The organism is Streptomyces sp. NRRL F-5727 (assembly GCF_000719555.1).
Lineage (GTDB): Bacteria > Actinomycetota > Actinomycetes > Streptomycetales > Streptomycetaceae > Streptomyces.
Window position 1 is genome coordinate 1 of record NZ_JOGX01000045.1, and the last position, 51,829, is coordinate 51,829.

At 73.4% G+C, this 51,829-nt stretch carries 49 protein-coding genes and 1 riboswitch; of the genes, 30 read left to right on the top strand and 19 right to left on the bottom strand.

Annotated elements, in window-relative coordinates; all coding sequences use genetic code 11:
• The 15 genes from IF73_RS0126135 to IF73_RS41200 all read left to right on the top strand — a co-directional run.
• Positions 1–1,032 (top strand): LLM class flavin-dependent oxidoreductase (locus tag IF73_RS0126135; RefSeq protein ID WP_324616105.1); only part of this gene is annotated, 1,032 nt, incomplete at its 5' end.
• 113 nt (positions 1,033–1,145) lie between these two features.
• Positions 1,146–2,219 (top strand): daptide biosynthesis RiPP recognition protein, encoded by a 1,074-nt coding sequence (gene mpaB, locus IF73_RS0126140; RefSeq protein WP_051717308.1) that lies wholly within the window; start codon positions 1,146–1,148, stop codon positions 2,217–2,219.
• The gene (mpaM, locus tag IF73_RS0126145) at positions 2,219–3,061 is read left to right on the top strand and encodes a daptide-type RiPP biosynthesis methyltransferase (RefSeq protein WP_031012248.1); all 843 of its coding nucleotides are present in this window, start codon (positions 2,219–2,221) and stop codon (positions 3,059–3,061) included. Before mpaB ends, mpaM begins: the two co-directional genes overlap by 1 nt.
• Complete coding sequence (gene mpaD, locus IF73_RS0126150) at positions 3,058–4,326, top strand: daptide-type RiPP biosynthesis aminotransferase (RefSeq protein ID WP_031012250.1); 1,269 nt, start codon at positions 3,058–3,060, stop codon at positions 4,324–4,326. The genes mpaM and mpaD overlap by 4 nt, the downstream gene beginning before the upstream one ends.
• A gap of 6 nt (positions 4,327–4,332) precedes the next feature.
• Complete coding sequence (mpaC, locus tag IF73_RS0126155; RefSeq protein ID WP_051717309.1) at positions 4,333–5,529, top strand: daptide-type RiPP biosynthesis dehydogenase; 1,197 nt, start codon at positions 4,333–4,335, stop codon at positions 5,527–5,529.
• Between the two features lie 48 nt (positions 5,530–5,577).
• The gene (locus IF73_RS41590; protein WP_199806719.1) at positions 5,578–5,733 is read left to right on the top strand and encodes a daptide-type RiPP; all 156 of its coding nucleotides are present in this window, start codon (positions 5,578–5,580) and stop codon (positions 5,731–5,733) included.
• Positions 5,734–5,804: 71 nt separating this feature from the next.
• A complete protein-coding gene (locus tag IF73_RS41595; RefSeq protein WP_189846800.1) occupies positions 5,805–5,960 on the top strand; it encodes a daptide-type RiPP in 156 nt (51 codons plus the stop codon).
• A 52-nt stretch (positions 5,961–6,012) separates the two neighbouring features.
• Positions 6,013–6,174 carry a daptide-type RiPP gene (locus IF73_RS41600; protein WP_199806720.1) on the top strand — a complete coding sequence of 54 codons (162 nt, stop codon included), beginning with the start codon at positions 6,013–6,015 and terminating at the stop codon, positions 6,172–6,174.
• Positions 6,175–6,379: 205 nt separating this feature from the next.
• Complete coding sequence (gene mpaP, locus IF73_RS41195; RefSeq protein ID WP_031012252.1) at positions 6,380–8,023, top strand: daptide biosynthesis intramembrane metalloprotease; 1,644 nt, start codon at positions 6,380–6,382, stop codon at positions 8,021–8,023.
• A gap of 16 nt (positions 8,024–8,039) precedes the next feature.
• Positions 8,040–10,559 (top strand): class III lanthionine synthetase LanKC, encoded by a 2,520-nt coding sequence (lanKC, locus tag IF73_RS0126180; protein ID WP_031012253.1) that lies wholly within the window; start codon positions 8,040–8,042, stop codon positions 10,557–10,559.
• Positions 10,559–11,827: a YcaO-like family protein gene (locus IF73_RS0126185; RefSeq protein WP_031012255.1), complete on the top strand. Its 1,269-nt coding sequence runs from the start codon at positions 10,559–10,561 to the stop codon at positions 11,825–11,827. Before lanKC ends, IF73_RS0126185 begins: the two co-directional genes overlap by 1 nt.
• 46 nt (positions 11,828–11,873) lie before the next feature.
• On the top strand, positions 11,874–12,758 hold the full coding sequence (locus IF73_RS0126190) for an ABC transporter ATP-binding protein (RefSeq protein ID WP_031012257.1): 885 nt from the start codon (positions 11,874–11,876) through the stop codon (positions 12,756–12,758).
• Positions 12,755–14,014 carry an ABC transporter permease gene (locus IF73_RS0126195; RefSeq protein ID WP_051717311.1) on the top strand — a complete coding sequence of 420 codons (1,260 nt, stop codon included), beginning with the start codon at positions 12,755–12,757 and terminating at the stop codon, positions 14,012–14,014. Before IF73_RS0126190 ends, IF73_RS0126195 begins: the two co-directional genes overlap by 4 nt.
• Positions 14,015–14,093: 79 nt before the next feature.
• Positions 14,094–14,282, top strand: coding sequence for a hypothetical protein (locus tag IF73_RS0126200; RefSeq protein ID WP_031012261.1), 189 nt, complete (start codon positions 14,094–14,096; stop codon positions 14,280–14,282).
• Positions 14,283–14,360: 78 nt separating this feature from the next.
• On the top strand, positions 14,361–14,690 hold the full coding sequence (locus IF73_RS41200; protein ID WP_158822150.1) for a hypothetical protein: 330 nt from the start codon (positions 14,361–14,363) through the stop codon (positions 14,688–14,690).
• On the opposite strand, the gene IF73_RS0126210 is transcribed toward IF73_RS41200, so the two are convergent.
• The 5 genes from IF73_RS0126210 to IF73_RS0126235 form a co-directional block, all read right to left on the bottom strand.
• The gene (locus IF73_RS0126210; protein WP_051717313.1) at positions 14,687–15,145 is read right to left on the bottom strand and encodes a S26 family signal peptidase; all 459 of its coding nucleotides are present in this window, start codon (positions 15,143–15,145) and stop codon (positions 14,687–14,689) included. The two genes, IF73_RS41200 and IF73_RS0126210, sit on opposite strands and share 4 nt — an antisense overlap.
• Positions 15,146–15,163: 18 nt before the next feature.
• Complete coding sequence (locus IF73_RS0126215; RefSeq protein ID WP_078868262.1) at positions 15,164–17,011, bottom strand: ABC transporter ATP-binding protein; 1,848 nt, start codon at positions 17,009–17,011, stop codon at positions 15,164–15,166.
• On the bottom strand, positions 17,008–17,550 hold the full coding sequence (locus IF73_RS42215; RefSeq protein WP_234338341.1) for a TlpA family protein disulfide reductase: 543 nt from the start codon (positions 17,548–17,550) through the stop codon (positions 17,008–17,010). The genes IF73_RS0126215 and IF73_RS42215 overlap by 4 nt, the downstream gene beginning before the upstream one ends.
• A 31-nt stretch (positions 17,551–17,581) precedes the next feature.
• Positions 17,582–18,190, bottom strand: a complete 609-nt coding sequence (locus tag IF73_RS0126230) for a MauE/DoxX family redox-associated membrane protein (protein ID WP_063833481.1) — start codon at positions 18,188–18,190, stop codon at positions 17,582–17,584.
• A gap of 97 nt (positions 18,191–18,287) precedes the next feature.
• Positions 18,288–18,467 (bottom strand): hypothetical protein, encoded by a 180-nt coding sequence (locus IF73_RS0126235; protein ID WP_030498261.1) that lies wholly within the window; start codon positions 18,465–18,467, stop codon positions 18,288–18,290.
• Positions 18,468–18,797: 330 nt separating this feature from the next.
• Between IF73_RS0126235 and IF73_RS0126240 the strand changes: the two genes are divergently transcribed.
• Entirely contained in the window at positions 18,798–19,532 is a 735-nt protein-coding gene (locus IF73_RS0126240) for a transporter substrate-binding domain-containing protein (protein WP_031012274.1), read from the top strand.
• Here IF73_RS0126240 and IF73_RS0126245 read toward each other — a convergent pair whose 3' ends face one another.
• Both IF73_RS0126245 and IF73_RS42220 read right to left on the bottom strand, forming a co-directional pair.
• Positions 19,533–20,522: an NAD-dependent epimerase/dehydratase family protein gene (locus IF73_RS0126245; protein ID WP_031012276.1), complete on the bottom strand. Its 990-nt coding sequence runs from the start codon at positions 20,520–20,522 to the stop codon at positions 19,533–19,535.
• Between the two features lie 96 nt (positions 20,523–20,618).
• A complete protein-coding gene (locus IF73_RS42220) occupies positions 20,619–23,744 on the bottom strand; it encodes an FG-GAP repeat domain-containing protein (RefSeq protein ID WP_234338342.1) in 3,126 nt (1,041 codons plus the stop codon).
• Between the two features lie 404 nt (positions 23,745–24,148).
• Here IF73_RS42220 and IF73_RS0126255 point away from each other — a divergent pair, with 404 nt between their 5' ends.
• Together IF73_RS0126255 and IF73_RS0126260 are read left to right on the top strand one after the other, a co-directional pair.
• Entirely contained in the window at positions 24,149–24,907 is a 759-nt protein-coding gene (locus IF73_RS0126255; RefSeq protein WP_031012280.1) for a class I SAM-dependent methyltransferase, read from the top strand.
• A 62-nt stretch (positions 24,908–24,969) separates the two neighbouring features.
• Positions 24,970–25,302, top strand: coding sequence for a hypothetical protein (locus IF73_RS0126260; protein ID WP_031012282.1), 333 nt, complete (start codon positions 24,970–24,972; stop codon positions 25,300–25,302).
• Positions 25,303–25,394: 92 nt separating this feature from the next.
• Here IF73_RS0126260 and groL read toward each other — a convergent pair whose 3' ends face one another.
• From groL to thrC, 4 genes are all read right to left on the bottom strand, one after another.
• Positions 25,395–27,017 (bottom strand): chaperonin GroEL, encoded by a 1,623-nt coding sequence (gene groL / locus IF73_RS0126265; protein WP_031012284.1) that lies wholly within the window; start codon positions 27,015–27,017, stop codon positions 25,395–25,397.
• 418 nt (positions 27,018–27,435) lie between these two features.
• Positions 27,436–27,639: a cold-shock protein gene (locus tag IF73_RS0126270; RefSeq protein ID WP_030498267.1), complete on the bottom strand. Its 204-nt coding sequence runs from the start codon at positions 27,637–27,639 to the stop codon at positions 27,436–27,438.
• A 414-nt stretch (positions 27,640–28,053) separates the two neighbouring features.
• Entirely contained in the window at positions 28,054–28,332 is a 279-nt protein-coding gene (locus IF73_RS0126275) for a MoaD/ThiS family protein (RefSeq protein ID WP_031012286.1), read from the bottom strand.
• Positions 28,333–28,355: 23 nt separating this feature from the next.
• Positions 28,356–29,699: a threonine synthase gene (thrC, locus tag IF73_RS0126280; protein WP_158822152.1), complete on the bottom strand. Its 1,344-nt coding sequence runs from the start codon at positions 29,697–29,699 to the stop codon at positions 28,356–28,358.
• A riboswitch (SAM riboswitch) is annotated at positions 29,684–29,828 on the bottom strand. It overlaps the preceding gene by 16 nt.
• Before the next feature lie 121 nt (positions 29,829–29,949).
• On the opposite strand from thrC, the gene IF73_RS0126285 reads away from it, so the two are divergent.
• From IF73_RS0126285 to IF73_RS0126295, 3 genes are all read left to right on the top strand, one after another.
• On the top strand, positions 29,950–30,891 hold the full coding sequence (locus tag IF73_RS0126285) for a glucosyl-3-phosphoglycerate synthase (RefSeq protein WP_031012290.1): 942 nt from the start codon (positions 29,950–29,952) through the stop codon (positions 30,889–30,891).
• 147 nt (positions 30,892–31,038) lie between these two features.
• A complete protein-coding gene (locus tag IF73_RS0126290; RefSeq protein WP_031012292.1) occupies positions 31,039–32,865 on the top strand; it encodes a DUF11 domain-containing protein in 1,827 nt (608 codons plus the stop codon).
• Positions 32,866–32,958: 93 nt separating this feature from the next.
• Positions 32,959–34,404: an alpha,alpha-trehalose-phosphate synthase (UDP-forming) gene (locus IF73_RS0126295; protein ID WP_031012294.1), complete on the top strand. Its 1,446-nt coding sequence runs from the start codon at positions 32,959–32,961 to the stop codon at positions 34,402–34,404.
• An 11-nt stretch (positions 34,405–34,415) separates the two neighbouring features.
• Here IF73_RS0126295 and IF73_RS0126300 read toward each other — a convergent pair whose 3' ends face one another.
• Positions 34,416–35,666: an MFS transporter gene (locus IF73_RS0126300; protein ID WP_234338343.1), complete on the bottom strand. Its 1,251-nt coding sequence runs from the start codon at positions 35,664–35,666 to the stop codon at positions 34,416–34,418.
• A 78-nt stretch (positions 35,667–35,744) separates the two neighbouring features.
• On the opposite strand from IF73_RS0126300, the gene IF73_RS0126305 reads away from it, so the two are divergent.
• On the top strand, positions 35,745–36,596 hold the full coding sequence (locus IF73_RS0126305; protein WP_031012298.1) for an ArsR/SmtB family transcription factor: 852 nt from the start codon (positions 35,745–35,747) through the stop codon (positions 36,594–36,596).
• Positions 36,597–36,601: 5 nt separating this feature from the next.
• On the opposite strand, the gene IF73_RS0126310 is transcribed toward IF73_RS0126305, so the two are convergent.
• Entirely contained in the window at positions 36,602–36,967 is a 366-nt protein-coding gene (locus IF73_RS0126310; RefSeq protein WP_031012300.1) for a winged helix-turn-helix transcriptional regulator, read from the bottom strand.
• Positions 36,968–37,061: 94 nt separating this feature from the next.
• Between IF73_RS0126310 and IF73_RS0126315 the strand changes: the two genes are divergently transcribed.
• Complete coding sequence (locus IF73_RS0126315; protein WP_031012302.1) at positions 37,062–37,946, top strand: NAD(P)-dependent oxidoreductase; 885 nt, start codon at positions 37,062–37,064, stop codon at positions 37,944–37,946.
• 185 nt (positions 37,947–38,131) lie between these two features.
• Positions 38,132–40,438, top strand: a complete 2,307-nt coding sequence (locus IF73_RS0126320) for an immune inhibitor A domain-containing protein (protein WP_031012304.1) — start codon at positions 38,132–38,134, stop codon at positions 40,436–40,438.
• Between the two features lie 32 nt (positions 40,439–40,470).
• Here IF73_RS0126320 and otsB read toward each other — a convergent pair whose 3' ends face one another.
• The 3 genes from otsB to IF73_RS0126335 all read right to left on the bottom strand — a co-directional run bounded on the left by otsB (position 40,471) and on the right by IF73_RS0126335 (position 42,959).
• Positions 40,471–41,313: a trehalose-phosphatase gene (gene otsB, locus IF73_RS0126325; RefSeq protein ID WP_031012306.1), complete on the bottom strand. Its 843-nt coding sequence runs from the start codon at positions 41,311–41,313 to the stop codon at positions 40,471–40,473.
• A 65-nt stretch (positions 41,314–41,378) separates the two neighbouring features.
• Positions 41,379–41,633, bottom strand: coding sequence for a DUF3263 domain-containing protein (locus tag IF73_RS0126330; RefSeq protein ID WP_031012307.1), 255 nt, complete (start codon positions 41,631–41,633; stop codon positions 41,379–41,381).
• A 42-nt stretch (positions 41,634–41,675) separates the two neighbouring features.
• Positions 41,676–42,959 (bottom strand): extracellular solute-binding protein, encoded by a 1,284-nt coding sequence (locus IF73_RS0126335; RefSeq protein ID WP_031012308.1) that lies wholly within the window; start codon positions 42,957–42,959, stop codon positions 41,676–41,678.
• Positions 42,960–43,188: 229 nt separating this feature from the next.
• Here IF73_RS0126335 and IF73_RS0126340 point away from each other — a divergent pair, with 229 nt between their 5' ends.
• The 3 genes from IF73_RS0126340 (at position 43,189) to IF73_RS0126350 (ending at position 46,374) form a co-directional block, all read left to right on the top strand.
• The gene (locus tag IF73_RS0126340) at positions 43,189–44,139 is read left to right on the top strand and encodes an ROK family protein (protein ID WP_031012309.1); all 951 of its coding nucleotides are present in this window, start codon (positions 43,189–43,191) and stop codon (positions 44,137–44,139) included.
• Positions 44,139–45,308 carry an N-acetylglucosamine-6-phosphate deacetylase gene (gene nagA / locus IF73_RS0126345; RefSeq protein ID WP_031012312.1) on the top strand — a complete coding sequence of 390 codons (1,170 nt, stop codon included), beginning with the start codon at positions 44,139–44,141 and terminating at the stop codon, positions 45,306–45,308. The genes IF73_RS0126340 and nagA overlap by 1 nt, the downstream gene beginning before the upstream one ends.
• A gap of 139 nt (positions 45,309–45,447) precedes the next feature.
• A complete protein-coding gene (locus IF73_RS0126350; RefSeq protein WP_031012313.1) occupies positions 45,448–46,374 on the top strand; it encodes a 1-phosphofructokinase family hexose kinase in 927 nt (308 codons plus the stop codon).
• Here the strand turns inward: IF73_RS0126350 and IF73_RS0126355 are convergent.
• Both IF73_RS0126355 and cdgB read right to left on the bottom strand, forming a co-directional pair.
• On the bottom strand, positions 46,352–47,326 hold the full coding sequence (locus tag IF73_RS0126355) for a CBM35 domain-containing protein (RefSeq protein ID WP_031012315.1): 975 nt from the start codon (positions 47,324–47,326) through the stop codon (positions 46,352–46,354). The genes IF73_RS0126350 and IF73_RS0126355 overlap by 23 nt on opposite strands.
• Before the next feature lie 84 nt (positions 47,327–47,410).
• Positions 47,411–49,090, bottom strand: coding sequence for a diguanylate cyclase CdgB (cdgB, locus tag IF73_RS0126360; RefSeq protein WP_031012317.1), 1,680 nt, complete (start codon positions 49,088–49,090; stop codon positions 47,411–47,413).
• Positions 49,091–49,404: 314 nt separating this feature from the next.
• Between cdgB and IF73_RS0126365 the strand changes: the two genes are divergently transcribed.
• A complete protein-coding gene (locus IF73_RS0126365) occupies positions 49,405–49,968 on the top strand; it encodes a flavin reductase family protein (RefSeq protein WP_078868265.1) in 564 nt (187 codons plus the stop codon).
• Between the two features lie 29 nt (positions 49,969–49,997).
• On the opposite strand, the gene arfB is transcribed toward IF73_RS0126365, so the two are convergent.
• Positions 49,998–50,435, bottom strand: coding sequence for an alternative ribosome rescue aminoacyl-tRNA hydrolase ArfB (gene arfB, locus IF73_RS0126370; RefSeq protein ID WP_031012321.1), 438 nt, complete (start codon positions 50,433–50,435; stop codon positions 49,998–50,000).
• Positions 50,436–50,553: 118 nt separating this feature from the next.
• Here arfB and IF73_RS0126375 point away from each other — a divergent pair, with 118 nt between their 5' ends.
• A complete protein-coding gene (locus IF73_RS0126375) occupies positions 50,554–51,129 on the top strand; it encodes a TerD family protein (RefSeq protein ID WP_031012323.1) in 576 nt (191 codons plus the stop codon).
• Positions 51,130–51,194: 65 nt separating this feature from the next.
• Positions 51,195–51,725, top strand: a complete 531-nt coding sequence (locus IF73_RS0126380; protein WP_031012325.1) for a GNAT family N-acetyltransferase — start codon at positions 51,195–51,197, stop codon at positions 51,723–51,725.
• Positions 51,726–51,829: the final 104 nt, after the last annotated feature.

Sequence of the window (51,829 nt, forward strand, 5' to 3'; positions counted from 1 at the left end):
GCCCACCGCCCGCCGCCCGCCCCGCCGGACACCGACCGCAGGAGACCCGCCGCCATGACCGACTACTCCGTGCTCCTCCCCTGTGTGCCGCGCCGGCTGGAGCAGGCCCTCCCCTTCGCCGGACTGGTCCGGTGGACCGGAGCCGCCCGGCTCTGGCAGGGGCAGGCGATGGTGATGGAGCCGCACCAGACCTTCACCGGGATGGCCGGGGCCGGATTCCGGGTCCCGACGGGCTTCGGGGTCACGCTGATGCCGCTGCGCCACCCGTACGAGGCGGCGCTGCAGGCCCGGTCGGTGGCCCTGGCCACCGGGGAGCCGGTGATCGCGGGCTTCGGCCCCGGCTCGCCGGCCTTCCAGGCCAACATCCTGGGAGCGCCGTACGCCAAGCCGCTCCAGGTGGCGCGGGAGTACGTGACGGCGGTGCGGGGGCTGCTCGACGGCGAGACCGTGGAGGCCGCGGGCCCGCACTACACCTTCCGGGGGCAGCTCGCCCCCGCCGCGGCGCCCCGGGTCGACGTGGGCCTGGGGGTGCTGCGGCCGGGCATGGCGCGGCTGGCCGGCGAGGTCGCGGACGTCGTGATCACGTGGCTGACCCCGCCCTCGTACCTGCGGGACGTGATCCTGCCGGCGGTCGCCGAGGGAGCGGCCCGCGCGGGCCGGACCTCGCTGCCGCGGGTGGTGGCGATGGTGCCGACGGGGCTTGAGGCGGACGGGCGCGAGGGCGCCTCCCCGGAGCGGCTGGCCGTGGCCGGCAACGCCGCCCACATGCAGGCGCCGCACTATCTGGACATGCTCGGCCGGGCGGGTGTGGACGTGAGCTCGGGACAGCTCGCGGACGTGGCGCGCGGGGTGGTGGAGACCGGCGCGTTCGTCGGCGGCGACCTCGCGCAGGTCGTGAAGGGGCTGCGGGCGTACGAGGAGGCGGGGGTGGACGAGATCGTCCTCAACACCAGCGCCGTGCACAAGCTCTTCGGCTCCCGGGACTCGCTCTCCGACCTCTCCTCGATCCTCCAGGCCGTCACGGCCCCCTGACCCGACCCGACGGCCCGCCCTCCCCCCTCCCCTCCTCTTCTTCTTCCTCCTGAACCAGTGCCTCCCGGCGCCCAGCGGCAGACGGGACACGGACCGACGAAGGACTCTCTGGCATGGACACGACAGCTCTCTCGGACGCGGACACCGCCCGCCGCAGGCTCAAGCGGCACCTCATCTCCTGGGCCACCGGCACGCCGCTCGACCCGCCGGCCCCGGCACCCGCCACCGGCACCCACACCCTCGTCCTCGCCGACGCCGCCCACCTCGCCGCCGCCACCGCCGCCGGACTCGCCGGCCCCGACACCCTCGTCCTCGTCCCCGGACTCCCCGGCGAGGTACCGGACGGCGCCGCCGCCTACGACGGCAGCCTCACCGAGCCCGGCGGCGAGTTCTCCAACGGCCAGGACTTCTTCCTCCAGACCCACTCCTACGCCGCCAGCCCCTTCATGACGGTCTTCGGGCCCACAGTGGTCCGCGTCTTCGACGAGCACGATCACGCGGCCTTCCTCGCCGACGCCGACCGTGCCCTGACCGACGGCGTCTTCCCCGAGTTCCTCGTCACCTCCTCCGTCCTCCTCGCCGACCCCGACGCCCTCGGCGGCGGCCACGACCCGGCCGACGGCCCCGCCCTGCGGCTCTACGCCGACCCCGACGGCCGGGTCTCCCTCTCCCCCACCGGAGCGGTGCTCGGCACGGTCGACGACACCCTCGACACCCTCACCGCCCGCCACGCGGACCTCACCCACGGCGCCGCCGGCACCGGCCGCGCGCTGCCGCCCGGCACCCTCGCCTCGACCCGCGCCGACCGCCCCCACCTGCCCCGCTACCTCGCCGCGGTCACCGCCCTGCGCAGCCTCATGGCCCGCGGCGTCACCGGCCTGCGCGTCTCCGGCTTCGGCGCCCGGCTCACCCCCGGCCTCGCCGCGACCGGTGCCGCCGCCGACCTCACCGACCCCGGCCTGCCGATCGTCCTGCACCGCGCCGAGGAGGGGCGGGAGGAGGCGTACGCCGTCGCCGGCCACCGCCTCTTCGCCCTCGACGTCCGCGCCGCCCGGGCCCTGGAATGCCTCCTCGCCACCGGTGGCGACGCCGCCGGGCTCGTCCCCGCCGAGGACCTCGCCCGGACCGTCGCGCTCCTCGACCGACACGGCGTCGACCTGCGCCTGCCCCTCCCGGCGGCCGCGTGATGACCACCGCCACAGCACCCACCACCGCCACCACCGACACGGCCCCCGGCGCCACCACGACCCTCGCCGCCCGCCGCGTCGCCGAACTCGGCGCACGGGCCCGCCACTGCGGCCTCTACGACCGCCTCGGCGCCCCCCTCTACCAGGACCTCGCCACCTACGACGACCCCGAGACCCGCGCCCTGCTCTCCGGTGTCCGCACCGCGCCCGGCCCGGTCCTCGACCTGGCCGCCGGAGCCGGCCGCTTCACCCTCCCGCTGCTCGCCGGCGGACGCGAGGTCACCGCCCTCGACCTCTCCGCCGACATGCTGGACCTGCTCCGCGCCGCACTCGACCGGGCACCCGCCTCGATGCGCTCCCGCTGCACCGTCGTCCAGGGCGACATGTCCGCCTTCGCGCTCGGCCGCCGCTTCCCGCACATCCTGCTCGGCACCACCTCGCTCTCCCTGCTCGACGCCGACGGCCGCGCCGGCCTGTACCGCTCCGTGCTCGACCACCTCGCCGACGGCGGCCGCTTCCGGCTCACCGCCCTGGAGCGCGGCGACGACGACGGCCCCGACGAGACGGCCGTCCGCGTCACCGGCGCCGGCGGCACCGCCTACGAGCTGTACGAGCACTGGCCGGCCGGCGCCGACAGCCGCTCCGTCACCCTGCTCCCCGCCGACCCGCCCGCCGACGACAGCCCCGTCACCGTCTGCACCGACCGGGTGGCCGTGATCGGCCTGGACGTCCTGGAGGCCGAACTCGCCGCCGCCGGACTGACCGTCCTGACCCGCGAACTCCTCACCCCGCCCGGCGAGCGTCACCGCGTGACGCTCCTGACCACGGAAGCCACCCGATGACCGCGCTCTGGCCCTACCTCATCCCGCCCTCCAGCCACGGCGACGACCGGCTCTGCGCGACCCGCGCCGAAGGCCACCGCGTCACCTTCGCGGACGGCAGCACCGTCCTGGACGCCGACAGCGGCCTGTGGAACGCCAACCTCGGCTACGGCAACGAGCGCATCGCCCAGGCCATCGCCGAAGCCGCCCGGAACGCCTCCTACCTCGGCTCCTTCCGCTTCGAGAACGTCTACGCCCGCCGCGCCGCCGAAGACCTCGTCCGCGTCTGCGGCCCCGACCACTACGGCAAGGTCCTCTTCTCCACCGGCGGCGGCGTCGCCAACGACGCGGTCATGAAGCTCGCCCGGCTCTACCACGCCCTCCGGGGCGAACCCGGCCGCAACCTGGTCGTCGCCCTCCGCGGCAGCTTCCACGGCCTCACCTTCGGCGGCTTCGCCCTCACCGGCGAGGACCTCGGCCAGCGGGTGTACGGCGTCGACCAGCGGCTCATCCGCCACGTCGGCCCCAACGACACCGCCGAACTGGAACGGCTCATGGCCGCCCTCGGCCGGCAGGTCGCCGCCGTGGTCGTGGAACCCGTCGTCGGCACCGGCACCGTCCCCCTCGACGAGGAGTACGTCGCCGCCCTCGGCCGGCTCCGCGACGAGCACGGCTTCCTCCTGGTCGCCGACGAGGTCGCCACCGGCTTCGGCCGCACCGGAAGCTACTTCGCCTCCGAGAGCTGGCCCGGCCGCCCCGACGTCCTCGTCACCTCCAAGGGCCTCACCAACGGCGCCTGCCCCGCCTCCGCCCTCGTCGTCGCCCACCGCGTGACCCGGGCCCTCGAAGAGCACGACACCACCTTCGCCCACGCCGAGACCCAGGGCGCCACCGCCCTCGCCTGCGCCGCCGTCAGCGCCACCATCGCCGAGATGGAACGGCTCGACGCCGTCGCCGCCGGCCGGAACGTCGCCGCCTGGCTCCAGCAGGGCCTCACCGACCTCGTCGACCGCCACCCGCTCGCCACCGGCGCCACCGGCACCGGCTGCTTCCGCACCCTGCGCCTCGCCCACCCCGACGGCACCCCGCTCACCGGCGCCGACGTCGCCACGCTCGTCACCCGGATCCGCGAGGCGGGCGCCATCGTCCACCCCGGCCCCTCCGGCGTCCAGCTCGTCCCCGCCCTCACGTACTCCCGCGACGAGGTCGCCGAGCTCATGACCTGCGTCGAAGCGGGACTCGACAGCCTGCTGCCGGCCGTCGCCGGCGCCGCCCCGAGGAGCTGACCCGCCATGGCCCCCGCCCCCGTCCTCGACACCTACGACCAGCTCCCCGGACTCCTGCGCGAGCTGCGCCCCACCGGAGCGACCCTCCTCGCCGACCCCGCGGTGGACGGCCTGCCCGTCACCCGCCGGGTCCTCGACGGAATCGCCCGCGCCGGGATCACGCCCACCCGGGCGCTCACCCCGGCCGACGGCGGCCTCCCCGCCGTCGAGGCGCTCGCCGCCCGGCTCACCCCCGGCGAACTGATCATCGGCGTCGGCGGGGGATCCACCCTCGACCTGGCCAAACTCGCCGCCGCGGTGAGCAGCCGGCCCGACCTCCTGCCCTACCTCACCGCCGGACAGCGCAGCGGCCTCATCGCCCTGCCGCACGGCTGGGGAGACCACGCCCACGTCCTCGCCGTGCCGACCACCCTCGGCACCGGCACCGAGGCCGGACCCGTCGCCTGCTTCCCGTACCACGGCGGCAAGCGCCTGGCGATGGGCGAATGCCTCCGGCCCCGCGCGATCCTCCGGACCGCCGAGGCCACCGAGACCCTGCCCGGGCCGCTCCTCATGGACGGCGCCCTCGAAGCCCTCTTCCGGGCCGTCATGCCCTACAGCAGCGACACCCTCGACCTGCCCGAACAGGACGCCGCCGTCGAGGAGCTGGCCGGGGAGCTGCTCGCCGCCGGCGACGAACTCGCCCGGCACGTCACCCGCGGCCTGCCCGCCCCCGCGACCGCCCGGCTCCGGGTCGCCGCGCTCAGCGCCGAGAGCCAGCTCGGGCACATCAACACCGGCCGCAGCCCGTACGCCGTGAAGACCTGGGCCGTCGCCAACGAACTCTCCACCGCCCTCGGCCTCGCCAAGATGCGCGCCATCGCCGCCGTCTGGCCGGTCGTGTGGCAGCGGGCCCTCGACGGGGACCTCCGCTTCGGCAGCGCCGCCCGCGTCCACCGCCTGTGGACCCGGCTCGGCCACCGGCACCCCTGGCTCGCCCCCGACCCCGTGGACGGCCTGCACCGCCTGATGCACCGCTGGCAGGTCGACCGCACCGTACGCCTCGCACCCGACCTGCGCCGCACCGTCGCCCTGCGCAGCATCCGGGCCTGGGGCGCCGGACTGCCCACCCTCAGCGGGTTGAGCGCCGACGACGTCGCCGCGCTCCTCACCGAGGCCACCCGGCCCCACCCAGAGCTCCTCCCGGCAGGCGTCAGCGCCTGACCCGGAGGTGAAACAGCACCACCCACACCACTCATCAAGGAGACAGACATGAACGACAAGCAGATCGCCCTCGACACCAACGCCGCCGAGCTCGTCGAGCTGGAGATGCAGGAGCTCGAGGCCATGCACGCCCCGGGCTGGGCCACCAACGTCGGCGTCTCCGTCGGCATCTCGATCGTCTCCGTCGCCTGGAGCCTCACCTGATCGAGCCGGCCGCCGGCCGACCGCACCACCCCCACCCACCCACAGCAGAACCCACCTCAGGAGAAACAGAGATGAACGAGAACCAGGACATCACCGCCGCTGCCGCCCCCGAGCTCGTCGAGCTGGAGATGCAGGAGCTGGAGGCCCTGGAGGCCCCGGGCTGGGGCACCTGGAGCGTCGCCTTCTCGACCGGCGTGTCGGTCGGCGTCTCCATCACCCTCACCTGATCCACCCCCGCACCACCGAAAGACCCACCAACTCACCCAAGGAGCACCAGACATGAGCGACAAGCAGATCACCCTCGACACCGCCGCCGCCCCCGAGCTCGTCGAGCTGGAGATGCAGGAGCTGGAGACCCTGGAGTCCCCCGGCTTCTGGACCGGAGTCTCCGTCGGCGTCGGCATCTCCGCCTCGGTCGCCACCTCCATCACCCTCACCTGAGCGTCGAGGAACCGAGCACGACACCGGCGAGCGCACTGACGCGGTGGGAGACGGCGTGACCGACTCCCCGCCGCACCTCGGAACCCCACTCGGGTGACGACCGAGGATCTGCGGTGGTCCGGCCGGCCCCCGGTCCGGCCGGACCACCGCAAGGGTGTCGCACGCTCCTCCCCCTGCCCGCCGCCGCCTCGACAAGGAAACTCCCGTGAGCGCTGTCACGAGTCCCCCCGCCCCCACTCTCCCGGCACACGCGAAGCGCCCTCGCCTCGCCCCGAGCGCCGAGGTCCACTCGCCCGCCGACGGACAGGGCGAATGGGTCCTCCAGCACGGCGCCCGCTACGTCCGCATCACCCCGCACATCGCCCGGCTCGTCCAGGAGTTCGACGGCGAGCGCGACCACGAGGCCCTCGCGGCCCGGCTCGGCGGCGTCTGGAGCGCCGAGAACGTGGGCAGCGCCGTCACCCGCCTCGACACCCTGCGCCTCCTCGACGACGGCGAGACGCCCGCCCCGCCCGTCGCCCCCCGCTTCCAGCTCGTCCCCCCGATGACCCTCCAGCTCACGCTGCTGCGCCCGGGGAAGACCATGCAGGCCATGCGGCCGTTCTTCGCCCGCCTCTTCTCCCGCGGGGCGATGGCCGTCGCCGCCCTCGGCATCCTGCTCGGCATGGGCGCGATGGCCGCCCAGTGGGACGCCGTCGTCGCCACCCTGAACAGCCCGCTCTCCGCCGCCGCCTTCACCGGCGTCCTGATCGCCCTGCTGATCGGCGTCTCGATCCACGAGCTCGGCCACGCGGCGGTCCTCATCCGCTACGGCGGACGCCCGTCCCGCATCGGCGTCATGCTCTTCTACCTGATGCCGGCGTTCTTCTGCGACGTCTCCGACGCCTGGCGGCTCCCGGACCGCAGGCAGCGCGTCCACACCGCGCTCGCCGGCCCCGCCGTCCAGACCTCGCTCGCCGCCGTCTCCGCCTTCGCCGCCTGGCCGCTGGCCGACGGCACCGCCAGGACCTGCCTGCTCTTCTTCGCCGTCTCCAGCTACGCCACCGCCCTGCTGAACCTGACGCCCTTCATCAAGCTCGACGGCTACATCGCCCTGATGAGCCACGTGGACGTCCCCTTCCTCCGCGACCGCTCGATGACCGACGCCCGACGGTGGCTCGCCCGGACCCTCTTCGGCGGCACGTACGAGCGGGAACTGCCCACCCGCTGGACGATCGTCTACGGCCTCGCCTGCCTCGCCTTCCCCCTGTACTTCCTCACCGCCGCCCTCCAGACCTGGCTCGGCACCCTCCAGCGCGTCGGCTGGGTCGGCCTCCTCCTCGCCGCCACCGGCCTCTCCTACGCCCTGTGGATCCTGATCCGCGGCGCCCTGCGGCTCTCCGCCGAGGTCAGGGCGGCCGGCGTCCGCCGCGGCCGCGTCCTCGCCGTCTGCGCCCTGCTCGCCGCGGCCGCCGGCGGCGCCCTGTTCCTGCCGGTCCAGCAGACCGTCTCCGCCGCGTACGTCACCGACGCCGGCGGCGCGACCCGCCTCGTCCTCCCCGAGGGCGACGCGGCCGAGCTCGTACGGGCCGGACAGCGGGTGACGCTGAAGACCAACGGCCTGGTCCTCAACGACACCGTCGGCACCGCCCGGATCGGGGCGGCGCCCGCCGCCGCCACCCAGGTCCCCGTCTCCACCTACTTCCCGGTGGACCTCGGCGGCGCCGTGGGCATGGACTCGACCGCCTTCCCCCTCGACCTCGCCCGCGCGCCGTCGCCGGCCTCCGGAACCGCCGAGGTGGAGGTGGGCCGGGTGCCGCTGTGGACCTCGCTCCACCGCACCTACGTCCTGCCCTTCCTGCCCTTCTGATCCCCCTGGAGACACCGTGCTCGACACCCGGTTCATCAACTTCTGCCGCGCGGACACCCTCTTCTACGACGCGCCCGCCACCGAGTCCGCCGGCCAGGACTTCCGCGAGGGCCGCCCGCTCCCCGAGGGGTGGACCGCCACCCGCGGCCAGGAATGGACGGTCTGCGTCCCACCGGACTCCCGGACACCCGACCAGGGCTGGAAGATCCACGTCGCGGCCTCCCCCGGCAACGCCGCCGAACTCCTCGACGCCGTCGTCCCCTACTGCCTCGAGCACCGGCTGATGTTCAAGTACATCTCCGACCCGGAGACCCTCGGCCGGCGCGGCAGCAAGTACGGCGACCGCAGCGCCAGCGGCAAGTTCATCACCCTCTACCCGGTCGACGAGACCGAACTGGAGAAGGCGCTGAACGACCTGGAGGAGCTGGTCGGCGGCACCCCCGCCCCCTCGATCCTCAGCGACCTGCGCTGGCGCGAGGGCCCCCTCCACGTCCGCTACGGCGGCTTCGTCCTCAAGACCACCCGCCTCAAGGACGGCACCCTCGCCCCCGCCATCACCACCCCCGACGGGGAGCTCGTCCCCGACGAGCGGCGGCCCGGCTTCCACCCGCCGGCCTGGGTCGAGATCCCGCCCTTCCTCCAGGCCGCCCTCGCCGAACGGCGCGCCCGCACCCTCGCCGACTTCCCCTTCCGCGTCTACAAGGCCCTCCACTTCTCCAACGGCGGCGGCGTCTACCGGGCGGTCGACAAGCGCGACGGCGCCGAGGTCCTCCTCAAGGAGGCCCGCCCGCTGGCCGGCCTCGACGCGGCCGGCGACGACGCCGTCACCCGCCTCGAACGCGAGCACTGGGCACTCTCCCGCCTCGAAGGGCTCCCCTCCGTCCCCGCCCTCCGCGACGTCCGCCGCGGCAACGAACACCACTTCCTCGCCCGCGACTACGTGGAGGGCACCCCGCTCACCGAGCTGGTCCGCACCCGCCACCCCTACGGCTCCACCGACAACTCCGCCCGCGCCCGCGCCGAGTACACCGCCTGGGCGCTGCACATCCTCGACCAGGTCGCCGCCGGCATCGACGCCATGCACGAGCGGGGCGTCGTCTTCGGCGACCTGCACCCCGGCAACATCCTCGTCGGCGAGGACGACACCGTCGCCTTCATCGACCTGGAGACCGCCACCCCCACCGAGGAGGAGCGGCCGCAGGCCATGGGCTCCCTCGGCTTCCGCGCCCCCGACCACCTGCGCGGCAAGGCCGTCGACCTGTTCGCCCTCGACGTGCTGCGGCTGACCCTCTTCGTGCCGATGCCGCACGTCGTCCCGTGGGGCACCGAGAAGATACGCACCCTCCTCGACGCCGCCGTCCGCGACTTCCCGCTCCCCGCCGCCTTCGTGGAGCAGATCCGGCGCGGCCTCGGCGACGACGTCCTCGGCGCCCGCACCGACTACGGCGTGACCTGGCCGGCCGGCGCCCGCGACACCGTCCTCACCTCGGCGATCGCCGCGTCCATCCTCGACGCGGCCACCCCCGGCCGGGACGACCGGCTCTACCCCGGCGACGTCATGCAGTTCGTCCTCGCCGACGGCGGCGTCACCTTCGCCTACGGCGCGGCCGGCGTGCTCTGGGCGCTGCACCGGGCCGGCGCCGAGGTGCCCGCCGCGCACGTCGACTGGCTGCTGCGCAAGGCCGGGACGGCGACCGGCGAGGGCCCCGGGCTCTTCACCGGCCTCTCCGGCATCGCGTACGTCCTGGACGGACTCGGTCACCGCGACACCGCGGACACGGTGCTCGACCGCGCCTTCGCCCTCGCCCAGGCCGATCCCAACGTCGGGTCGACCGTCGCCAACGGCCTCGCCGGCCTCGGCCTCGCCGCCCTGCACCGGGCGGGCGCCGACGGCGGCGACCGGTACCTCGGGAAGGCCGCGGAGCTCGCCGCCCGGCTCCCCGACACCCCGGCCCCGAACCGCGTCGGACTGCTCAACGGCCGCTGCGGGCACGCCCTGTTCCTGATCCGGCTGTACGAGACCACCGGCGACGCCCGCCTCCTGGACCGGGCCGTGGACGAACTCCGCGGCGACCTGGACCTCCTTGAGGACCCGCGCTTCGACGAGCGCTTCCTCACCTCCGGACTCGACGGCTCGGCCGGCATCGCCGTCGCGCTGCGCGCCGCCCTGCCGCACCGGCCCGGCGACGCACGGCTGCGGGCCGCCGCGGACCGGCTGCTCGCGGTGCGCCGCGGCGGCTTCTCCACCCCGTGCGGGCTGCTGCACGGCCGGGCCGGCGAGATCCTGGCGCTCGCCGAGGGCACCCGCCCCAGCGAGCGGCACGTCCTCGACGCCCACCTCGACGCGCTCGGCTGGGAGGCCATCGCCTCGGAGCCCGGCCGGGTCGACTTCCTCGGCCAGTACGGCTACCGGCTCTCCACCGACCTCGGCACCGGCTCGGCCGGCGTCCTGCTCGCCCTGACCGCCCTGCGCGACGGCCGCCCGGCGCTGCCGTTCCTCTCCCCGGCGGTGCCCGCACCCCTGGCGGTGGCGTGATGATCGACGTCCCGGCCACCCTGGCCCCCGCCACCGGCGTCGCCCTGCGCTACGCGGTGAGCCCGCCGCACGCGGGCGACCCGCTGTGGAGCAGCGCCGTGGAACTCCCGCCGGTCGACGCCGACTTCGTACGCGACGGGGCCGACGTGCCGCTGTCGGCGCGGTTCGCCGGCGCCAGCGGCCCGTCCCGCACGGACGCGCTGCTGCGCGGGGCGGGCGAGGCCGTCGAGCGCCGGGCCCTGCACCCCTCGGCGGCGCTCCCGGCCCGCCGGGGCACCGCGGCCGAGCTGGGCGCGCTCACCCTGGACGCGTACCACCCCGGTCACGCCCTGGCCCACCCCGACGCGGCGACCGCCGTCCTGGAGTGGCACGAGGCCCGCGCCCTGGACACGGACGCCACCGTCCTCGTCCCCGCGGACCTGGTCAACTGGCCGGCCCGGAACGACGTCCTCTTCGACCCGAGCCCCTCCGGGGCGGCGGCCGGCGCCGGTCCCGACGCCGCGCTCGGCGCGGCCCTGGTCGAGGTGGCCGAGCGCGACGCCCTCACCGTCGCCTGGGGCCGGCAGCTGCGGCTGCCGACCCACACCCCGGCGCCGGAGGACACCCGGCTGCGGGCCGTGTGGCAGCAGGCCGAGGCGGAGGGGCTGCGGCCCGTCCTCGCCCGGATCCCGGTCGCCGCGACCGGCCTGTGGTGCATGACGGCCCTGCTGATCGAGCCCGACGCGCCCGGGGACACCGTACCGCTCGCCGCCGTCGGCATGAAGGCGTCGACCCGCCCGGCCGAGGCCGCCGTCAAGGCGTTCCAGGAGGCCCGGCAGGTGCGGGCCGCGCTGCGGGCGCTGCGCGCGCAAGGAGAGACCGGGCCGCGCGGACCGCTCGTCGTCACCGAGCACGACCGGCTCTGCCACATGCTGACCCGGCGGTCGTACGACGCGGTGCGCGCCTGGGCGGACGGCTTCCAGGAGCCCGTCCCGCTGCCCGGCCCGTCCGCCGCCCCGCCGCTGCCGGTACGGGAGTTGACGGAGTCCATGAACGCCGACGGCGCCGCGCTGCTCGCCGTCGACCTCACGCCCCGGCTGCCGGCCCCCGTCGCCGCCATGGGGTGGAAGGTCATGAAGGTGCTGGCCCCCGGGTACCAGAATCTCCGCATGGACGAGACGCACCGGTGGAGCTGGCACCTCCCGCGGCTGGCCTCGGCGCCGGACCGCACCGGCTGCCCCGCCCGGCTCGACGACCCCCGTGACGCCGCCCCGCACCCCCTGCCCTGACCCGCCCCGACCGCCCGCCCGCCCATGGATCCGAAGGAAGACTGAGATGCTGGAACTGGAAGAACTCGTACGCGACTTCGGGGGTCACCGCGCCGTCGACCGGGTGTCCTTCCGGGTCGCGGAAGGCCGGATGACCGGCTTCGTCGGCGGGAACGGGGCGGGCAAGACCACGACCATGCGCATGATCATGGGCGTGCTCGCCTCGAACGGCGGCACCGTCCGCTGGCAGGGCTCCCCGGCCACCGCCGAGGACCGCCGCGACTTCGGCTACATGCCGGAGGAGCGCGGCCTGTACCCGAAGCAGACCGTCCACAGCCAGCTCGTCTACCTGGCCCGGCTGCGCGGCCAGTCCACCGCCGACGCCCGCCGCGAGACCCTGGAGCTCCTGGAGCGCCTCGGCCTCGCCGAGAAGGCCCAGGCCCGCCTGGAGTCGCTCTCCCTCGGCAACCAGCAGCGGGTGCAGATCGCGGCGGCGCTGCTGGGCAGCCCCCGGCTGCTCGTCCTCGACGAGCCGTTCTCCGGCCTCGACCCGCACGCCGTCGACACGATGGCGGAGCTCCTGCGGGAGTACGCGGCGGCCGGCGTCCCGGTCCTCTTCTCCTCGCACCAGCTCGACCTGGTGGAGCGGCTCTGCGACGACCTGGTCGTCATGGCGAAGGGCCGGGTCGTCGGCAAGGGCACCGCCGACGAGCTGCGTCACCGCGAGCGCCCCCGCTACCTGCTGGTCACCGGCGCCCCCGCCGGCTGGACCCGCGGCCTGCCCGGCGTCACCGACGTCGAGGAACTCCCCGACGGCGCCCGGGTCGAGCTGGCCGCCGACGCGGACCCCGGCCGGCTCCTCACCGAGGCCCTCGCCCGGGGCCCCGTGCACGCCTTCACCCCCCTCGTCCCCAGCATCGCCGACATCTACCGGGAGATGACCGCCGCATGAGCACCGTGACCCAGTCCCCCGCACCGCGGACCGAGCCGGCGGCCGCCCCCGTACGCCCCGAGCCCGCCACGCCCGCCACGTCCCCCGCGCGCACGGCTCCCTGGCGGATCGTCACCGCCCGCGAGATCCAGGTGAAGCTGACCAACCGCGGCTTCCTGCTCTCCACCCTCGTCACGCTCGCCCTGATCGTCGGCGCCATCGGCCTCCAGCTCTACCTGGCCGACGCGATGGGGAAGATCACCGTCGCCGTCGCCGAGCAGCCGGCCGGCCGGCTGGCCGACCAGGGCGAGGCGCTGGCCGTCGGCGCCGGCCAGGACGTGGAGATCACCGTCCGCCAGGAGGCGTCCGCCGAGCAGGTCCGGGCGACCGTCCGGGCCGGCGAGGCCGAGGCCGGCCTGATCCGGGAGGACGGCCGCTGGGTCCTCCTCGGCGACACCGGGCAGAACGACATCGCCGCCACCTGGATCGGCGCCGCCGTCCAGCAGAACGCGCTCGCCGAGAACGCCGCGGCCGCCGGCACCAGCCTGGAGGCCCTCGGCAAGGACACCGCCCTGGAGCGGGTGCTGCTGTCGCCGGACAAGACGCCCGAGGGCCCGGTCCGGATGACCACGTACTTCTTCGGCTTCCTCTTCTACCTGGCGGCCGTGCTGCTCGGCGCCGCCCTCGCCACCAGCGTCGTCGAGGAGAAGCAGAACCGGATCGTCGAGCTGATCGCCAGCTCCGTGCCCGTCCGCTCGCTGCTGATCGGCAAGATCGTCGGCTCGACGGTCCTCGCGCTCGCCCAGATGACCCTCTTCAGCCTGGTCGGCGTCGCGGGCCTGCTCTTCACCGGCGAGAAGAAGCTGCTGGCCGACATCGGCTCCGGCCTCGGCTGGTTCCTCGTCTTCTACGTGGTCGGGATCGCCGTCCTCGCCTGCCTGTTCGCCGCGGCCGGCGCGCTCGCCACCCGTACCGAGGACATCCAGTCCACCACCACCCCGGTCAACGCGATCACGGCGCTCGTCTTCATCGTCGGCGTCACCGTATCCGGCCCCACCCGGGAGATCCTCTCCTTCGTCCCGCTGACCTCGACGGTCACCATGCCGGCCCGGGTCCTCGCCGGCGAGGCCGCCTGGTGGGAGCCGGTCGTGGCGCTCGGCCTGTCCCTGGCGGCGGCCGCAGCCATCGTCACGGTGAGCGCGCGGGTCTACCGCCGGGCGCTCCTCCAGACCGACCGCAAGCTCTCCTTCGGCCAGGCGCTGAAGCTCACGGACTGACCGCCCGATCCCGGCTCCGGCCGCCGTGCGGCGGCCGGAGCCACCCCCCCCTCACAGGAATCGAAGGAAAGGAACCCCCATGTCCTCCTCCACCGCCACCTCCAGCCGCACCCTCCTCGCCGCCCTGCTCGCCGCCCTGGCGATCGCCGAGGTCGTCGTCGTGACCGGCGACGCCTCCGACGGCGTCCGCTACGGCGGCGGCGCGGTCCTCGCGGTGGCCATCCTGGCCGTCGTGTACCGCCTCTCCAAGGGCTCCTCCGCCCGCTGACGCGTCCCCCCGCCCCGCTCCCCGGACCGGCCGCCCCCTTCACGGCCGGTCCGGGGCAGCCCTGTCCCGGAGCCGACCATGCACCCGTTAGCACCCTTCCGACAGCTGGCCCAGGTGGCCCTCGTGGGCCCGGCCGGAGCGCCGCCCGCGCTCGCGGCGATCCGCTTCCTCGCCCTCCTCCCGGCGGGCTGGGAGGCGACCCTCACCGGCTGCGACGAGACCGCGGCCCTGCTGCGCCTCTCGGCCCCCGCCGCGACGACCCCGGCCGAGGCGACGACCGCCCTCGCCGCCCTCCTCGCCGACCCGGCCCTCGCCGGCTGGCGGTTGACCCTCCCGGACGACGGCATGCCCGAGGGGCGGCACCCGCACGACGCGGGTACCGCCCCTCGGGCCGGCCGTCCCGGCTAGGCCGCCGCGTCGAGGACGACGCCGACGACGCTGGACACCGGCAGCAGCCCCCAGTAGCGGGAGTCCGTGCTGAAGGCCGGGTTGTCGCCGAGCAGGGCGATCCGGCCCGGCGGGACGAGCGCGCCCTCCGCGACCCCGGCGGCCTCGCACACCTCGGGCGGGACCGGCTCCCCGGCCAGCGCGGCGACCCGCTTCACCACGAGCGGCGGCCGGGCCGCCGGGTCCGCGCCCCGGCGGGGCCGGACCAGACCCTCGGGCGGGGCGACGACGACGATCCGGCCGGTACGCAGCCGGGCCGCGCCCGTCCGGACGACGAGGACCCGCTGCCCGTCCCGCAGCGCCGGCATCATGCTCGGCCCGTTGATCCGCAGCCGGGAGAGGAAGCGGCGCAGCACCACCAGGAGCAGGGCGAGGCCGGCGGCGACGCCCAGGATCACGTACACGTACCCGTCCATGTCGACGGCCCTCCCTCTTCAGGACACCGGGTCGGGGACCGGCGCGTCCGAACGGTAGCCGTCCGCCTGGAGCGTGAACAGCTCCGCGTACCGGCCGCCGCGCGCCATCAGCGTCTCGTGCGTCCCCTCCTCGACCACCCGGCCGTCGCCGAGGACGACGATGCGGCCGGCGTCGCGGACGGCGCTCAGCCGGTGCGAGACGAGCACGCCGGTCGCGCCGCCCCGCAGGGTGCGCAGGCTGTCGTGGATCTCCTTCTCCGCCTCCGCGTCGAGACCCGCGCTGGGCTCGTCGAGGATCATCAGGTCGGCGTCGGCGCGCATGAACGCCCGGGCCACGGCGACCCGTTGCCACTCGCCGCCGGAGAGCGACTGGCCGCCGGGGCCCGCGCCGCCCTGTTCGCCGTCCGGGACGAAGATCCGGCTGAGGAGGGTGGCGTATCCGGCGGGCAGCCGGGTGAGCCGGTCGTGGATGCCGGCGGCACGGGCGGCGCCGGTGACCGCGCCGGTGTCGCCGGCCCGGTCGAGCCGCCCGAGGCCGACGTTCTCGCCCGCGGTGAGGTCGTACCGGCAGTAGTCCTGGAAGACGACGCCGATCCGGCGGCGGTACTCGTCCGGAGCGAAGCGGCGGATGTCGGTGCCGTCCCAGAGGATGCGGCCCTCGGTCGGGTCGTACAGCCGGCACAGCAGCTTCACCAGGGTGCTCTTGCCGGCGCCGTTCAGGCCGACGAGGGCGGTGGCCGCGCCCGCGGTGAGCGTCAGGTCGACGCCCCGCAGCACCCACGGCGAGCTGTCGTCGTACCGGAACCAGACGTTCTCGAAGGTGATCGAGGAGCGCAGCGGCGCGGGCCGTTCGGCCGGGCCTTCGGGCTGCCGCAGGTCGGGGGCGAGGTCGCGCAGGGCGCGGTAGGAGACGAAGGTGAGCAGGGCCTGGTAGGCGTTGCTGCCGGTGTTCGCCAGCTGGCCGACGCCGGTCTGGATGGCGGCGGTGGCGGCGAGGAAGACGGAGACGTCGCCGACGGAGAGGCTGCCCGCGCCGACGGCCCGGACGACCCAGACGAGCCCCGCGCCGTAGACGGCGACTCCGAGCACGGCCGGCCCGACTCCCCTGACGAGGTTACGGAGTTCGGTGCGGCGCTCGGCGTCGGAGGCGGCCACCAGCTCGGCCCGCGCCCGGTCCTTGAAGTGGTCCTGGAGCCCGAAGAGCCGGATCTCCTTCACCGCGTCGGTGTCGGTGAGCAGGCTCGCGTAGAACATCTGGCGGCGGCTGCGCGCCACGATGTCGCGGATGACGGCGGCCCGGCGGCGGCCGGCGGTGAGCTGGGTGCGGAAGGTCGGCAGCGCCATGACGACGGTGAGCGCGCCGAGCAGCGGGTTGAGGACGCAGACCGTGATCAGGAAGCCGAGGAAGGTCACCAGCGCCTGCACGCCGCCGACGACGGAGCCGATCAGCATGCCGGGCGCGGAGGAGCCGGCCTCCTGGGCGAGCCGGAGCTCGTCCTGGAAGGCCGGGTTCTCGAAGTACCGCAGTCCGGGCAGCCGGTTGACGCCCTCGAACAGCTCGTCCTGGACGCGGAGTTGGACCCGCCGGGCGTGCTGTTCGCGGAGGAAGTCGGTGATGGCCGGGACGAGTGCGATGCCGAGGCTGACCCCGACGAGGAGGACGGCGACGCGGACCAGGGCGTCCGTGGGCCGGTGCTGGGTGATCGCGTTGAAGAGCTCGCGGACGAGGAGCGCGGCGGCTGCGGGCAGCAGGCCGGCGACGACGCTGCCCGCGAGGTAGAGCACGAGTGCGCCCCGCCCGGCCCGCCAGGCGAGCCCGGCGGCGGTCCGCCCGGCCCCGAGCACCTCCGCCCTCGACTGCCTCACCGGGAGGCGGCGGCCGTCGGGGCGGCGGGGGCGACCTGGCCGCGGTCGCTGATCCGGCCCTCGGCGTCGACGTCGAGGTAGCTGGGCCAGCGGACGATGCCGAAGGAGGCGGAGGCGCCCTCGGAGCCGGCGGCCTCGGTGACGACCCGGGCGACGGGGTCGAGCAGGTCGATCATCCGCTGCCGCTCGGGACCGCCGCCCTTGAGGAAGACGAGCACATGGTCCCGGCCACCGGGGAAGTCCTTGGCCATGCGGGCGAATTCCGGCGCCTGCTCGATGCAGGGTCCGCAGGTGGTGGAGAGGAATCCGATGACGGATCCGTTCGCGACGGAATTCCGGTCGATCTCCTCGCCGGAATGGGTGTGGGTGCGGAATTCGGGGACGGGGGAGCCGTCGGGAAGCCTGTTCTCCGGAGCGTCGGAGACGTATTCCCCGTCTCCGGAATGACCGGAGGCGGAAACGCGGCGCGCGAGGGCGAGCAGCAGGAAGAGATTGAAGACGGAGAGACAACCGATCAGCACGACGGCGGCGACAAGCATGGAAAGGGCCTCGCTTGGTTTCTCGGCGGATTCAGGAGGTCCGCCGGCTGGTTCCGTGGGTTCCGCTGGTTCCGTGGGTTCCGCCGGTGCCGTGGGTTCCGCCGGTTCCGGTGAAGACGTCGGCGAGCAGGTCCGTCGAGAGGACGAGCGCGCTCACGCAGACCGCGCCGAGCAGGCTGACGAACACCCCGGTGGGGTCGAGGGAGCCGGCCGCCGGGACGGAGCCCGGCCCGCCCGCGGCGAGGGCGGCGAGGAATCCGGCGGCGGTCGCCCCGAGGAGGACGGCGTTGCGGACGAGGTGCGCGGGGCCGACCCGGGTGCGGGAGGCGCCGAAGCAGGAGCAGGAGGTGTCGATCTTCCGGCGGAGGACCGAGACCAGGGCCGCGGTGAAGGCCGCGATCAGACCGAAGGAGACGGCGAAGGCCCAGGTGGTGAGGGCGGGCACCCAGACTGCGGCGGCCAGGACCGCCTCCAGGACGGGCACCGCCACCGCGACCGCGCCGGTCAGCCGCCGGGGCACGACCCGCATGTCCCGGACGGTCGCGCGGAACTCCCCGGGAGCGCGCGCCTTCCCGAGCGCGGAGGCGGCGAAGACGACGGCCACGACGCACCGGAGGGCGAGGATCAGGGAGTCGGTCACGGTCTTTCCTCCGTCGGATGGGCCGGCCGGGACCCTCCCCGGGCCGCGCGGGGCGACCTGGGGAGGGTGGTTTCACCGATGGGCGCGAAAGGCGCGGTCAGCAGTCGCCCGGGTAGGACTTGGTGACGCAGGTGGGCGCCGCGGCGCAGTTCCAGGAACAGCAGACCTTGACGTAGAGCGTGGAGCCGGAGCACCAGCTGCTGCCGCCCGCGGGGCAGGCGCAGTACGCCTCGGCGCTCTCCTCGCGGAGAACGCGTCCGAGTACACGGTCCGCCATGCCGACAATTGCCTTGACCATTGGATCCCTCACAAAGTGAAGACGGATTTTTCGGGTCGTGCAAACGTTCACGAGAACTCGCGGTCCGCAACCTACCCGCCGCTCCGAATAAATGTCTAGACCAGCTTCGATCTTCGCGTCCTCCATGTGAGAACCCCGAGGTCAGGGGCTGTAAATCAGCCACCGCGAACCTGCCCCGAACCATCCGGAATGATCACCCCCATATGGACCGACCACTTCCGATAGCACGTGCACATGGCCGAAATCATTCGCTGGCTTGTCGGCGAAATTCGGCCACACCCGGCCATTCCCCCCGTAGGCTCCGCAGTCATGACGACCAAGCACCACGACCGACACGACCTCGCCGCGATCGCCGCCGACCTCGCCCCCACCGGGGTGCTGCGGGCCTCCATCAACCTCGGGAACCCGGTGCTCGCCCAGGGCACGCCGGAGGCGCCCGCCGGCATCACCGTCGACCTCGCCCGGGAGATCGGCCGACGGCTCGGACTCCCCGTGGAGACGCTCTGCTTCGACGCGGCGCGCAAGTCGTTCGAGGCGATGACGGACGGCCGCGCCGACCTGTGCTTCCTCGCCGTGGACCCGGCCCGGGAGAAGGAGGTCGCGTTCACCGCCCCGTACGTCGTCATCGAGGGCGTCTACGCGGTCCCCCGGGACTCGCCGCTCACCACCGTCGAGGACATCGACACCCCCGGCGTCCGCGTCGGCGTCAAACAGGGCTCGGCGTACGACCTCCACCTCACCCGCGCCCTCGCCCACGCCACCGTCGTCCGGGGCGCGGAGGGCGTCGACACCTTCCGCACCCTGGACCTGGAGGCCGGCGCGGGCATCCGCCAGCCGATGGCCGCCTATGTCGCCGCCCACCCCGAAGTCCGCCTGATCGACGGCCGGTTCATGGAGATCCGGCAGGCGGTGGGCACCACGACGGACAGGGCGCCGGAGACGGTCGCGTACCTCCGCTCCCTCATCGAGGAGCTGAAGAGGAACGGCTTCGTCGCCGACGCCCTGCGCCGCTCGGACCAGGACCCGGCCCTGGTCGCGCCCTGACTACTCAGCCAGCAGCGCCAGCAGTTCGGCCTCGCGCGCCGGGCTGAGCCCGGCCCGGCGCTCCCGGTCGAGCCCCTGCTCCCGCTCCCAGGCCAGCGTGTCGGCGATCACCTCGTGACGCGGCCGCTGCCGGAGCCCGGCGGCGGCCGCGGCGGCACCCGAACGCGCCTGGAAGCCGCTCCAGTCCTCCGCCACGATCCACAGCGGCAGCGACTCGGGCCCCATGAACTCCGTCACGCCCTGCTCCAGGAGCCACGCGGACCCGGCCGGCACCACGGGCCCGCGGTGCCCGGCGGCCCGGCGGGACAGCTCGATCCACTCGCCGAGCGGCACGTTCGGCCCCACCGTGTCGTACGCGCCGGTCAGCCCCTTCTCGGCCGAGTCCAGGATCCAGTCGACGAGGTCCCGCACGTCGACGACGCGGGTGGGCAGCCCGGGCTCGTCCGGCACGAGCAGCGGCGCCTCCGGGTCCCGGGCGGCCCGGGCCGCCCAGTAGCCGGTGCGGCAGCTGACGTCGCCGGGCCCGCCGATGAGCCCGGCCCGGGCGACGAGCAGCCGGTCCCCGACGGCGGCGGCCGACGCCCGCTCGCAGGCGGCCTTCGCCTCCCCGTACAACTCACGGTCGACCTCGTCGAGTTCGGTCGGCGTCATGAGCGGGGCGGACTCGTCGGCCCCGATCTCGGCCTGCGAGGCGTACACGTTCCCCGACGACACGTACGTCCAGTGCCGGGCCCGCTCCCCGAGCGCCGCCAGCGCCGCCTTCACGAACCCCGGCTGCCACGACACCTCGACCACGGCGTCCCACTCCCGGTCGAGCAGCCCGTCGTACGCCCCCGGCTCCCGCCGGTCCGCCACCACCAGCCGGGCCCCCTCCGCCACCTCCCCGCTCTCCCCCCGCGCCAGACACGTCACCGCGTGCCCCCGCGCCAACGCCCGCCGCGAAACCTCGCGCCCCACCCAAGCCGTCCCACCCAGCACCAGAATCTCCATGACCCCAGTCGACCACCGAACCCCCCGCCCCGAGACAGCAGTTCGCCGTCGGCGCACGAAATGCGCCGACGGCGAACGAACGGTTCCGGCGACGACTCAGAACAGGCCCTTGAACCCGTTCCAGCCACTGCTGCCGATCAGCACCCGGGTGCCGTACGTACCGGCTCCGGTGGAGGCGTACCGCCACAGCTTCCCGGCGGTGTCACGCGCCAGCAGATCGGCCTTTCCGTCCCCGGACAGATCCCCGACACCGACCAGCGCGGAATACCCGCCCCAGCCACCACCGACCTTCACCCGGGCGGACACACCACCGGTAGAGGTCCCGTAGTACCGCCACAGCACACCGGCCGAGTCCACCCCGAGCAGATCACCCCGCCCGTCACCGTTCAGATCCCCGGCACCGACAAGCTTCCTGTACAGCTTCCAGTTCGTCCCGATGCGGACGCGGGCCTTGAGGCTGTGGGTGGCGGTCCCACCGTAGAAGTACACATCCCCGGTCGACGCCTGCCGCACGACGAGATCGGCGTACCCGTCCCCGTTCACGTCCCCGGGCGAGGTGAGCACGTCGTACCCGCCCCAGCCCGAACCCACGAGCGTGTACGGCGACGAAGCCGTCAGCACCTTCCCGCAACCCGGCCGATACGCCCGCAGCTGGTCCCCCACCCGCGCATACACATCCGCACACCGGTCACCATTCAGATCCCCGACCGGAACGAAGAGGCTGGTGGTCGCGAACTTGTTCCCCACCCCCGCGATCCGAGCCGACACCCCACCGGTACCGGTACCCCGGTACAGCGACATCGCCCCGTAGGTGTCCATGACCAGCAGGTCACCGAACCCGTCGTCGCCGGCCATGTCCCGCCGCACGGCGGCCGCACCGGAGACGGCGAGGGCCCCGGAGGCGGTCAGGTCGGCGCCCTGCCCGTCGGCGGGCTTGGCGATGAGGGACCACACGTGGGCGCCGTTGGCGACGTACTTCCCGGCGGCGTCCTTGCCGTCCCAGGCGGGCGCGACGATGCCACGTCCCTCGCCGGTGAGGGTCCGGACGGTCTTGCCCGTGGCCTTGTTCTTGAGGACCAGCGTCCACTGAACGGGCTTCGAGACCCACCACCGCGGCTTCCACACCGCCGACTTGACGTTGACGGCGGTGGCGACGGACGAGTCGGTCACGGTGGCCCGGCTGGTGGCTCCGCCGAGACCGACGACGCGGATCGCCTGCTGGGGGTCGACGAAGGCGACGGCGCCGCCGAGGCGGTCGACGGTCCAGCCCTGGTTGTAGTTCGGCAGGCCGGGCATCGGAGTGCCGAGCGTACGGGTGACGGGCGCGCCGGACCGGACGTCGGTCACGTCCATCCGGTCGCCGCCGGGCGCATAGCTCGTGTAGGTGAGGAAACCGTCGCCGAGGACCGCCCGGCTGGTGGGGGCGAACGGGAAGCGGACGGTCTTCTTCGTCTCACGGTTGTACACGACGGCCGACCTGTGGTCGCCGCAGAGCCCGTACATCCACGGGCCGACGACGTCGAGGCCGAAGACGCCGCAGTCGGTACCGAAGTCGGCCGTGGCGACCTGCGCGCCCGTGCGCAGGTCGACCGCCGAGACCGAGTCGTTCGCCGTGGTGGCGGTCCAGAGCCGTGTGCCCCACAGCGCCTGGTTCGTGTTGTTCGAGACGAAGGTCTTGCCGGTCTCGATGTCGGCGACGACGGAGCGGGTCTCGTAGTTCTCGCTCGCGAGGAAGTGGACGTAGCGCCCGCTCGCGCCGATCAGCAGGCTCGGCCGCAGCCTGCGGGTGGTGTCCAGCTTGACCGTGCGGGTGGTCCCGCCGACGCCGGTCGTGGTCACCTGGAGCTTGATGACGCAGTCGCCGCAGAAGGGTTCGGTGCGGGACGGCGGGACGTCCTCGGTGAGGAGCGTGACGAGGCGGCCGTCGCCCGTGTCGAGCCACCGCGTCGAGGAGACGAGTCTCGTCGTGGTGGTCGGCGGACAGTTCGCGGCGGTGCCGCTGATCGCGTCGCAGCTCCAGCGCCGGGTGGCCGTCCTCGGCTCCGTGAGGGAGACGTCGTAGCGGACGAGCTCCCGCTTCGGGGCGTCGGTGTGCTCGGTGGTGAGGCGGCCGGCGGCGAGGGTCAGGCCGGTCCGCTGGACCGGCTTCGGCGGCGTGCTCAGCACCTGCGCGGTGACCGGCGTGCCGGTGGCGGCGTCGAGGGTGACGCGCCGGACGCCCCAGTGGGTGGAGTCGGTGCCGCCGACGACGTACAGGGTGCCGTCCGGGGCCCTCCGCAGGTCCTCGGCGGTGGCGGCGAGGACACCCAGGTCCCGGGCGGCGCCGGTCGTGACGTTGACCGCCTTGAGAACACGCGGGGCGTAGGGGTCGCCGACGTGGCCGACGATCCACTCGCCGAGGAGGGCGATCCTGCCTGCTCCGTAGGTGCCGCCGGGCAGGGCGACGGTCTTGCCGGGCGCCGAGGGGTCGGCGCGCAGGACGACATGGGCCTGGTCGGTGGCGTAGTCGCCGTACAGGGCGATCCGTTCCGCGCTGAGCGCGGCCTTCGGGGTGCCGGGGAAGGCGGGCACGGACGCCAGCGGCTTGAGCGTCGCGGCGGCGAAGTCGACGAGGCCGATGGCACTGCCCTGGTCGGCCCGCGTGTAGCGGACGACCGCGCCCGCGCCGTCGAAGGCCAGTACCTCCGGGCGGCCGGTGATGGCCTCGCCCGTCGTGATGTCGGTGTCCGCCGCGCCCTCGCCGAGGCCCAGCAGGCTCAGGGTGACGGCCCCGCCCTCGCTGTCGGTGCGGTAGGAGAGCAGCCGGTTCGTGCCGAAGGCGCGCAGCCAGGTGTGACCCTCGGGCCGGGCCCGGGTGAGGAGGCTGCCGGTGGCGAAGTCGTACACGGTCGCCTCTGCCGCGTCGCCGTGGTAGCCGAAGCAGCCGACCCGGTCGCCGAAGTAGGCGAGGCGGTCGGAGGAGTCGCAGAAGTCGCGCAGCTCCACCCGCCCGTCCGCCAGGCTCTGCCAGCGCAGCCGCCCGGTCGCCGGGTCGGCGGTCTGCACGCCGCTGCCGGCGCCGAAGAGCTGCTGCTGCGGCGGGGTGACGCTCGGCGGCGCCGGGATCGTCACCTCGTACGGACTGGTGGAGGCGGCCACGGCCCCCGGCGCGGTGACGGCCGAGAGGCCGGTGAGGCCCAGCGCTGCGCTCAACGCGAGCGCGACGGCTCTACGAACGGACAAGAAAGGGGTTCCCCTCGTGCGTGAAGTCGATGACGACAGTGCGTGTGGAGGGGTGCGGAAGACGTCGTACGCGGATGGGCGCACGCTCCGGGCCGAGGGTGCCGGCCCGATAGCCCCCCACCTGCCGGCAGCGGGATCGTACAGCCGCGCGAAACACCGCCGCCACCACGTATCTCCGCCACCCGAAAACCCACCCGGGCGGCCCTGGAAAAGCCCCCTCACAGCCCCGTGAAGCCCCCTCCGCCACGACCTCACCCCGCCCCCGGGGGCCGTGGGTCGCGGCCCCGCGGAACGCCCGTCCACCCCCCTCCCAGAGCCTCCACCACCACCCCCAACACCCGCCCTGACCTGGGCATTTGAGTCCCCTCCCCCTACCCTGGAAGTCACGTCGAGGGGAGATCCACATGGAGCAGACGGTGCCGACGACGGACCGGAACATCCGCACGGTCGAGGACGTCCTGACACTGCTGGACGGGCTGTTCGCGCCCGGGGCCGACCGGTGGACGGAGGGCGGCGCCGCATGGTGGGACGGCTTCTACGCGGACCGGGAGCGGCCGGTGCCGTTCTTCGTCCCGAAGCCGGACGAGAACCTGGCGGCGTACGCGGAACGGGGCCTGCTCACGGGCGCCGGCCGCGCCCTCGACCTGGGCTGCGGCCCGGCCCGGAACGCCCTGTACCTCGCCTCGCTCGGCTACGAGGTGGACGCGGTCGACCTCTCGGCGACGGCGATCGGCTGGGCGCAGGAGCGGGCCCGCGAGAACGGCGTCGACACCATCCGCTTCACCTGCGGCAACGCCTTCGCGCCCGGCACCGTCGAGGGCCCGTACGACCTCGTCTACGACTCCGGCTGCCTCCACCACCTCCCCCCGCACCGCCGCGTCAGCTACCTGGCCCTCCTGGACCGCGTCCTCGCCCCCGGCGGCCACTTCGCCCTGACGGCCTTCGCGGCGGGCGAGGGCGGCATGGGCTCGGAGCGCCCCGACGCCGACTTCTACCGCGCGGGCGCCCTGGAAGGCGGCCTCGCCTACACGGACACGGACCTCCGCGCCCTCTTCGCCGACGACCTGGACACGGTGGAGCTGCGCCGCATGCGCGACGAACCCGCCGACTCCCCCCACTTCGGCAGGAGCTTCCTCTGGACGGCGCTCTTCCGCCGCCCGTAGAACAGGGAGGAGGGCGCCGAACCCGCGGGCGAGACGGTACCGCCCGCCCCTACCCTGCCCCCATGGGAGTCAGAAGGTCCTCGTACGTGTGCCTGCCGTGCCGGGGCTCGTACAAGCAGGGGTCCGAGCACGGGCACGAGCACCGGTGTCCGCGGTGCGGGGAGCCGATGATCGGCGTCGGGACGGCGTTCCAGCCGCCGAGGCGGCGGGACGACGAGGGGTGGCGGGTGCTCTCCGTGCTGCTGCACGCGGGCGTACGGTTCCACACCAGCTGCTGCCAGGGCTGCGGCCCCGGCTACCGTCCCCGCACCCTCGCCGAGGTGAAGGCCCGTGTCGCGTACGCCCGCCGTACGGCCGTGCCGCTCGCCGAGGCGCTCGTACGCCCCGTCGTCTGAGGGCCGGGAACGCGCCGAGGGCGGCACCCCCTTCGCAGGGGGTGCCGCCCTCGGCGTTTCGCGTTCAGCGATGAACCACCGATCCGTCAGGATCAGAAGTCCATGTCACCGCCCGGCATGCCGCCGCCGGCCGGGGCCGCGGCCTTCTCCGGCTTGTCGGCGATGACGGCCTCGGTGGTGAGGAAGAGCGCGGCGATCGACGCGGCGTTCTGCAGCGCGGAGCGCGTCACCTTGGCCGGGTCGATGATGCCCTCGGCGACCAGGTCGACGTACTCGCCGGTCGCGGCGTTGAGGCCGTGACCCGGGGTGAGGTTGCGGACCTTCTCGACCACGACGCCGCCCTCCAGGCCGGCGTTGACCGCGATCTGCTTGATCGGGGCCTCCAGGGCGAGCTTGACGATCGCGGCACCGGTGGCCTCGTCGCCGTCCAGCTCCAGCTTCTCGAAGACGCTGGAAGCCTGGAGCAGGGCCACGCCACCGCCGGCGACGATGCCCTCCTCGACGGCCGCCTTGGCGTTGCGCACGGCGTCCTCGATGCGGTGCTTGCGCTCCTTGAGCTCGACCTCGGTCGCGGCACCGGCCTTGATGACCGCCACGCCGCCGGCGAGCTTCGCGAGGCGCTCCTGGAGCTTCTCGCGGTCGTAGTCGGAGTCGCTGTTCTCGATCTCGGCGCGGATCTGGTTCACGCGGCCCGCGACCTGCTCGCTGTCACCGGCACCGTCGACGATGGTGGTCTCGTCCTTGGTGATGACGACCTTGCGGGCGCGGCCCAGCAGGTCGAGACCGGCCGACTCCAGCTTGAGGCCGACCTCCTCGGAGATGACCGTGCCGCCGGTGAGGATGGCGATGTCCTGGAGCATGGCCTTGCGGCGGTCGCCGAAGCCCGGGGCCTTGACCGCGACGGAGCGGAAGGTGCCGCGGATCTTGTTGACGACCAGGGTCGACAGGGCCTCGCCCTCGACGTCCTCGGCGATGATCAGCAGCGGCTTGCCCGACTGCATGACCTTCTCCAGGAGCGGGAGGAGGTCCTTCACGGAGGAGATCTTGGAGTTGACGATGAGGATGTACGGGTCCTCGAGCGCGGCCTCCATGCGCTCCATGTCGGTCGCGAAGTACGCCGAGATGTAGCCCTTGTCGAAGCGCATGCCCTCGGTGAGCTCGAGCTCGAGACCGAAGGTCTGCGACTCCTCGACGGTGATGACGCCTTCCTTGCCGACCTTGTCCATCGCCTCGGCGATGAGCTCGCCGATCTGCGTGTCGGCGGCGGAGATGGAGGCGGTGGAGGCGATCTGCTCCTTCGTCTCGACCTCCTTCGCCTGGTCGAGCAGGGCGCCGGAGACGGCCTCGACGGCCTTCTCGATGCCGCGCTTGAGGGCCATCGGGTTGGCGCCGGCGGCGACGTTGCGGAGGCCCTCGCGGACGAGCGCCTGGGCGAGGACCGTGGCGGTGGTCGTACCGTCGCCGGCGACGTCGTCCGTCTTCTTGGCGACTTCCTTGACCAGCTCGGCGCCGATCTTCTCGTACGGGTCCTCGAGCTCGATCTCCTTGGCGATGGAGACACCATCGTTGGTGATCGTGGGGGCGCCCCACTTCTTCTCGAGGACGACGTTACGGCCCTTGGGGCCGAGGGTGACCTTGACGGCGTCAGCGAGCTGGTTCATGCCGCGCTCGAGACCGCGCCGGGCCTCCTCGTCGAACGCGATGATCTTGGCCATGTGAAGTGGTCCTCCCGGACATGGGGTGGATAACGCTCCAGGACCGCGCCGACGCCCGCGACGGACGGCCTCCGCGTTCCGCGTGGTTCCTTGCCCCACCCGGGTCGGCGGCCTCGCCGTGCTCGGTCCTCGTAGCACTCTCACCTTCCGAGTGCTAACGCCAATGATTAGCACTCGACCCATGCGAGTGCAAGCGACTCTCGTGGATCGGGCAGTGGAGCGGGCGGCGGATCGGGCGGCGGATCGGGCGGCGGATCGGGCGATGGATCGGGCGATGGATCGGGCAGCGCCTCGGGCAGCGCCTCGGGCAGCTCCGCGCCGGAGCGGCGAGACGCTCCAGGGAACGCGTGAGGGGCCCGCATCCCTGGGGATGCGGGCCCCTCGACGACGAGACGTCGGTGGCCGATCGCGCCGCGCCTCAGGCGGTCACCTTGACCATGTCCGCCTGCGGACCCTTCTGACCCTGCGAGATCTCGAACTCGACTCGCTGGCCCTCTTCGAGGCTGCGGTACCCATCCATCTGGATGGCGCTGTAGTGGACGAAAACATCCGCACCACCGTCGACCGCGATGAAGCCGTAGCCCTTCTCCGCGTTGAACCACTTGACGGTGCCCTGAGCCATGCCTAACTCCCCTATTACGTACTGGCCCTTGAGCGGACCCGCACTTCACGGACCCGGGTCAGAACCTGCGCCGGAACGCGTCGACCGCCGCTGAATGTATCTGTCCAACTGCCCTCCGCAACAGGGCAATCGACCGAGAATTCTGGAGGGCGCGGAAAGGGGGATCGGGAAGAAATCCTGGAATTGCGGGGCAAGTCGGGCCGGGCGAAAGGCGCATAAGGGGCAGACTGCGCACGCTTTTCGGCCGCTTGTTGTCGCATTCTTGTCAGGTCCGAGGCCGCTCTCATATGCGTCCGGCATGAGCGGCGGAGGGGACTTCCCCAACTCTACCGCGCTCAACCATGCAGAATTGCCCCCTCCGCTTTCTCTCGCGGAAGGGGCAATTCTGTAGCGAAAGCTACCAACAGGTAGGGGTCAGCAGCCGCCGGCCACCGCGGGGATGATCGAGACGCCCGCGCCGTCCGGCGTGGCGGTCTCCAGGCCCTGCTCGAAGCGCACGTCGTCGTCGTTGACGTAGACGTTGACGAAGCGGCGCAGCTTGCCCTGGTCGTCGAGGACGCGGGCGGCGATGCCGGTGTGGTTCTTCTCCAGGTCGGCGATGACCTCGGCGAGGGTCGCGCCCTCGGCGGCGACCTCGGCCTGCCCGCCGGTGTAGGTACGGAGGATGGTGGGGATGCGGACGTTCACGGCCATGGCTGTCGTGGTGCCTCTCTGAGTCAGTGGGCCAGGCCCGCGTCGCGGAACGCGTCCAGGCTCGGGCGGATGGTGGCGGTCGCCTGAGAACTGTCGGCCACGGCGTCCAGGGTCTTGAGCCCGTCACCGGTGTTGAGGACGACGGTGGTGAGGTCCGGGTCGATGACACCGGCCTCGACGAGCTTGCGCGCCACGCCCACGGTCACGCCGCCGGCCGTCTCGGCGAAGATGCCCTCGGTCCGGGCGAGCAGCTTGATCGCGTCCACGACCTGCTCGTCGTTCACGTCCTCCACCGCGCCGCCGGTGCGGCGGGCGATGTCGAGGACGTACGGGCCGTCGGCCGGGTTGCCGATCGCGAGGGACTTGGCGATGGTGTTCGGCTTCTGGGGGCGGACCACGTCGTGGCCGGCCTTGAAGGCCGCCGACACCGGGGAGCAGCCCTCCGCCTGGGCGCCGAAGATCTTGTACGGCTTGTCCTCGACCAGGCCCAGCTTGACGAGCTCCTGGAGCCCCTTGTCGATCTTGGTGAGCTGGGAGCCGGAGGCGATCGGGATGACCAGCTGGTCGGGGATGACCCAGCCGAGCTGCTCGCAGATCTCGTACGCGAGCGTCTTGGAGCCCTCGCCGTAGTACGGCCGCAGGTTGACGTTCACGAAGCCCCAGCCCTCGCCGAGCGGGTCGCCGATGAGCTCCGAGCAGAAGCGGTTGACGTCGTCGTAGTTGCCCTCGATGGCGACGAGGTCACCGCCGTAGACACCGGCCATGACGACCTTGCCCTGCTCCAGGTCGTGCGGGATGAAGACGCAGGAGCGGAAGCCGGCGCGGGCGGCGGCGGCGCCGACGGCGCCGGCCAGGTTGCCGGTGGAGGAGCAGGAGAGGGTGGTGAAGCCGAAGGCGCGGGCGGCCTCGATGGCCTGGGCGACGACCCGGTCCTTGAAGGAGTGGGTCGGGTTGCCGGAGTCGTCCTTGACGAAGAGCTTGCCGGGGGCGACGCCGATCTCCCGGGCGAGGTTGTCGGCCTTGACGAGCGGGGTCCAGCCGGGGTTCAGGTTCGGCTTCTCGGCGACGTCGGCCGGGACGGGCAGCAGGGGCGCGTACCGCCAGATGTTCGCGGGGCCCGCCTCGATCCGCTTCCGCAGCTCCTCGGGGTCGCCGGCCGGCAGGTCGTAGGCCACTTCGAGGGGGCCGAAACACAGCTCACAGGCGAAGATCGGGCCGAGGGCGAAGACCTCGCCGCACTCGCGGCAGGAGAGTCCGGACGCGGGGCCGAGATCGACGGTGGAGGCAGTGGTGTCGGCAGCGGCGGTTGCGGGTGCGACGGTGTTTACAGCCATGGAGGCGAGGCCCTTTCTCCTCATCTTTCCCATGACGAATTGTTCGCCATGAGACGGATTTGGCACCTTCCCTAGCCGGTGGCCTCGCTGGAGTACGAGTGACCGACTGGAGGGTTGCCGGGGCTTCAACGGGCCGTATCCCTCTGCCCCTCTGGATGAGCGGTATTCGATTGTGGGACGCGGGTGGGACCCCGACATGCATCGGGCCTCCGCGTTGTTCAAGACTGTAACCGAAGGCTTCGAAGGTGGAGACGGACGTCCGATCCGCGAGATGGAGATCACGTTGCTGGAAGAAGTGGAGCGCTGGCTGACCCGGCGGTCCTGGTCCGTGTCCGACCGGCCCCTCGAACGGGTGCTCGCCGCCAAGCGGGGGACGACGGTCAGCGTGGTGCTGCCCGCGCTGAACGAGGAGGCGACCGTCGGGGACATCGTCAGCGTGATCCGGCGCGAGCTGATGACCGAGGCGGTACCGCTCGTCGACGAGCTGGTGGTGATCGACTCGGGCTCCACGGACCGCACGGCCGAGGTCGCGGCGGCGGCCGGCGCGCGGGTGGTCGCCCGGGACGACATACTCCCCCGGATCCCGGCCGTCCCGGGCAAGGGCGAGGTCCTGTGGCGCTCACTCATGGTGACGAGCGGGGACGTGGTCTGCTTCGTCGACGCGGACCTGCGGGACTTCTCCGCGGACTTCGTCACGGGGATCGTCGGCCCGCTGCTCACCGACCCGGACGTCGACTTCGTCAAGGCGATGTACGACCGCCCCTTCGGCGACACGCCAGGTCAAGGAGGGCGGGTGACGGAGCTGGTGGCGCGCCCGCTGCTCAATCTGCACTGGCCGCGGCTGGCCGGCTTCGTCCAGCCGCTGGGCGGCGAGTACGCGGCGCGCCGCTCGCTGCTCGAACGGCTCCCCTTCCCCGTCGGTTACGGAGTGGAGCTGGGCCTCCTCGTCGACGCGCTGCACACGGTGGGCCTGGACGCGCTCGCGCAGGTGGACGTGGGGGTGCGCAAGCACCGGCACCAGGACGGGCAGGCGCTGGGCCGAATGGCGGCGGCGATCTACCGGACGGCGCAGCTGCGGCTCTCCCGGGGCCATCTCGTCCGCCCCCGGCTCACCCAGTTCGAGCGGGGCGCGGCGGGCTTCGAACCGCGGACGTACGCGGTGGACACGGAGGAGCGCCCGCCGATGGCCGGGATAGCGGAGTACGCGCAGCGGCGCGTGGCCTGAGCGGGGCGCGGCGGGGGCGCGCTCGGGATGCGCTGGGGGCGCGGTCGAGGCGCGGTCCGGGCGCGAGCGGGGCCCGGTCGAGGAGGAGGCGCACCGCCGCGTGGCGTAACGCCCACAGATAGTGCGCTTTGCCTACATTGCCCTTTTATGCGCTTCGTACGATCTCACCCCGCCCGGGTGCTCGCGGCGGGACTCCTCGCCGCGACCGCCCTCTCGCCGGCGGCGGCCGGACCGGCCGCCGCCGATGTCGTCGAACCCTTCGGGCAGCGGTACCAGGAGTCCCTGTACGGCGACTTCACCACCGCCGGCAACACCGTCATGGGCTGCCCGACCGCCCCCGCCGACCTGGCGGCCCGCTGCGCCGCCGCCACGAAGGGCGAGGGCGCCGACAACAACAACACCTTCGTGATGCGGCGCCTCGACACCGACGGCAGCGGCGGCGGATACGGCTCCAGCACCGGCCGGGTCCGGATCCCCGAGGGCGCCGAGGTGGCCTACGCGCGCCTCTACTGGGGCGGCAACGACGGCACGTACCGGGGCCCCAGCGGGGCGGCGCTGAAGCGCTGCGACATCTCCGGCGCGGACGTCGAGCGCTCCCCCGGCGACCCGGCGACCACGGCCCCGCTGCTCACGGTCGGCGGGAAGCCGGCCGCGCGGGTCTCGATCGACAGCATGGTCGTCGACCCGGCCGATACCAGCGGACCGCACTACTACACGGGCGAGTCCGACGTGACCGCCGCCTTCGCGGCCGTCTCGGGGACGAGCGCGCCGGTGGCGGTCGGCGTGGGCGGGGTGTGGGCGCCGAACGGCAAGGGCTGCGTCGCCGGCTGGTCCCTCACCGTCGTCTACCGCTTCCCGGGCCCGGACCCGGTGAAGGCGCCCGGGCGGCGCTCCGTCCACGTCTACGGCGGGCACGTGCTGCAGCGCTCGACCTCCCCGGCCACCACGATCACGGTGGACGGCTTCCACCGCTCCCCGGGGAAGGCGCGGGCGAGCGTGACGGCGTACGAGGGCGACTGGAACACGCCCGGCGACAGGTTCCTGGTGGACGGGAAGAACGTCACCGAGACCCACACGGGCAACAGCGACAACTTCTTCGTCGGCGAGGACGACGGCGCGGTCGCCCCGGACCTCGTCAACAACCTCTCCCTCGACGCCAAGGAGTTCGACGTCCCGGAGGGCGCGATCCCGGTCGGCGCGACCTCGGCGGAGCTGACCTTCTCCACCGACGGCGACACCTACGTCCCCTCCGGTCTGGCCTTCTCGGTGCCGGTGCCGGACCTGGAGGTCACCAAGACGGCGCACCCGCGCACGGTGCGGCCGGGCGACACCCTCACGTACACGATCACCGCGAAGAACACCAGCGGGCTCGACCACCCGAACGCCTCCTTCGCCGACGACCTGACCGACACCCTCGACGACGCCGACTACGCGGGCGACGCGCAGGCGGACCTCGGGAAGCTCACGTACGAGAAGCGGCGGATCGGCTGGAGCGGCGACATCCCGGCCGGGAAGACGGCCACGGTGACGTACTCGGTGAAGGTGAAGGACCCGGTCACCGGCGACGGGAAGCTCCGCAACGCCGTCGAGGTGGCCTCCCCGCGCTCCAACTGCGGCGCGGGCAGCGAGGACCCGGCGTGCGCGGTGGCGCCGGTGGTGGAGACGCCGTCGCCGTCCCCGTCCCCGTCCTCCTCGTCGCCGACCCCGACCCCGACCCCGACCCCGACGGTCGACCCGACGACGGCAACCCCGACCCCCTCCACCCCGGACCCGACCACCCCCTCCCCCTCCGTGACGACCACCGTGGCCCCGGCACCCGGCCCCGGCACCGGCACCGGCTCCACGGGAGGCGGCGGCTCGATGGCCGAGACCGGAAGCAGCGGGGAGCGGCTGTGGCTGCTCGGCGCGCTGGCGGTCGTCCTCGCGGCGACGGGCCTGGTGGCGAAGGCGGCGATGCGCGGCCGACGCGGCTGACACGGCTGACCTGCGGCGCGACGCAGCGTGGCCGGATCGACGCGTCTCGTATACGTACGTTTGAGCGTTTACGGGACGGGCTAGGTTCGCCACATGGTTTCCGTACTCGTGGCATCCAACCGGGGCCCCGTCTCGTACACGCTCGGTGACGACGGCACGCTCTCCTCCCGCAGGGGCGGGGGCGGCCTCGTCTCCGGCCTGAGCGCCGTGGACTCGCAGGACAGCCTCTGGGTGTGCGCGGCGCTCGGCGACGGCGACCGCGAGGCCGTCCGGCGCGGCGTCGCCGAGCCCGGCGTGCGGATGCTGGACATCGACCCGGAGGTGTACGCCGACGCGTACAACGGCATCGCGAACTCGATGCTCTGGTTCCTCCACCACCACCTGTACGACATCCCGCGCGAGCCCGTCTTCGACGCGGAGTTCCGCCGCCGCTGGGAGTCGTACCGCGCCTACAACCGCGCCTTCGCCGAGGCGCTGGCCGCCGAGGCCGGCGAGGGCGCGGCGGTCCTGGTGCAGGACTACCACCTGGCGCTGGTCCCCGGGATGCTCCGCGAGCTCCGCCCCGACCTCAGGATCGGCCACTTCACGCACACACCGTGGGTGTCGTCGGAGTACCTGCGGATGGTGCCGGACGACATCGTCGAGGAGCTGCTGTGGGGCATGCTCGGCGCGGACGAGCTCGGTTTCCACACCTGGGGATGGGCGTCGCACTTCATCGGCTGCTGCTCCCAGCGCGACGACTCCACCGGCATGGCGCAGGGCGTCTGGCCGAGCGGCGACCCCTGGTACGGGGTGGAGTGGCGGCGGTACGGCGTCGGGAAGGGCCGCACCCGGGTCCAGGTGTACGCGCTCGGCGTCGACGGCGACGAGCTGCGGGCCCTGGCCCACCGCCCCGAGGTCGACGACCGGCTGGCGCGGCTCCGCGCGGAGGTCGGGGACCGGAAGACCATCGTCCGCGTCGACCGCACCGAACTCTCCAAGAACATCCTCCGCGGCCTGCTCGCCTACCGCGAACTGCTCACCACGCACCCCGAGTGGCGGGACAGGGTCGTCCACCTGGCCTCCGCCTACCCCTCCCGGCAGGACCTGGAGTCGTACCGCGCGTACACGGCCTCGGTCGTCGCACTCGCCGAGGAGATCAACGCCGAGTTCGGCACGGCCGACTGGCAGCCGGTCCTGGTCTCGGTGGAGGACGACTTCCCCCGCTCCCTGGCGGCCTACCGCCTCGCCGACGTGGCCCTGGTCAACCCGGTCCGCGACGGCATGAACCTGGTCGCGAAGGAGATACCGGTGGTCTCCGACGCCGGCTGCGCCCTGGTCCTGTCGACGGGCGCCGGCGCCCACCAGGAGCTGCGCGCGGACGCCCTCACCGTCAACCCCTACGACGTCTCCGCGACCGCCGAGGCCCTCCACCAGGCCCTGACCATGCCCCCCGACGAACGCGCCGCCCGCACGGCCCGCCTGGCCGAAGCGGCCACCGCCCTCCCGCCCCAGCGCTGGTTCCTCGACCAGCTGAAGGCCCTCCGCGACCCGTCCTAGACGCGCACGCCTCAAGCCCTGACCGACGAAACGGCGCGCCCCGCGCGGATCGCCAGGAGCAGGGGTACGACTGCGAGCAGCTCCCCCAGGGCCCCCGCCCACAGGGCCGTACGGGTGCCCGCGTACTGGCCGACCAGTCCGCCCGCGAGGGCGCCCAGGGGCATGCAGCCCCAGACCACGAAGCGGAAGGTGGCCGTCACTCGGCCGAGGAGGGGACCGGGGCTACGCCGCTGACGGAGGGTCACCGAGGTGATCCTGAAGGTCATGAAGGCGGTCCAGCCGAGACCCTGGAGCACGCAGGCCACCGCGTACCGCCCGTCCGCGTGGAAGAACGGCAGCGCCGCCGCCCAGAGCAGCCCGCTCACCACCACCGAGGCGCACATCGCGCCGGTCTCGCCCAGGCGGGTGGCGATCCGGGACGTGAGGAGACTGCCGAGGAAGCCTCCGACCGCCTCCGCCGTGAAGACGAGACCGCACAGGAACGGCGAGAGTCCGAGGTCGCCCGCGAGGAGCACGAGCAGCATCGAACTTCCCACCGTGCCGCAGAGATTGGAGATCGCCGCGGTGAGCGTGAGGGCCCTCAGCAGGGGGTCGCGGAAGACGAACCGCAGCCCTTCGGCGATCTCGTCTCGCAGCCGGGCCCCCGGGCTCGGCTCAGGGCGCGGGTCGGGGCGGCGGATCCGGGTGAGCAGGAACGCGGAGGCGAGGAAGCTGAGCGCGTCGACGGCGATCGCCACCGGGGCCGTCACCGCTGCGATCAGTGCCCCGCCCACCCCGGGGCCGCCCGCAGCCGTGACCGAACGGGACGCCTCCAGGGCCACGTTCGCCTCCACGAGCCGTTCGTCGTCGACGAGTTGGGGCAGATGGCTCTGGTACGCGACGTCGAAGAAGGCCGTGAGGACCGACAGGCCGAAGCCCACGCCGTACAGCTGAGGGAGCGTCAGCACGTCGAGCCAGGCGGCGACCGGCAGGCTGCCGAGGAGTACGGCCCTGCCGAGATCACCCACGATCATCACGCGGCGCCTGCGCATCCGGTCCACCCAGGCACCGGCCGGCAGCCCCACGAGCAGGAAACCCAGGTACTCGCACATCACGAGCAGTCCGGCCTCGAAGGGCGAGGCGCCGAGTGGGCCGATCGCCACCAGCGGCAGGGCGAGGACGGTGACGGCCGTGCCGGCCTGGCTCAGGGTGTCGCCGATCCACAGCCGCCGGAAGTCCGGCAGCCGGAAGAGGCGGGGAGGGGAGTCGAGGGAGGTGCTCATGTCGGCGAACACCATCACCCACCGTCTCCGCCGACCATTGTTTTAGTCTGGGCTAAAAGCTCAGAAGGGGGACGGGGCATGGGAGACATACGGTTCGGGGTCGACGACCTGGGCCGGCTCAGGTTCGCGATCTCACCTCTCTGGGAGACCGTCGCCGCCCTGCGCGCCACCACCGACCCGGGCGGTCACGCCGTTCATCTCCCCTGGCTCAAGAAGGCGTTGGGCGCCGACACGGAGGCGGCGCGGCGCGCCCTCCTCCCGCACCTCACGGAGCTTCCCGCCCTCGCCCCTCCCCCGCGCTGCCCGCTCGCCGAGATCGAGGAGGAACTCCCCGCTCTCGCGGGCCCCCCGGAGCTCGCCTCGTCCGTACGCGCCTGGTGGGAGGCGGGGGTGCGACCGCACTGGCCCCGGATCCGGGCCGTACTGGAGGCCGATCTCGCCTACCGCACCCGGCAGTTGTCGGAGGACGGCATCCAGGAGGTCCTGACCCGTCTCCACCCGCGCCTGCGCTGGGCGGAGGACCGCCTCGCCTCGGCCGACCTGCCCGCCGGGACGCTCGCCCTGGACGGCCGCGGGGTCACCCTCGCCCCGAGCGCCTTCGCGGCCCGCTGCGTCCTGCTCCCCGCGCGCGGCGGCACCCCGCCGTGCCTGGTCTATCCCGCCCGGGCCGTCGGCACCCTGTGGGAGCGGCGCGAGGAGACCGGCGACGCCCTCGCACGGCTCCTCGGCCGCAGCCGGGCACTCCTCCTGAGCGGCACGAGCACCCCGTCCACCACCACCGCCCTTGCCCACCGCACCGGCCTCAGTCCCGGCGCCGTCTCCCAGCACCTGGCCGTCCTGCGGGACGCCGGCCTGGTGACGGGACACCGCTACCGACGCGAGGTCTACTACCGGGCGAGCGAGCTGGGCGCCTCCCTCCTCGACGCCTGAGGGCGCTACGAGACCGGGCCGGCCCCCTCCCGCCCTTCGCGCCGTTCGCGGCCCCAGGCCGCGAGGGGTTCCAGGGCGTCGTTGAGGCGGATGCCGTCCTTGGTGAGCCCGTACTCGACGCGCGGCGGGACCTCGTCGTACGAGACGCGGCGGACGATGCCGTCCGCCTCCATCTCCCGCAGGTGCGAGGCGAGGACCTTCTCCGTGATGCCCGGCACCATCCGCCGCAGCTCCCCGAAGCGCCGCTCGGGCCCGTCGTGGAGGGCCCACAGGATGAGCACCTTCCACTTCCCGCCGATCACCTCCATGGCGGTGTCGATGCCGCAGACGTGCCCGCCGTCGTCGTCCCCGGGCCGGTTGACCGTCGCCATGCCACCCTCCTGACCTGCTCGCTCACCTCAGGGTAACCACCCACTCCGAAGTAGGTACTTGAGCAGCTCAGAGCCCTGCCACAGCCTTGAGGGCATGACAGCGAACCCCCTCCCCCGAACCCCCGTCACCCTCCTCGGCCTCGGCGCGATGGGCACCGCCCTCGCCCGCACCTGGCTCGCGGCCGGCCACCCGCTCACCGTCTGGAACCGCACCGCCGCCCGCGCGCGGGCGCTGGCCGCCGACGGCGCGACGGCGGCGGCGACCCCCGCCGAAGCGGTCGCCGCGAGCACCCTCGTGATCGTCTGCCTCCTGGACGACGCCTCGGTCGAAGCCGCCCTGGAGACCACCGACCTCACCGGCAAGGACGTCGTCAACCTGACCACGACGACCCCGGCCCAGGCCAGGGCCCGGGCGGCCTGGGCCGAATCCCGCGGCGCCCGCTACCTGGACGGCGGCATCATGGCCGTCCCGCCGATGATCGGCGTCCCGGAAGCGGGCGGCTACGTCTTCTACAGCGGCAGCGAGGACCTCTTCACCACCCACGCCCCGGCCCTCTCCGTCCCCGCCGGCACCCGCTACGTCGGCACCGACCCGGGCCACGCGGCCCTCCACGACGTGGCCCTGCTCAGCGCCATGTACGGCATGTTCGCCGGCGCGGCCCACGCCTTCGCCCTGATCCGCAAGGAGGACATCGACCCGGCCGCCCTGGCCCCGCTCCTCACCGAATGGCTCACCGCCATGGCCGCCCCCCACATCGCCCAGACCGCCGACCAGCTGGCCACCGGCGACTACACCACCAACGTGGTCAGCAACCTCGCCATGCAGACCGCCGGCACCCCCACCTTCCTCGCCACCGCCGCCGACCAGGGCGTCAGCCCCGAACTCCTCACCCCCTACTTCGCCCTCATGCGCCGCCGCCTGGCCGAAGGCGACCCGGCGGAGGACCTGACGGGCGTGGTGGACCTGCTGCTGCGCTGACCGCGGTCCCGCCACGTTGCCCCGGTGATTCGGTTCCGTTAATCGGTGACGACCCCTCCTCCCGGAGGGGTTTCTCGTGGCACACTCGCGGCGATCGTTCCCCCAGGCGATCCGTACACCCTCAACGGAACCACGCGAACCATGCGGCACACCCCCCGCATGTGAGCGAAGGGATCGCAATACACGTGAAGAAGATTGTCGTGGGCATGACCCTCGGGTCGGCGCTCACCGCACTCCTCGCCGCGGGGCTCACCCCCGCCGCCGCGCAGGAGGCCGGGGACTCCGCTCCGTCCGGCAGCAGCGCGCACCGGTCGGACAACCGGCCCGGGCCGCTCACCAAGCAGCGCACCGAGCTGCGTGAGAGGGCGATCGATCTGGTCGCCAAGGGCAAGGCGAAGGCGAACGCCCGGGGCGTCGTCGAGGTCGCGCCCGGGAAGTTCGCCGAGACCGAGACGACCACCGCCGTGCGGCAGGAGAAGATCCTCACGATCCTCTCCGAGTTCGGCGACCAGGGGTCGGGGAAGCTCGGCACCACGCCCGGACCGCTGCACAACCAGATACCCCGGCCGGACCGGACCACGGACAACTCCAACGCCTGGGCGCCCGACTTCAACAAGGCGTACTACGAGAACCTCTTCAACGGCTCCGGCGAGTCGATGAAGACGTACTACGAGAAGCTGTCGAACGGCGCCTACTCCGTCTCCAACGTCGTCGAGGACTGGGTCAAGGTCCCCGGCAACGCCTCCACCTACGGCGACAACGCCGTGGAGGACAACGGCGGTTCGTGGGCCTTCATCCAGGACACCGGCAACGCCTGGTGGGACGCGCAGATCGCGGCCGGCAAGACGCCCGCCGAGATCGACGCCTACCTCGCCCAGTTCGACGTCTGGGACCGCAACGACTGGGACCACGACGGCAACTTCGACGAGGCCGACGGCTACATCGACCACTTCCAGGCCGTCCACGCCGGCATGGGCGAGGACGCCGGCGGCGGCGCCCAGGGCGAGGACGCCATCTGGTCGCACCGCTGGTACGTCAACGGCGACGACTACGGGCTGACCGGGCCCGAGGTCGCCGGTACGCAGAACAAGGCCGGCGGCGCCCGCATCGGCCAGTCCAGGTACTGGCTCGGCGACTACACCACCGAAGGCGAGAACGGCGGACTCGGCGTCTTCTGCCACGAGTTCGGCCACGACCTCGGCCTGCCGGACTACTACGACACCGACGGCGGCGAGAACTCCACCGCCTTCTGGACCCTGATGAGCTCCGGCTCCTGGCTCGGCCACGGCTCCGCCGCCAACGCCGGCATCGGCACCCACCCGGGTCTGATGGGCGCCGAGGAGAAGCTCTTCCTCGGCTGGCTCGACTACGTCGACGCGCCGCTCGGCACCACCGGCAGCCACACCCTGAGCCCGGCCGCCCTCCAGCAGGCCGGCAAGGCGCAGGCCGTCCGCGTCGCGCTCCCGGACAAGGCCGCCAGCACCACCTACGCCACCCCGACCTCCGGCGCGAACGCCTGGTGGACCGGGTCGGCGGACGGCCTCAACCAGGCCCTCACCCGCTCCGTCCCGGCCGCCCCGCGCGTCACCGTGAAGGCGAACGCCTGGTACGAGATCGAGGCGGACTACGACTACCTCTTCGCCGAGTACTCCCTCGACGGCGGGGCGAACTGGCTCCGGGCCGGCGCGGCCGTCGACGGCTCCTCGGCCGGCAAGTGGACGACCCTGCGGTTCTCGTACGACGCCGCCGGACAGCCGTCCCTCTTCCGCTTCCGCTACCAGACGGACGGCGGCGTGCACCTCGCCGGCGCCTTCCTGGACGACATCTCGCTGTCCAGCGGCGGTACGACCCTGATCACGGACGACGTGGAGCAGGGGGCCAACGGCTGGACCGCGCAGGGCCGCTGGAAGGTCTCCACCGGCACCGAGTCCGCCACCTACCCGCAGTACTACCTGGTGGAGAACCGCGAGTACGTCGGCGCCGACGCGCTCCTCGCCGAGGGCCCGTACCAGTTCAGCAAGCCGCTGACCGCCCCCGACTGGGTCGAGTACTTCCGCTACCAGAACGGCATGCTCGTCTGGTACGTCGACCGGTCCTACGACGACAACAACGTCAGCAACCACCCCGGCGGCGGCTCGGCCATGGCCGTCGACGCCCGCCCGACGCCGTTCAGGTACCCCAACGGCGCCGCGCCCAGCAACCGCCGCCAGCCCTTCGACGCCACCTTCGGTCTGGAGGCCACGGACGCCACCTGCCTCCACACCGAGGTCCTGGCCGGCAAGGGCAAGCAGCAGACCGTCGAGACCCTCGCAGCCTGCGCCCCGTCGGTGCCCGGCATCCCGGTCTTCGACGACACGGACCCGAACGCCTACTACGACACCTCGGCGCCGCAGGCCAGCGTCAAGGTCGCCGGACACGGCGTGAAGGTCACCGTCACCGGGGACGCCGGCGACGACCTGACGATCACCGTGGCCAACCCGGCCGCGCACTGATCGCACCACCGCGAGGGCGGTACGGGACGGGCTCAGCCCTCCCGTACCGCCCTCGCCAGTTCCCCGAGGAACGCGACGACGCCCGCCGGGCCGTCCACCGCGAGGTCGGCGCGCCCGGCCAGCTCCGGGACCTCCGTCGAGCCGGAGCAGACGAGCAGCCCGGGCAGGCCGTCGCCGCGCAGCTTCTCGACGGCGGCGAAGGCCGGCAGGTCGCCGAGGTCGTCCCCGGCGTACAGCACGGACCCGGCGCCCTTCTCCCGTACGAACTCCGCCAGCGCGACGCCCTTGTCCATGCCCGGGGGCCGCAGCTCCAGGACGAGCCGGCCGGGCTCCAGGACGAGGCCGTGCGCGGCGGCCAGCCCGCCCAGCGGGCCCTTCAGGGCCTCGAAGGCGCCCTGCGGGTCCTGGGCGCGGCGGGTGTGGACGGCGACCGCCCGGCCCTTCTCCTCGATCCAGACGCCGGGCCAGGCGCCGTGCCGGTCGAGGAAGCCGGGGAGTTCGGCGCGGACAGTGGCGACCCCGGGGTGCGGGGCGGCGGCCGTGACGGTGCCGGTGTCGGCGTCCCAGCGTTCGGCCCCGTAGTGGCCGAGGACGGTGAGGCGGTCGAGGCCGGGGACCCCGGCGAGCCCGCCGTGGCGGACGGCGACCCCGGCCGGGCGGCCGGTGACGATGACGACGGCCGCCAGGTGCGGGGCCAGGGCTGCGAGCGCGGGGACGGCGCCGGGGTGGGCGCGGGCCCGCTCGGGGTCGGGGACGATCTCGGCGAGCGTCCCGTCGAAGTCGAGGGCGACGACGGCCTCGGAGGGGCGCGCGAGGAGCGCGTCCAGGCCGTCGCGGCCGGCGGGTGTGGCCGGGTGCGGAAGGCTGCTGACCATACGGCCGACCCTACCGACGGACGCGGCACCCGTCAGCGTGGCCGGACTCACCGCCCCCGAGGGGTTTACCGCCGCCGCTGCCTCTCCTCCCGGACCCGGCGCAGCCGGTTGACCGTGACCGGGTCGTGGGCGAGGGCGCGCGGGTCGTCGAGGAGGGCGTTGAGGAGCTGGTAGTAGCGGGTCGGCGAGAGGCCGAGGCCCTCGCGGACGGCCCGCTCCTTGGCGCCCGGGCCGGGCCAGGAGCGGCGCTCGACGGCGAGCACGGCCCGCTCCCGCTCCCCGAGCCCGCTGCTGCCGTCCTCCGGCGTCTCTTCGGTCATACGACCAACTTATATAAGGGCGCTACCGGGCCACAGGCGGCGCTACTCCGCCGCCTCCGCCGCCGTCGCCGTGCGGGCGATGGCGCCGAGGACGTCGCCGGGGCGGCCGGCGGGGGTGACGGCCTTGCCGATGTCGGCCTTGATGGTCTCGCTGACCTTGGCCCAGGAGGTCTTGCCGACGGGCGGCAGCTGGGCGGTGGGCAGCGCCTTCAGGAACTCGCGCAGGCCCGCGTGCTCGGCGTCGCTCTCCATGCGGGTGGAGGCGGTGACGGTGACGGGCAGCAGGTCGTTGTCGCCGGCGAACTTCAGCACGTTCTCGTCGCTGAAGACGAAGTCGAGGAAGGTGCCTATCTCCTTGCGGTGGCCGTTCTGCTTGAAGCCCATGATCCAGTCGGCGACGCCCATGGTGGCCTTGGCCGGGCCGTCGACGCCGGGGAGCGGGGCCTGGCCGACCTTGACGCCCTGCTTGGCGGCCTCCTGGACGAGCGAGGGGTGGCCGTTGAGCATGCCGACCTCGCCGCGGGCGAAGGCGGCGAAGGCGGCCTTGCGGTTGAGCTTGCCGGGGGCGACGGGGCCGGTGAGGCCCTGGCCGACGAGCTCGTCCTTCAGCCAGGTGAAGGTCTCGACGTTGGCCGTGGAGTCGACGGCGTACCGGTCGGAGTCGTCGGTCCAGCCACCGCCGGCGGCGAGCAGCCACATCAGGGACTCGGCCTGGGCCTCCTCGGGGCCGAGGGGGAGGGCGAAGGGGGTGCGGACGCCGTCCTCCTTGAGCTTCCGCGCGGCCTCGGCCAGCTCGTCCCAGGTGGTGGGGGGCTCGATGCCGGCCTTGTCGAAGAGCTCGGCGTTGTAGAAGAGGGGGCGGGTGGAGGCGACGAACGGCAGCCCGTACTGGGTGCGGTCGTGCTCGCCGGCCTCGGCGAGGGCGGGGACGAAGTTGGCCTGCACCGGGATGGTGAGGAGTTCGTCGGCGGAGTAGAGCTGTCCGGCCGCGGCGTAGTCGGCGTAGGCGCCGATCTGGGCGACGTCGGGGGCCTGGCCGGCCTTCACCATCTCGGCGACCTTGCGGTCGACGTCGTCCCAGGACTCGATCTGCACCTGGACCTTGATGCCCGGGTGGGCGCTCTGGAAGGCGGTGACGAGGTCGTCCCAGTACTTCTTGGTGGTGGTGCCGCCGGTGAGGTCGTAGTCGGCGGCGACCAGGCGCAGGGTCACGTCGCCGCCGTCACCGCCGAGGGTGCCGCAGCCGGCGACCGTGGCGGTCAGGCCCAGGGCGGCGGCGGCCGCGGTCAGTCCAAGGAATCGTCGCCGCTCCACGGCTTCATCCACCTTTTGCTCGTCGTTGAGCAGCAGTGAGCTGCAAATTCTTCTGGGGCAGGGTCCGAAAGTGTCCCCCACCCAGAGGAAGAGGTCTACACCAGTCGGGTATCCCTTCCGCAACTCAGGGGGGACCTTCACCACAAACCCCCCACACCCCGGGCTCGAATTTGTATCCGAGCGCAACAATCCTCGGCAGTGGACTAGACCTTTAGGGCGGTCTCGCGCGAGACTGTCCCCTGTGAGACACGTCATCGCCCTGGATGTGGGCGGCACCGGCATGAAGGCCGCCCTCGTCGGGGCGGACGGCACCCTGCTCCACGAGGCCCGCCGCGCCACCGGGCGCCGCCGCGGCCCCGAGGCCGTGGTGGAGACCATCCTCGGCTTCGCCGAAGAGCTCCGCGCCCTCGGCCAGGAGCGGTACGGCGAGCCCGCCGCGGCCGCCGGAGTCGCCGTCCCCGGCATCGTCGACGCCGAGAACGGCATCGCCGTCTACGCCGCCAACCTCGGCTGGCGCGACGTTCCCATGCGCGAACTCCTCAGCGCCCGGCTCGGCGGCATCCCCGTCGCCCTCGGCCACGACGTGCGCACCGGCGGCCTCGCCGAGGGCCGCATCGGCGCCGGCAACGGCGCCGACCGCTTCCTCTTCGTCCCCCTCGGCACCGGCATCGCCGGCGCCATCGGCATCGGCGACCGCATCGAGGCCGGCGCCCACGGCTACGCCGGAGAGATCGGCCACATCGTCGTCCGCCCCGGCGGCACCGACTGCGGCTGCGGCCAGCGCGGCTGCCTGGAGCGGTACGCCTCCGCCTCCGCCGTCTCCCTCGCCTGGGCCGAGGCGTCCGGCGACCCCGAAGCGGACGCCGCCGACTGCGCCAAGGCGGTCGAGTCCGGCGACCCCGTCGCCGCACGGGTCTGGCAGGAGGCGGTGGACGCCCTCGCCGACGGCCTGGTCACCGCGCTCACCCTGCTGGACCCCCGCACGCTCGTCATCGGTGGCGGTCTGGCCGAGGCCGGGGAAACCTTGTTCACACCCCTTCGGGCCGCGGTGGAGGCACGCGTGACCTTCCAGAAGCTGCCCGCCATCGTCCCGGCGGCCCTCGGGGACACCGCCGGATGCCTGGGCGCGGGCCTCCTCGCCTGGGACCTGCTCGCCGACCAGCACCCCACCGACCCGGAGGTCTCCGCCTGATGTCCGATCACAAGGTTCTCGCCGGCGCACGCGTCGTGCTGCCCACCGGGATCGTCGAGAACGGACGCGTGATCGTCGACGGCGGCCGCATCGCCGGCTCCGCGCCGGAGGGCGCCCCGGTGCTCGACCTCGCCGGCCACTGGCTGGTGCCCGGCTTCGTCGACATGCACAACCACGGCGGCGGCGGCGCCTCCTTCACGTCCGGCACCGTGGACGAGGTCCTCAAGGGCGTCCACACCCACCGGCTGCACGGCACCACCACCGTCGTCGCCTCCTTCGTCACCGGCGACATGGACTTCCTCACCGCCCGGGCCGGCCTGCTCTCCGAGCTCGCCGAGCAGGGCGAGATCGCCGGCCTCCACTTCGAGGGCCCGTTCATCTCCCCCTGCCGCAAGGGCGCCCACGACGAGACGCTGCTGCGCGACCCGCACCCGGCCGACGTCCGCAAGCTGATCGACGCCGCCCGCGGCCGGGCCAAGATGGTCACCCTCGCGACCGAGCTGCCCGGCGGCATCGACTCCGTACGCCTCCTGGCCGAGCACGGCGTCATCGCCGCCGTCGGCCACACCGACGCCAGCTACGAGCAGACCGTCGAGGCCATCGACGCCGGCGCCACCGTCGCCACCCACCTCTACAACGCGATGCCCGGCCTCGGCCACCGCGCGCCCGGCCCGATCGCCGCCCTCCTGGAGGACGAGCGGATCACCGTCGAGCTCATCAACGACGGCACCCACCTCCACCCGGCCGCCCTGGAGCTCGCCTTCCACCACGCCGGCGCCGAGCGCGTCGCCCTCATCACCGACGCCATGGACGCGGCGGGCTTCGGCGACGGCCGCTACATGCTCGGCCCGCTGGAGGTCGAGGTGAAGGACAGCGTGGCCCGCCTCGTCGAGGGCGGCTCCATCGCCGGCTCCACCCTCACCCTCGACCGCGCCTTCAAGCGCGCCGCCACCGTCGACCGGCTCCCCGTCGAGTCCGTCGTCCAGGCCATCTCCGCCAACCCGGCCCGCCTCCTCGGCGTCTACGACCGGGTCGGCTCGCTGGAGCCCGGCAAGGACGCCGACATCGTCGTCCTCGACGACGCCTTCGACGTGAAGGGCGTCATGCGCAAGGGCGAGTGGATCGTCGCCCCACAGGGCGTCGCCGCCCGGGTCCCCCAGAACGCCTGACCTCCCGGAGGCACTGACATCCCGCCTGATCAGGGCGGAAACGGGACGGCGAACGGTCCGGGGTCTGGGCCGATCGCCGTTCCTTTGGCATGATCGCGCTGTCTCCACAGGTCTTACCGGAAGTACGGGGGGTGGACAGGTGATTCTCACGGTCACCCTCAACACGGCGCTGGACGTCACCTACGAGGTCCCCGCCCTCGTCCCGCACGCGAGCCACCGCGTCGCCCGCAGCGCCGAACGGCCCGGCGGCAAGGGCGTCAACGTGGCCCGGGTGCTCGCCGCGCTCGGCCACGAGACCGTCGTCACCGGCTTCGCCGGCGGCCCCACCGGCGACCGGCTCCGCGAGCTGCTCGCCCCCGTCCCCGGGCTGACCGACGCGCTCGTCGCCACCGAGGCCGCCACCCGGCGCACGCTCGCCGTCGTCGACACCGGCGCCGGGGACGCCACCCAGTTCAACGAGGCCGGCGCCGCCGTCACCGCCGCCGAGTGGACCGCCTTCCGGGAGCGGTACGCGGAGCTGCTCACCGGCGCCGCCGCCGTCGCCCTCTGCGGCAGCCTCCCGCCGGGCGTCCACGTCGGCGCCTACGCCGAGCTGATCCGTACGGCCCGCGCCGCCGGCGTCCCGGTCCTCCTCGACACCGCCGGGGAACCGCTCCGCCGCGGCATCGCCGCCCGCCCCGACCTCGTGAAGCCCAACGCCGACGAACTCGCCGGCCTGACCGGCTCCCGGGACCCGCACCGCGCCACCCAGGACGCCCGCCGCCGCGGCGCCCACGCCGTCGTCACGTCCCTCGGCCCCGACGGCCTCCTCGCCGCCACCCCCGACGGCCTCTGGCACGCGGCCCCTCCGGCCCCGGTCCACGGCAACCCCACGGGAGCCGGCGACTCGGTCGTCGCCGCCCTCCTCGCGGGCCTGGTCGACGCCACCCCCTGGCCGGACCGCCTGACCCACGCGACCGCCCTCTCGGCGGCCACGGTCGCGGCCCCGGTGGCCGGCGAATACGACCCGCAGGTCCTCGCCGACCTCCTCCCGAAGATCCGCGTCACGACCGCTTCGGCGGGGTGACCTCCAGCCAGTCCAGCAGCACGTCGCACTGGTTGCCGGCCTCGCACGAGATCTTGATCTCGTTCTCGCCCTTCTGGAGCTCGACCGGCGCCCAGGTGGTCTGCCAGTTCTTCTCCAGGTTCGGGTCCGTGGAGTGGATGAAGTTCTTCAGGCCGATCGGCTGGGAGTTCGGCTTGCCGTTGACCGTCAGCGTGGCGTTGGCGTCCACCGCGGGGATCGCGTACCGGACCGTGAGGGCGTAGTTGCCGCCCTCGGGCATGGTCGCCTTCCAGGTGACCGACGAGCCCTGGGCGTTGAATCCCGCCACGTAGGCGCCGTCCGCGCCCTCCGCGCCCTTGACGTCCTTGGCGAGCGTGGCGCTGCCGCTGAGCGTGAGCGTGGCCGCGTCCTGCTTCGGCAGGGGGGCCTTGGTGGGCTCGTCCGTGGGTTCCGTGGAGGGGGTGGGCTCCTGGCTCGCGGTCGCCGGGGCCGAGGCGGTCGGGTTGCCGCCGGCCGTCTGGTCCTTCTTGTCGCTCTGGTTGCCGATGATCGCCGCCGTGATGCCGGCGACGACGACCGCGACGACCGCGACCGCGCCGATCAGCAGGCCCTTGGTGTTGGGCCCGCGGCCACCGCCGCGCGGGGCCTGCGGGGGCGGGGTGTGGCGGGGCGGCTGGGCGCCGCCGTAGGTCTCGGGCGCCGCGTACTGCGGGTGCGGCTGGCCGTACGCCGCCTGCTGCTGCGGCGGCACGTACGGCTGGGCCGGCTGCTGCCCGTACTGGCGCTCGCCGACCGTCCTGACCTGGTTGTACGAAGTACGGGGAACGCCCGGCTGGGCGTGCGCGGGGCCTGGGTAGCCGTAGCCGCCGCCCTGGGGGGCGCGGCCGCCGGCCGCTGCCTGTCCGTCCGCGTACAGGTAGCCGAACGGATCGTCGTCCTCGGGCTTGTTCGCGCCGTCGTTACCGGCAGCCATCCGGGTCATCCTCTCCATGCTCGCCAGCCGTCGCCGACCCGGCGAGCCTACCCCGAACGAATGAACCCGCCGTGCCGGGAAGGATCATCCCGCCCGGCGGTGCACCTTCGCACGGGACCGCTTCTCCACGTACATCCGCTGGTCGGCGGAGTTGAGGACCTCTTCGACGGTCATCCCGCACTCGGCCCAGCCGATGCCGAAACTGGCCCCGACCCGGACCGCGCGGCCGTCCACCCGGATGGGCGGGATGATCGCGTTCCGCAGCCGGACGGCGAGGTCGGCGGCGTCGGCGGCACCGAGACCGTCGGCGAGGACGACGAACTCGTCACCGCCCAGACGGGCGACGGTGTCACCGTCCCTGACGCCGGTGGTGAGCCGCCGGGCCACCTCGATGAGGACGGCGTCGCCGGTGTGGTGCCCGAAGCGGTCGTTGATCGACTTGAAGCCGTCGAGGTCGCAGAAGAGGACGGCGAGCCCCTTGGTGCCGTCGTCGGTGTCGCCGCCGGTCGGCGCGACCGTGTGCACGTGGTGGTCGTACGCCCCGCCGCCGGCCTGCTCGAAGCCGAAGCCGTGCTCGTGCTCGTGCTCGTACTCGTAGCCGTCCTGGGCGAGCGGCAGCGGATCGGGGCCGTAGCCGAATCCGGCGTCGGGGCCGGGCCCCTGGTAGGCGCCGGTGTGCGCGGGGCGCTCGCAGAGCCGGGCGGAGAGCCGGGAGCGCAGCTCGGCGCTGTTGGGCAGGCCGGTGAGGGCGTCGTGGGAGGCGCGGTGGGCGAGCTGGAGCTCGTGCCGCTTGCGCTCCTCGATGTCCTCGACGTGGGTGAGGAGGAAGCGGGGCCCGTCGGCGGCGTCGGCGACCACCGAGTTCCGCAGGGAGACCCAGACGTAGGTGCCGTCGCGCCGGCCGAGCCGCAGCTCGGCCCGGCCGCCCTCGGCGGAGGTGCGGAGCAGGGTGCCGATGTCCTCGGGGTGGACGAGGTCGGCGAAGGAGTAGCGGCGCATCACGGAGGCGGGGCGGCCGAGGAGCCGGCAGAGGGCGTCGTTGGTGCGCAGGAGCCGGCCGTGCTGGTCGCCGCCGAGCTCGGCGATGGCCATGCCGGAGGGGGCGTACTCGAACGCCTGCCGGAAGGATTCCTCACTGGCGCGGAGGGCCTGCTGCTCGCGCTCCAGGCGGATGAGGGCGCGCTGCATGTTGGAGCGGAGCCGGGCGTTGCTGATCGCGATGGCGGACTGGGAGGCGTACATCTGGAGGGCTTCCTGCCCCCAGGGTCCCGGGTGCCGGCCGTTGCGCGGGCGGTCGACGGATATGACGCCGAGGAGTTCCCGGCCGGTGCCGGAGGCGTACATGGGGGCGTAGAGGCGGTCGTGCGGGTGCCACTCGTCCTCGAAGCGGGGGGCGGGGCCGTCGGTGTGCCACTGGGGGACGTCGTCGTCCATCAGGACCCAGCCCTCGGTGTGCGGGATGAACCGCAGGTCGCCCCAGGGGACGCCCATGGAGAGCCGGCGGTCCCACGCCTCGCGGGAGCCGACGCGGCCGGTGATGAGGGCTTCGGCGGCGGGGTCCCCGGCGAAGGCGGCGACGACCAGGTCACCGTCGGGCCGGACCAGGTTGACGCAGGCCAGCTGGTAGTTGAGGCCGGCGACGACACCGTCGGCGACGGTCTGCAGGGTGTCCGCCAGGCTGCGGGCGGTGTTGAGGTCCGCCACGACCTGATGCAGCTGTCGCAGGGTCGAGAGACGGACGTAAGGCTCCGACTCGGTCTCCATCGCTCGCTCTCCCCGAGACCTCGACAGCAACTCCAGGGTTCTCATCGGCTTCGTGCTGTACTGTCCCCGCCACTGAATCACAGCGAGCTGCGCACCCGGTACACAGGGTCAGCAAATAGTGCTCTCTGTGACTCAAGTCACAGCATTGTGTGGCGGAATCCGGCGGGTCGGGAGTGACCGGCGCGACGGCCCGTGACCTCGATGCCCGCGGGCGGGACGGCGCCCGGGTGACCCGGTCCTAGGTCCCGCGCCGGGCGCCGGCCTGGTCCCCCGGCCCGATGCGGCCCGCGCGGGGCCGGGGCTAGCGTGCCGGTGTGCTGCAGATGACCCCGCCCTCGCCGCCCGTCACGGACCTCGCCATACCTCATGCTGAGGGGGTGAGCGACGACGAGTTCCGGGCGGCCATGTCCCGCCTCGCGGCCGGCGTGGTCCTGGTGACCGCGCACGATCCCGACGACGGCCCGCGCGGCGAGGACGTCGGCATGACGGCCACCGCGTTCCTCTCGGTCTCGCTGGACCCGCCGCTGGTCCTGGTCAGCCTGCGCAACGGCTCCCGCATGGACGACCTGCTGGAGGAGGTCCCGGTCTGGGCGGTGTCGGTGCTGGCGGAGAGCCAGCGGCACGTCGCCGGGCGGTTCGCGATGAAGGGCCGTGTCTCGGACCGGCTGCTCTTCGCCGACCTGCCGTACACGCGGGGCGAGGCGAGCGGGGCGCCGCTGCTCGGCGGGGCGCTCACCACCCTGGAGTGCCGCACGGAGAGCCGGGTGGTGGCGGGCGACCACACCCTGGTGATCGGCCGGGTCCTCTCGGTCGGCCTGCCGTCGCCGGACGGCGAGCCCCTCACGTACTTCCGCGGCCGCTACCGCCGCCTGGGCTGACCCCCCGGGGCGCCCGTCAGCGGGGCCCGTCAGCCCCAGTCGCGGCCCTGCCGGCCGCGCTTGGTCTCGGCGCGCTGCTTCTTCTCGCGCAGCCGGCGCTCGTTGATGCCGCGGGGGATGCGGGTCGCCCGGCGGGGCTTCGGCGGCGGGGCCGTCGCCTCGGCGAGCAGCGCCGCGAGGCGGACGGCGGCCACCTCACGGTTGCGCCACTGGGAGCGGTGCTCCGAGGCCCGTACGGTCAGCACGCCGTCCACCAGCCGGGAGGCGAGCCGGTCCAGGGCGCGGGACTTCCACACCTCGGGCAGCGCCTCGGTCGCGGCGAGGTCGAACCGCAGCTCGACGCGGGAGTCGGAGGTGTTCACGTGCTGCCCGCCGGGACCCGAGGAGCGCGTGAAACGCCACTGGAGCTCGGCCTCGGGGAGCGAGACGGAGCCGCGGATCTGATACGGACCTGACATGCCCTCCATGTTCCCCGCGAGGGGTCCCGACCGTCATCCTGTTTTCACGCATCCGGGAACCGCCGGGCGGTCTGCCGCGTTTCTCCGGGCGAACGACCACGTGAGCATCACGATGAAAGGGACTTCCATGGCAGTGAGCCTCGCCAAGGGCGGCAACGTCTCCCTCACCAAGGAGGCGCCGGGTCTGACCGCCGTCACCGTGGGCCTCGGCTGGGACGTCCGCACGACGACCGGCACCGACTTCGACCTGGACGCCTCCGCCATCGGCGTCGACGCCGCCGGCAAGGTCGCCTCGGACGCCCACTTCGTCTTCTTCAACAACAAGTCGACCCCGGACCAGACCATCGTCCACACGGGTGACAACCGCACCGGCGAGGGCGGCGGCGACGACGAGCAGATCAACGTCAACCTCGCGGGCCTCCCGGCCACCGTCGACAAGATCGTCTTCCCGGTCTCCATCTACGACGCGGTCTCCCGCGCGCAGAACTTCGGCCAGGTCCGCAACGCCTACATCCGCATCATCAACCAGGCCGGCGGCGCCGAGATCGCCCGCTACGACCTCTCCGAGGACGCCGCCGTCGAGACCGCCATGGTCTTCGGCGAGCTGTACCGGAACGGCGCCGAGTGGAAGTTCCGCGCGGTCGGCCAGGGCTACGCCTCCGGCCTGGAGGGCATCGCCCGCGACTTCGGCGTGAACCTCTGACCCACGGCCCCGGACGCCGTCGAGCCCCGGCCGTCCTCGGACCGCCGGGGCTCTACCCTGACCGGGTGATCGTCGAGACCCTCGCGCCCCGGGCCCTGGAGGACGGCGCCGCCCTCCCCGGCCCGCTGCTCACCGAACTCACCGCGCTGTACGCCTCGAACCGGGAGTTCCAGCAGCTCAGCGGCGACTTCCCGGATCCGGACGCGATCCGCCCCGAGCAGGTCGCGGCCGCCCTCGCCGACGAACTGGCCCAGCCCTCCGCCGAGGTGCTGCTGGCCCGCTCCGAGGGCCGGCTCGTCGCCGTCGCCGTGACCCTCGGCCACCACCCCGACCCGGCCGACCCCGACCCGTGGCTCGGGCTGCTGATGGTCCACGCGGACGAGCACCGCGCCGGCTTCGGCCGCCGCCTCGCCGCCCACGTCGAGGACGGCTTCCGCGCCGAAGGCCGTACCGGTCTCAGGCTGGCCGTCCTGGAGAACAACCAGAAGGCCCTCGCCTTCTGGACCTCCCTCGGGTACGAGGAGACCGCCCGTCGCCCCGACCTGGCGCACGGCCGCCCCTGTGTGGTGCTGCGCAAGAGCCTCCGGGGCTCGTAGGCCCTGGCCTAGGTCCTGTCGTCAAACTCCCGTCGTCGCCCGAAGGGCGGCCCCGCGGCGTCAGGTGCGTGCTCTCGGCGTGCCGGGTGGAAGTCCTCGTACTG

What these genes read in the sequence shown, in the direction of transcription:
- mpaB (WP_051717308.1), top strand. Translation starts at nt 1,146, where the DNA reads ATGGACACGACAGCTCTCTCGGACGCGGACACCGCCCGCCGCAGGCTC.
- mpaM (WP_031012248.1), top strand. Translation starts at nt 2,219, where the DNA reads ATGACCACCGCCACAGCACCCACCACCGCCACCACCGACACGGCCCCC.
- mpaD (WP_031012250.1), top strand. Translation starts at nt 3,058, where the DNA reads ATGACCGCGCTCTGGCCCTACCTCATCCCGCCCTCCAGCCACGGCGAC.
- mpaC (WP_051717309.1), top strand. Translation starts at nt 4,333, where the DNA reads ATGGCCCCCGCCCCCGTCCTCGACACCTACGACCAGCTCCCCGGACTC.
- IF73_RS41590 (WP_199806719.1), top strand. Translation starts at nt 5,578, where the DNA reads ATGAACGACAAGCAGATCGCCCTCGACACCAACGCCGCCGAGCTCGTC.
- IF73_RS41595 (WP_189846800.1), top strand. Translation starts at nt 5,805, where the DNA reads ATGAACGAGAACCAGGACATCACCGCCGCTGCCGCCCCCGAGCTCGTC.
- IF73_RS41600 (WP_199806720.1), top strand. Translation starts at nt 6,013, where the DNA reads ATGAGCGACAAGCAGATCACCCTCGACACCGCCGCCGCCCCCGAGCTC.
- IF73_RS0126185 (WP_031012255.1), top strand. Translation starts at nt 10,559, where the DNA reads ATGATCGACGTCCCGGCCACCCTGGCCCCCGCCACCGGCGTCGCCCTG.
- IF73_RS0126190 (WP_031012257.1), top strand. Translation starts at nt 11,874, where the DNA reads ATGCTGGAACTGGAAGAACTCGTACGCGACTTCGGGGGTCACCGCGCC.
- IF73_RS0126195 (WP_051717311.1), top strand. Translation starts at nt 12,755, where the DNA reads ATGAGCACCGTGACCCAGTCCCCCGCACCGCGGACCGAGCCGGCGGCC.
- IF73_RS0126200 (WP_031012261.1), top strand. Translation starts at nt 14,094, where the DNA reads ATGTCCTCCTCCACCGCCACCTCCAGCCGCACCCTCCTCGCCGCCCTG.
- IF73_RS41200 (WP_158822150.1), top strand. Translation starts at nt 14,361, where the DNA reads ATGCACCCGTTAGCACCCTTCCGACAGCTGGCCCAGGTGGCCCTCGTG.
- IF73_RS0126210 (WP_051717313.1), bottom strand. Translation starts at nt 15,145, where the DNA reads ATGGACGGGTACGTGTACGTGATCCTGGGCGTCGCCGCCGGCCTCGCC.
- IF73_RS42215 (WP_234338341.1), bottom strand. Translation starts at nt 17,550, where the DNA reads ATGCTTGTCGCCGCCGTCGTGCTGATCGGTTGTCTCTCCGTCTTCAAT.
- IF73_RS0126235 (WP_030498261.1), bottom strand. Translation starts at nt 18,467, where the DNA reads ATGGCGGACCGTGTACTCGGACGCGTTCTCCGCGAGGAGAGCGCCGAG.
- IF73_RS0126240 (WP_031012274.1), top strand. Translation starts at nt 18,798, where the DNA reads ATGACGACCAAGCACCACGACCGACACGACCTCGCCGCGATCGCCGCC.
- IF73_RS0126245 (WP_031012276.1), bottom strand. Translation starts at nt 20,522, where the DNA reads ATGGAGATTCTGGTGCTGGGTGGGACGGCTTGGGTGGGGCGCGAGGTT.
- IF73_RS0126255 (WP_031012280.1), top strand. Translation starts at nt 24,149, where the DNA reads ATGGAGCAGACGGTGCCGACGACGGACCGGAACATCCGCACGGTCGAG.
- IF73_RS0126260 (WP_031012282.1), top strand. Translation starts at nt 24,970, where the DNA reads ATGGGAGTCAGAAGGTCCTCGTACGTGTGCCTGCCGTGCCGGGGCTCG.
- groL (WP_031012284.1), bottom strand. Translation starts at nt 27,017, where the DNA reads ATGGCCAAGATCATCGCGTTCGACGAGGAGGCCCGGCGCGGTCTCGAG.
- IF73_RS0126270 (WP_030498267.1), bottom strand. Translation starts at nt 27,639, where the DNA reads ATGGCTCAGGGCACCGTCAAGTGGTTCAACGCGGAGAAGGGCTACGGC.
- IF73_RS0126275 (WP_031012286.1), bottom strand. Translation starts at nt 28,332, where the DNA reads ATGGCCGTGAACGTCCGCATCCCCACCATCCTCCGTACCTACACCGGC.
- thrC (WP_158822152.1), bottom strand. Translation starts at nt 29,699, where the DNA reads ATGGGAAAGATGAGGAGAAAGGGCCTCGCCTCCATGGCTGTAAACACC.
- IF73_RS0126290 (WP_031012292.1), top strand. Translation starts at nt 31,039, where the DNA reads ATGCGCTTCGTACGATCTCACCCCGCCCGGGTGCTCGCGGCGGGACTC.
- IF73_RS0126295 (WP_031012294.1), top strand. Translation starts at nt 32,959, where the DNA reads ATGGTTTCCGTACTCGTGGCATCCAACCGGGGCCCCGTCTCGTACACG.
- IF73_RS0126300 (WP_234338343.1), bottom strand. Translation starts at nt 35,666, where the DNA reads ATGAGCACCTCCCTCGACTCCCCTCCCCGCCTCTTCCGGCTGCCGGAC.
- IF73_RS0126305 (WP_031012298.1), top strand. Translation starts at nt 35,745, where the DNA reads ATGGGAGACATACGGTTCGGGGTCGACGACCTGGGCCGGCTCAGGTTC.
- IF73_RS0126310 (WP_031012300.1), bottom strand. Translation starts at nt 36,967, where the DNA reads ATGGCGACGGTCAACCGGCCCGGGGACGACGACGGCGGGCACGTCTGC.
- IF73_RS0126315 (WP_031012302.1), top strand. Translation starts at nt 37,062, where the DNA reads ATGACAGCGAACCCCCTCCCCCGAACCCCCGTCACCCTCCTCGGCCTC.
- otsB (WP_031012306.1), bottom strand. Translation starts at nt 41,313, where the DNA reads ATGGTCAGCAGCCTTCCGCACCCGGCCACACCCGCCGGCCGCGACGGC.
- IF73_RS0126330 (WP_031012307.1), bottom strand. Translation starts at nt 41,633, where the DNA reads ATGACCGAAGAGACGCCGGAGGACGGCAGCAGCGGGCTCGGGGAGCGG.
- nagA (WP_031012312.1), top strand. Translation starts at nt 44,139, where the DNA reads ATGTCCGATCACAAGGTTCTCGCCGGCGCACGCGTCGTGCTGCCCACC.
- IF73_RS0126355 (WP_031012315.1), bottom strand. Translation starts at nt 47,326, where the DNA reads ATGGCTGCCGGTAACGACGGCGCGAACAAGCCCGAGGACGACGATCCG.
- cdgB (WP_031012317.1), bottom strand. Translation starts at nt 49,090, where the DNA reads ATGGAGACCGAGTCGGAGCCTTACGTCCGTCTCTCGACCCTGCGACAG.
- arfB (WP_031012321.1), bottom strand. Translation starts at nt 50,435, where the DNA reads ATGGAGGGCATGTCAGGTCCGTATCAGATCCGCGGCTCCGTCTCGCTC.
- IF73_RS0126375 (WP_031012323.1), top strand. Translation starts at nt 50,554, where the DNA reads ATGGCAGTGAGCCTCGCCAAGGGCGGCAACGTCTCCCTCACCAAGGAG.